We start from the raw sequence: 55,029 nt of genomic DNA, 5'->3' as shown, positions 1-55,029 counted from the left end.
GCTCCAGAAACCGGTCGAGTTGGGCGTGTGACACCTCCTCGCTGCTCTCGTTGCCGAACGTCATCGTGCCCAGGCACAGCGACGACACGATCGTCCCGGTCCCACCAAGCGTGCGGTATTCCATTTCGGGTTTCCTCCAGTCGCGACCCTCTTGCCCGTCCCACCCTGCTCTCTGCCCAGGCCTCGCGTCCAACAGAGGATCCCGATCCCATTAATCACCCACCCTGCTCAGTCCTGTGGTTTGTCCGCAACGCCCGGTCCTCCTCGCGGGTGGGGCGAGATTTTCGTCGAGTGTGGGAGTTTGTTCCGCTCTCGACGTCGAGTGTGGGTTAAAGTCCCGCACTCGACGTCGGGGCTGTCGCCGGCGGGGCTGATGTGACAGTTACGCGCCGTAGCGGGTACTTCGGTGGATTCAGGCCGGGCGCGAGCAACGGGGCGTTGCGGACAAAGCTCTGGGAGTGCGGTGGGGCGGTGCGGGGGCGAGAATCGACACGTGTTTCATACGGGTATGGAGACTGGTGGTACGGGCCGATGACGGCTGCGGGGGTCGGCGGACGTGCCGCCGGAGGGGCAGGCGGTGCTGGGGCCGCTGACCAGGTCCGCGATCTTCCTGGTCGTCACCATCAACTCCGGCGCCGAAGGTGTGGTGCGCGAGCTGTTGGCGGACGTGCCGGGGCTGCAGCGGTCGGTGGGCTTTCGGTCACTGGACGGTGGCCTGTCGTGTGTGGTGGGGATCGGGGCGAGCGCCTGGGATCGGTTGTACGGCCAGCCCAAGCCCGCCGAGCTGCGCGAGCTGCCGGTGTTCGCCGGCGGCAGGCATCGATCGGTGACCACCCCGGGTGACCTGTTGTTCCACATCCGAGCCGAGCGGATGGATCTCTGTTTCGAGCTGGAAACGCAGATCATGGCCCGGTTGTACGGCTCGGTGGCGGTCGCCGACGAGGTGCACGGCTTTCGTTATTTCGATGCCCGGGACGTGCTCGGTTTCGTCGACGGTACGGAAAACCCGACCGCCAGCGGGGCCCGCGACGCGGTTGTCGTCGACGACGACCCGGGATTTGACGGCGGAAGTTACGTGATCGTACAGAAATACCTGCACGACATGCCGGCTTGGAACGCGCTCGCGGTCGAAGACCAGGAGCGGGTGATCGGTCGCCGCAAGCTGTCCGATGTGGAGTTGAGCGACGACGAGAAGCCGGACAACTCCCATGTCGCGCTCAACACGATCACCGACCCCGACGGCACCGAGCGCGAGATTCTCCGCGACAACATGCCTTTCGGGCGCCCGGCCAGTGCCGAGTTCGGAACGTATTTCATCGGGTACGCGAAAACTCCGTCGGTGACCGAGCGCATGTTGGAGAACATGTTCGTCGGCTCGCCGCCGGGCAACTACGACCGCATTCTGGATTTCTCCACCGCGGTCACCGGTGTGCTCTTTTACGTGCCTACCGCGGATTTTCTGGACAACCAGCCATCGGCGAGTGAAGACCCAGCGGGTTCGTCGCTGGGAATCGGCAGTCTCAAAAGGAGTCCTCGAGAATGAAACAACCTGCATCGCGAGCTCGCTCCCGTCTCGGCCGCCGCGTGGTCCGAGATCGAGGAGGAGGCGCGCCGTACCTTCGCGAAATACGCTGCCGCTCGCCGGATCGTGGACGTGACGGTGTCCGAGGACCCGGCGCTGTCGGCGGTCGGTACGGGCCACTTGAAAGACATCGCGGCGCCGGCCACCGGCGTGCTGGCGCGAGTACGGACGGTGCAGCCGATTGTCGAGCTGCAGGTGCCGTTCACGGTCTCCCGCGATGCCGTCGACGACGTTGAGCGGGGTGCCAAGGACTCGGACTGGCAGCCGGTCAAGGACGCTGCCCAGACGATCGCCTACACCGAGGACCAACTGGTTTTCGACGGTTTCGGTGAGGGCCACATCGCCGGCATCCGGCCGGCTTCTTCGTTGCGGGCGTTGACTTTGCCGGCCGAGGCCAAGGACTATCCGATCGCGGTCGGCGACGCGTTGGCCAAGCTCCGCGCGGCTGGCGTGGACGGCCCGTACTCGGTCCTGCTGAGTGCGAAAGCCTATGCCGCCGCCACCGAGGCGGCCGACCACGGCTATCCGGTGATCGATCACCTCACCCAGATCGTGGACGGTGAGCTGATCTGGACGCCGGCCATCGAAGGGGCCTGCGTGGTTTCCACCCGTGGCGGGGATTACGAGCTGACCTTTGGCCAGGATCTGTCGATTGGCTATCGCGGCCACGACGCGTCCACAGTGGACCTCTACTTCCGCGAGGCACTGACTTTTGTCGTGCACACACCGGAAGCTGGCGTCGCGCTCACTTCGGCATGATGGCTCTGCGGGTACGAGCGGTCGCGTTGCCAGCCGAGCGCGAGCGCGACCTGTACGTGGTGGGCGACCGGCTGACGTTCGAGCCGGTCGCGAGCGCCGAAACGGTCGTACGCTCCGGCTGGGCGGTGCCGGGTTTGGTCGATGCGCATTGCCACATCGGCCTGCTGCCGCAGGGTTTCGTGGACAGCGTCTCGGTCGCGAAGGAGGATTTGGCGATGGTCAACCGCGCGGCTGGCGCGTTGACGATCCGGGACGCCGGGTCCCCGTTTTCGTACGCGGAGCTGGACAACGACCCTGACATGCCCCGGCTTCTGCGCGCTGGCCGGCATATCGCGCCACCGAAGCGATACATTCCGCGGCTGGCGGTCGACACGACTGGGCTCCAGTTGGCGGCGACGGTGGCCGAACAGGCCCGGGCCGGCAACGGCTGGGTGAAGCTGGTCGGCGACTGGATCGACCGGGAAGCCGGCGACCTCGGCCCCACGTACGACCGGGAATCCCTTACCGCCGCGGTAAAAAGCCGCTCACGACGCGGGCGCGCGCATCACCGTGCACACCTTCAGCGAAGCCGCGCTGCCGGATCTGTTGGACGCCGGCCTGGACTGCATAGAGCACGGTACGGGCCTGTCGACGGATCTCCTGAACAAGATGGCCAGCGTTGGTACGGCACTCGTACCGACCATGATCAACATCGAGACTTTCGGCGACATCGCTGACAAAGCACAGCAGAAGTTCCCGGCGTACGCCGACCATATGCGGCGGCTGCGGGACGGGTTCCCGGCGGTGGTGGCCGCCGCGTACGAGGCGGGGGTGCAGATTTTCGCCGGCACCGACGCCGGTGGTGGCATCGCCCACGGACTGATCGGTCAGGAGATCCAGCGGCTGCACGCGGCTGGCATGTCAGCGGTGGACGCCTTGGCGGCCGGCTCATGGCGGGCTCGCGACTGGCTCGGCCTGCCGGGGCTGGTCGAGGGCGGCCTCGCTGACCTCGTCGTCTATGACACCGATCCGCGGCAGGACCTCGGCGTGCTCGCCACCCCATCCCGGATCATTCTCCGAGGCCGCGTCATCGCCTGACCGCGGCCACTACCGCGAAGTGTCATACGAAGGTCGTACCGTGGGGGAGTGACCCGCCCTGACGTGCAAGTGGTCAGTGCCGGTGAGCAGGGCTCCGAGCTGGTGACTCGGGTTCCGCCGCCGGCGCTGCTGCGGCCGTACGTGCGCCGGTATTCGGGCTGGACCTCACCGTCCAGTCAGATCCACCCGCGGGTGATGCCGAACACGGACATCGTGGTGGTGATCAACTTCGCCGCCCCGCTGGTGATCCACGATCCGCTGCAGCCCGGCGGGGACCGTCCTTACCGGGCCTTGCTCGCGGGTCTTCGCCGGACGTACGCGGGCACCAGATATGAGGGCTCCACCGGCGGTTTCCAGCTCGACCTGCGCCCGATCGGCGCTTATCTGCTGCTTGGCATCGCTATGCACGAGATCGCCGACCGGATGATCGACATCGAGGAGCTCGGCGACTGGGAGCTGGACGGACTGGTCGCCCGGCTGCCCGAGGAGCCGACCTGGCCGGCCCGGTTCGACCTGGTCGACGAGGTGATCGGGGCCCGGCTGGCCAGGGCTTTCGAGCGTGGTCCGGCCGAGGTCGGTGGGGTCCGGAGGGCCTGCCAGCTGCTGACCGCGTCGGCGGCGGGGGGGACATCGAGCGGGTGGTGTCCGAGTCCGACTACAGCCATCGGCACCTGATCTCGCTGTTCCGCGAGCAGGTCGGGGTGCCGCCCAAGCTGTACGGGCGGATCCTGCGGTTCCAGCGAGCCACCCGGATGCTGGGCAGCGGTTATCCGCATGGCCTGGCTGCCCTTGCCGCCGACTGCGGCTACTACGACCAGGCGCACATGGTTCGCGAATTCCGTTCGCTCGGCGGCTGCACGCCGGGGACATATCTGACCAGCGTCTGGCCCCAACTCGACCAGGAGCTGAACGCTCTGCATCTCTAGGATGCCTCGAACACTGGCGGTTCTCCGAAGGCGACGACCAGGTCAGGGTCGATGAAGAGGGTGATCCTGGCGATGTGGGTGCTGCTCAGCGTCAGGACGGCGACGCCGAAGGCGCGGTAGGCGCCGTCCGTGCCCCGCTGGTACGCGGCCGCTGCCGGTTGGCCGTTCGCGCTGGTCGGGACCATTCGCCAGTCGCCTGGAGCGCCGAGCGCGGAAGCGACGAAGAACGGCATGCAGGTCCTGAGCCCGGCGAACCAGGTCCGGGACGGGGTCATCTCCAGCGTCGAGTCCGCGCGCAGCAGCTTCTCCAGAGCGGCCGCGTCGGAGTTCTCAAAAGCCGCCATGTAAGCGTCCAGCAACGCGCGCGCCTGCGGTGCGGTCGGCTCGGCGACCGTGTCGGGCGCCGGAGCTACCTCGTCGAGGCGCGCCCGCGCGCGCTGCAACGTGCTCTTCACCGCCGTGGTGGTCGTGTCCAGCGCTTCGGCGACCTCGGCCGCCGACCAGGCCAGCACATCCCGCAGCAACAGCACCGCCCGCTGCCTGGGCGGCAGATACTGCAGGCTGGCGATCAGCGCGAGCCGAATGCTGTCGCGTGAGACGACGACGTCAGCGGGATCGGGGTTCAGCAGCGCGTCCGGGATCGGCTGCAGCCAGGACACTTGCGGCCCGGCCAGCTCGGTCGGCTCGTACGGGTCGTCCGACGGTGCGCCGAGGCCGGACGGCAAGGCTCGCCGGCCGCGGTTTCGCAACGCGGTCAGGCAGGTATTGGTCGCGATCCGGTAGAGCCACGTACGGATCGAGGAGCGGTCCTGGAACCGGTCGTACGACCGCCACGCCCGCAGATACGTCTCCTGCACCACGTCCTCGGCGTCCGACACCGAGCCGATCATCCGGTAGCAGTGCGCCAGCAACTCGCGCCGGAACGTCTCGGTACGGCGGACGAACTCCTCGTTGCCTGGTTGCGACACCGCGGCTCCATTCTGTTGGTACGCGTACTCGGGTGCAGACTCGCCGGCCAGCGCAAAGGAATCGTTCGCCCGTCAGATTTATGCAAGCGCGTCCGCTGGCTGGCGGTCCACACTCAGCGATGACACCTTCGTGCGATCGAGGAGAGAAACAGCATGAGCGCGGCAACCATCTTTCCGACCATGTCTTACCGGGATGCCACCAAGGCCGTCGGCTGGCTCTGCGAGGCCTTCGGCTTCGGAGGCCAAGGCGGTCTATAAGGCCGAGGACGGCACCATCGCACATGCCGAGCTGACCTACGGCAACGGCGCGGTGATGTTCGGCCAGCAGCGAGAGGGCGAGGCTTTCGCCAGCCCGCCCGGGACGGCGTCGGTCTACGTCGTGGTCGCTGATCCCGACGCGCACCACCAGCAGGCCAGGGCAGCGGGCAGCGGGCGCCGAGATCATCCGCGAGCTCACCGACCAGGACTACGGCTCCCGGGAGTACGTGGCCACGGATTTCGAAGGCAATATCTGGAGCTTTGGCACGTACAAGACCGTGCTCGTCGAGGGCTGACGAGGATCGAAAGCGCCGGCCGGCTACCCTGCCGGAGTGCTGATTCGGATGTCCACGCTGCTGGTGAAGACGTTGCGCGACGACCCGGCCGACGCCGAGGTGCCGAGCCACCGGCTGATGGTGCGCGCCGGCTACATCCGGCGCGCCGCGCCGGGGGTTTACAGCTGGCTGCCGCTGGGTTACCTGGTCTACCGCAACGTCGAGCGGGTGATTCGCGAGGAGATGAACGCGGCCGGCTGCCAGGAAGTGCATTTTCCGGCGCTGCTGCCTCGCGAGCCGTACGAGGTGACCGGCCGTTGGACCGAATACGGTGACCAACTTTTCCGTTTGAAGGACCGCAAAGGCTCGGACTACCTGCTTGGTCCGACACACGAGGAAATGTTCACCTTGATGGTGAAAGACCTGTGTTCCTCGTACAAGGACCTGCCGCTGTCGATCTACCAGATCCAGACCAAATACCGAGACGAGGCGCGGCCGCGGGCGGGTCTGTTGCGGTGTCGTGAGTTCGTCATGAAGGACTCGTATTCCTTCGACATCGACGACGCCGGGCTGGAGCGTTCGTACGAGAATCACCGCAACGCGTACATCCGCACTTTTGACCGCCTCGGCTTGGAATACGTGATCGTGTCGGCGATGTCCGGCGCGATGGGCGGTTCCCGCAGCGAGGAGTTCCTCTGCCCGGTGCCGGTCGGCGAGGACACCTTCGTACGCTCGCCGGGTGGCTATGCCGCGAACGTCGAGGCGGTGAGAACTCCAGTGCCAGCAGCGATTCCGTACGAAGACGCGCCGGCGGCGCACGTCGAAAACACCCCCGACACGCCGACGATCGACAGCCTGGTCACGTTCGCGAACGCCAAGTTTCCGCGCCGGGACAGCGAATGGACCGCGGCCGACACCCTGAAGAACGTCGTGCTGATGGTGACGAATGCGGACGGTACGCGCGAGCCGTTGGTGATTGGTCTTCCCGGCGACCGTGAAGTCGACATGAAAAGGCTCGAGGCGCAGCTGGAACCAGCCACCGTCGAGGTCTTCGGCGAGGCCGACTTCGCCGCGAATCCCGCGCTGGTCAAGGGATACATCGGCCCGCAGGCGCTGGGTGCGGAATCGGTCACCGGCATTCGTTACCTGGTGGATCCGCGAGTGGTCGACGGCACCCGTTGCTGACCGGCGCCAACCAGCACCGGCCGGCACGTGTTCGAGCTGACCTGCGGACGGGATTTCACGCCGGATGGCACGATGGAGGCCGCCGACATTCGCGATGGTGACCCGGCGCCGGACGGCTCCGGTCCGCTGAGCCTGCAGCGCGGGGTGGAGATCGGGCATATTTTCCAACTGGGTCGCAAATACGCCGAGGCGCTCGGGCTTTCGGTGTTGGACGAGAACGGAAAACGCGTCACCGTCACGATGGGCTCGTACGGCATCGGGGTTTCCCGCGCGGTCGCCGCAATCGCCGAGTCGAGCCACGACGGTGCTGGCTTGTGCTGGCCGCGGGAAATCGCGCCGGCCGACATCCACCTGGTCGCCACCGGCAAGGACGACGCCGTTTTCGCCGCCGCCGCGTCGCTCGCCGCGGACTTGGTGAGCGCCGGGATGCGGGTGCTTTTCGACGACCGGCGGCGGATCAGCCCGGGCGTGAAACTGAACGACGCGGAGCTGATCGGCGTACCGACCATCGTGGTCGTCGGCCGCGGCCTCGCGACCGGAACCGTCGAGGTCACGGACCGTGCCAGCGGTGCTCGTACGGACGTGGAGCTGACCGGTGCGGTCGAACACCTGAGTGCGGTGTGCGGACGGCCGGTGGCCATTCTCTAGAATTTCGGGTATGGCCAAACCCGGAGTGCTCACCCCGCAGGCCGAGGACTTTCCTCGGTGGTATCAGGACGTCGTTGCCAAGGCCGAGCTGGCCGACAACGGCCCGGTCCGCGGCACCATGGTGATCCGACCGACCGGGTATGCGCTGTGGGAGCGGATCCAGCGCGAGATGGACGACCGGATCAAGGCCGCCGGCGCACAGAACGCTTATTTCCCACTGTTCATCCCGCAGTCGTATCTGGCCCGCGAGGCCGAGCACGTCGAGGGTTTCGCGCCGGAGTTGGCGGTCGTCACGCACGCCGGCGGCAAGGAGCTGGAGGAGCCGATCGTCGTAAGGCCCACCTCCGAGACGGTCATTGGCGAGTTCATGGCCAAGTGGGTGCAGAGCTATCGCGACCTGCCGCTGCTGCTGAACCAGTGGGCGAATGTGGTGCGCTGGGAGCTGCGGCCTCGCGTTTTCCTGCGTACGACCGAATTCCTCTGGCAGGAAGGCCACACCGCGCACGCGTCGCGCGAGGATGCCAGTGCATATGCGCGGCGGATTCTGCATGAGGCATATCAGGACGTGATCGCCGGTGTGCTCGGCATTCCGGTGGTGGTCGGCTGCAAGACCGTCAAGGAGCGGTTCGCCGGCGCGATCAACACGATGACGCTCGAGTCGATGATGCGCGACGGCAAGGCGTTGCAGATGGGCACGAGCCACGAGCTCGGGCAGAATTTCGCCCGTGCTTTCGGGATCGAGTACACGTCCGACACGGGATCGCGCGAGCATGCCTGGACGACTTCCTGGGGCTCGACGACGCGGATGGTCGGCGCGCTGGTGATGGCGCACGGCGACGACAACGGCATGCGGGTGCCGCCGAAACCTTGCGCCGGTCCAGGTGCTGGTGATGGTGGTCAAGGCCGGCGACGGGGTGGCCGAGGCGGCCGAGCAGCTCGTCGATGATCTGCGTGCTGCCGGCGTAAGGGTCGCGCTCGACGACCGGGTGGACACCGCGTTCGGCCGACGCGCGGTCGACGCCGAGCTGAAGGGCGTACCGGTTCGGATCGAGGTCGGACCGCGCGACCTCGCCGACCAGAAGGTCACCCTGGTCCGGCGGATCGCCGGCAGCAAGACGCCGACCGAGCTGACCGCGGTGGTGACCGCCGCGAAGGCAGCGCTCGCCGAAGACCAGGATGTGCTCTACTCGGAGGCGCTGGAGCGTCGCGAGAAGTCCACTGTGGACGTTGCCACCGTCGCGGATGCGGCTGAGGCGGCCAAAAACTGGCTGGGCCCGGATCCCGTGGTCGACGTTGGGCGTGGAGGGCGAGGCGGAACTCGCGAAGGACGCGGTCAGCGTGAGGGTGCTGACCCGGCCCGATGGCGGTGTGCCGGACGGGCCGGACGAGGCCGACCTCACCGCGTGGGTCGCTCGGTCGTACTAGGGCGTGTCTCCTCATCCCAGGCGGCGAGGGCCGAGCCCAAACGCCCCCTGCCAGCACCGGGCGATCACCCCCATACAACAACGGTATGAAGGCGACCGCCCGGCACCGGCAGACGACGCTTGGATCTCGACCCTCATCCACCTGGAATTAGGAGACACGCCCTAATGGACTGGGAGAGCGGCTCACGCGTTGTCGTGCGCCATTTTCGGGGCCGTGAACCACATGCCGCGTTGCCGACCACGGTCGTCACCGAGGACTCCACCGGCTTGCTGCTCTGGCTGGCCGGCGGCACCCCGGTCGTGCGCGGGCTGCTCGCCGACGGCCGGACCGTACGCGATGTCGGTGTGGTCGCCTCGGCGCTGCTGCCGCGGCGGTCGCTGCGGCCACGGCAGTGGCGAGGCACCGGCATCCTGATGCTCATCCCGCCGGCCGAGGACTGGTCGCTGTGGTGGTTTTTTTTTTTTCGCGACGACGGCAGTTTTATGGGCTGGTACGGCAATCTGGAGGACCGTCAGGTCCGCCGGGTGGTCGACGGCGTGCAGTATGTGGACACTGCCGACAACGCGCTGGACGTGTGGTTCGAGCCGGACCGCAGCTGGTCATGGAAGGACGAGGACGAGTTCGCCGACCTCACCGGCCTGCCCGGCTACTGGACCGCGGCGCAGGCGCCACACATCCGCGCCGCCGGTGAGCGCCTGATCACCCTCGCCGAGTCCGGCGCGCCCCCTTTCGACGGCCGCTGGACCGACTTTCGCCCAGACCCGTCCTGGCCGCTGCCCACCCTCCCACCGCACTGGCACGCCGCCTAGGACACCGGATGGGAAGGGCGCGGAAATGTCGGAGCGCGGGAGAAGACTCGAATTCGGGGGCGGCATTTCTCGGGAAGCCGGACTTGGATGCGGGCTGTCTCACCAGGTGACGGGGAGCGCGTCGACGCCGCCGTAGACGGGCATGGTCGTACGAAAAGTCAGCTCGTCGACCGACGCGGCCAGCCGCAGGGTGGGGAAGCGGCGGAGCAGTGCCGGGTAAGCGATTTGGAGCTCCAGCCGGGCGAGCGGCTGGCCGAGGCACTGGTGGACGCCGAACCCGAAGGTGACGTGGTGGTTGGGCCGCCGGTGGATGTCGAGCGAGTCGGCGTTCTCGAAGACCGACGGGTCGCGGTTGGCCGCGTCCGCGGCGGCGATCACGCCTTCGCCGGCCCGGATCAGGACCTCCCCGACCCTGATGTCCTCGGTCGCGACTCGGCGGCGGCCCAGGTGCACGATGGTGAGCAGCCGGAGCAGTTCCTCGACCGCGGTGGCCGGGTCGGCGCCGTCCCGGAGCTCGGCCGCCTGCGAAGGATTCTGCAGCAGTGTCAGGGTGCCGAGCGCGATCATGTTCGCGGTGGTCTCGTGCCCGGCGATGAGCAGCAGCACCGACCGACATCGAGACCACGTCCCGACGGGGACAATGCGTCGTTGCCGACCAGTTTGCTGATCAGGTCGTCGGCCGGTTCCGCCTGCTTTTTCGTGACCAGGGCAGCGAGGTAGCCGACCAGCTCACGACGGGAGTCGCCGGAACCCGACAGCATTTCCCGGCTCGTACGCTGGAAGAACTCGTGGTCGGAGTAGGGCACGCCGAGCAGGTGGCAGATGACCAGCGACGGCAGCGGCAGCGCGTACGCCGTCACCAGATCGACCGGCCGCCGGTCCATGGCGTCCAGCAGACGGTTCACTGTCTCGACGATCAGTGGCCTCAGCGCCTCCACTCTGCGTACGGTGAAATCGCTGATCAGCGCCTTGCGTTGGCGGGCGTGATCGGCGCCGTCCATCCGGATGAACGACCGGGCCTTGCCTGCGTGTGGCCGGGAGGCGGGAAACCCGGGGCGGCTCGGGTCCGAGCTGAACCGGCGATCGGCGAGCACCGCTCGTACGTCCGCATAGGTGGTCACCAGCCATGGCGTGCTGCCGTCCCCACAGTCGTACGCGAGTGATGCCGGTTTCGCGGATCTGGCCGAGCTCCGCCGGCGGATCGAGCGGACAGCGGCGGGGCATCGGGAAGGCGGGCTCGGTCACGGCGCGTCCGCCAGCTGGTTCATCAGCGCCGCGCCGATCCGCAACATCTGCGTCTCGGTCTCCGTCAGGCCGCCAATGGCGGCCGCCAGCCAGCCGTCCCGGTCCGCCATGTCCCTGGTCAGCGCGTCCAGTCCGACCGCCGTCAGATCCAGCACCGACTCACGCCGGTCCCGCTCGCCCCGGCTGCGGGTCACCAGGCCGTCCGCCTCCAGGTCGGCGAAAACCCTGGTCAGCGACTGCGGCTGCTGGTGCTCGGCGGCGGTGATCTCGCCGGGCGTGCTCTTGCCATGCCGGTAGAGATGTCCCAGCACCGCCACTTTGTTCGTGCTCAGCGCCCCGGCCGGCCGCTCCGCCCGCAACCGCCGCGCCAGCCTGGTCGCCGCCCCGGCGGGCCTGCGCCGCGACCTCCAGCCGCTCGTCAACATCTCCCATAACTATTACGCTATCACGTACTATCTCGCGCCGCTTGGTTGTCCACATCGACGCGTTGCGTGCGCTGGACGCACGTTTCGCGTCGATACGGCCAACCAAGCGGTAAGGGGTAAGAACTATTGGGAGGTGCAGGGGGAGAGGGGAGTGGCGGACGGGGAGGTCGCCCAGGTCGCCTGGGTGGCGTCGGAGGTGACCTGGTAGCTGACCGACAGTGACGGCATGCCGGCCAGGGACAGGTACGTCTTCGGGTACGAGTGGCCGTTGACCTTGGCCGCGCTGATGTACTGCAGCTGGGTCGGGTCGGTGCCTGGTGCGCTGATCGTGACAGTGTGGCCGTTGCGCAGATGCACTGCCGCATAAGGGAAACGCGGCGCGTTGACCAGGAACTGACCGGTGCCGGGAGTGGCTGGATACATGCCCAGCGCCGAAAGCACGTACCAGGCGGACATCTCGCCGAGGTCGTCGTTGCCGGTCACCCCGTTGGGAGCGTTGACGAACAAGGTCTGCGCGGCCCGTACGGCGGCCGAGGTTTTCCAGGGCTGGCCCACCAGATCGTACATCCACGGCGTGTGTAGGTCGGGCTCGTTGTTCGGGTTGTAGCGGAACTGGTTGTAGTAGCTGTACGGGCCGACCACCCATTTGGTGTGCGCGGTGCCGGACGGGTCGGTGACCAGGTCTGGATAGTCGAAGAAAGTGTCCAATCGGGCCGCCGCGTTTTCCTTGCCACCCATCAAAGCCAGCAGTCCGGGCACGTCCTGCTGGTCCATCCACTGGTATTGCCACGCGGTGCCCTCGTGGAAACCGGACTGGCTGGTCGGGTCGTACGGGCCGGTGGCCGGCGTGTAGAACGTGCCATCGGCCGTACGGGGCCGGGGAAACCCGGTGAAGCCGCGGTCGGTCGTACCGGAGTCCCACAGCTTCTGGTAGTTCTGGCCGCGCTGGGCAAGCGTCGCGGCGTCGGCGGTCTTTCCCAGCCCAGCGGCCATAATCGAGAGTGAACAGTCGGCGAGCGAGTATTCGAAAGTCGCCGAGGCGCCGTGCTGCGGGTCCACGTCCTGGCCTTTGTGCGGAAACTTCTCGTCGTACTGGACGAATCCGCGGGACAGGTAACTGGCGTTTCCGGACCGGCCGGAGAAAGCCAGCGAGGCCGGTGGAGTCTCGGTGGCGTTTTGCTTCAACGCGGCGAAAGCCTTGCTCTCCATGCCATGAAGCGCGCCGAAGCGCCACAGGTCCACCAAATACGGCGTGACCGGGTCGCCGGTCATGGTGTTCGTCTCGTAGTCGGCGTACACCCAGCGTGGCAGCCAGCCGCCCTGGTCGTGGATAGCGAGGATCGTACGCGCGATGTCCCGGGCGCGGTCTGGCCGAAGCAACGCCAGTAGCTGGTTTTGGCCGCGATAGGTGTCCCACAGCGAGAAATACTGGTAATACGTCCAGCCGATCGCGCGATGGATTTGCTTGTCCAGTCCCCGATAACGGCCGTCGATGTCGGTGCCCGTCAGTGGCTGCAACAACACGTGGTAGAGCGCAGTGTAGAAAACCGTGGCGTCGGCCGGATTCGGCGCGGAGATGTCGATGCTGCGCAGCTCGTTCCGCCACGCTTTCGCGGTGGCCGTACGAATCTGGTCGAAACTCTGGTAGCCGCTGGTACGCAGGTTGGCCCGAGCGCCGGCGGGGGTCCACGTACGAGATGGACGTACGAGCGGTCACCGATCGGTTTTCGTTGGTGTCAAAGGACAACCACGCGCCACGCAATCCGCTGCCGCCGGACGACTCGGTCGAGCCAGCGGTGCCACCGGTCGGCGACCACGTGCCGTACGACGTGAAGGGTCGGTCGAAAGTGGTGGTGAAATACGTCGTGTAGTCGCCGCCACCACAGAAAGCCTGGGCGGTGACGGTGCCTTCCACGGTGTGGTTGTTGACGATCCGAATGGTGCTGCTCCGGACCGGTTCCTTCACGTTTGCCTGACCGGTGTTGATCAGCACGTGCGCGGGAGCGGCCGAGTCGAAGGTGTATCGCTCCAGCCCTACCTGGGTGGATGCGGTGGTCGCCACGTCAATGCCGCCGTAGCCGGTGAGTTTTACCTGGTAGTCACCGGGCTTTCCGACCTCGCCATCGTGAGTGTAAGGCGATTGGTAGTTGTCGTGATCGAAGCTGGACGGCTGGGTGGTGTCGAATTTCGCCGCACCAGGGCCGATATCGCCGGTCACCGGTAACGTGCCGACCAGACCGCCCTGTTCCCAGCAGCCGGCGCCGGACAGGAAGAAATGGCCGAAGCCCTTCAGCGCGGTGTCGGTGTATTCGTACCCGGCGTAATTCGTGCCGATCGGGCTGACCTGAGTCATCCCGAAAGGCGCCGAAGCGCCGGGAAACGTGTTGCCGGCGTCCTGGGTGCCGATGAAAGTGTTCACCGCCGCCAGCGGATCGGTGGAGGCCGGCACGGCCGCCGCTGGGCGAGAGCAGTGATCCGACCAGGGCAGCGGCCAGGAGCGCGGAGCGCAACATCGACAACCTCCATTATCCGGTTATGTCGTACCGTAATCAGCTTCGCCGCCATGCGCGCTGACCAGCAGCGGACACCGTCGGGGAACACACCGGCCTCGGTCGGTGTTTGACGGTTGTGGAGGCGCGCCTGAAAGCGGTGTTGGCGAGAGTCCGGATGGCACTGCGCGAGGACTCTTCGATCATGACGCTGGAGGATGCGCTCGACGCGCTCGGCCGCCAGGGGGTTGCGGACGCTGGCCGGTGTGAGATCCCGGTCGAGCAGGTGGTTGGTACGGTCAGCCGGAGCGCGGACTTCGACCGCGGTTTCCAGCTGGTGAATCCGGCGCTGGCCGATCGCTGGCAGCAAATCGCCCGGGCCGTCCGTGACGGTGCCGACTTCCCGCCGGTCGACGTGGTCCGGCTCGGCGACATGTATTTCGTACGGGACGGCCACCACCGGGTGTCCGTTGCCCGATCGCTTGGCCGCCCGACGATCGCCGCCCGCGTTCAGTCGATCTGCACGACCGCGTACGCGATGGCCTGCCTGACGATCGCCCACCTGCCGTCCAAGGCCGCCGAGCGGATGTTCCTGGAACGGGTGCCGCTGCCCGACGACGTACGCACCGACCTGTGGTTGGACGAGCCGGCGCAGTGGTTGCGGCTCGCCGACGCGGCCGAGGCCTGGGCGTACCGCTCGACGATGGCCGGCCGGCGGCTGACCGATCGCGACGCGATGGCGAGCCGAGCCAATGGTGGGACCGTGAGGTGCTGCCGGTGATCGAGCGGCTCCGCGCCGACGGCGCCGTGCTGCCGCTGCGGGATGTGCAGGCGTACGTCACCGCCCTGGCCACCCGCGACCGCCTCGGCAGCCTCGACTGGTCACCTGCCGTCACCGCCCACCTCCGCCCCTGACGTCCGGGTGAGGACGGGCCAAAAATGCCGCCCCCGAATTCGAGGATCCTGGGCAGGTACGACGGTCTTGAAGAGGGCGCGAGGGTTGGTGGGCATACTGCTGGATATGCCGATCTTGAGTGCGCCGTGGCCACGCGGCCAGGTTGTCCTGACGCGATATCACCGTCAGGGCGAGCTGCGTGGCGTCCGGCCGTCGACGGTGGTGGAGGACGGCGACGACTACACGCTGCTGTGGCTGGCGGCTGGTACGCCGGTGCGGTTTCCGCGGCATCTGGACGGCCGGCCGGTACGGGACGTGCCGCTGGCGGAGCGGTTTGGCGTGCCCTGGCACACGGCCGACGACACTTGGACGGGCACGAGCGTGTTGGTGTTGGTACGGCCGCGGCGGTGGCACACGGTGCAGTGGTTCTTCGCGCCCCCGGCACCTTTCGCAACTGGTACGTGAACGTCGAAACGCCGGCGGTGCGCTGGGCCGGCGGCTTGGACGCCGACGATCTGGAGGTCGACGTGGTCGCTGGCCCCGACCGCCGGTGCCAGCTGAAGGACGTCGACGAGGCGGAGGCCGCGAATGCCGCCGGCGAGGTCCGCGACGAGTGGGCGGCCAGGGCGCGAAGCGAGGCCGAGCAGGCGATCGCGGACATCACCAAGGGCGTCTGGCCGTACGACGGCACTTGGACGGACTTTCGCCCGGACCCGTCCTGGCCGGTCCCGGAGCTGCCGGCGAACTGGAACCAGCCGGTGCCCGGATACACCGGGGCCGGGCTGCTGTAGCCGCTGCTGGCGGGTCTGGCAGAATGGACTGCTGAACCTGGCTGTGCGGACCCTCTCAACCGTCACGGTCGGGTCCATCGGGTGCGCGCGCCATTCCCCACATGTGCTGGGCTCACCCACCAGAAAACGACTGTCGTAGGAGACACCACACTCGTGGCTACCAAGATCAAGTTGATGCGCCTGGGCAAGATGCGCGCGCCGCACTACCGCATTGTGGTCGCCGACGCGCGCACCAAGCGAGATGGCCGGGCGATTGAGTCGATCGGCCTGTATCACCCAAGGAGGACCCCTCCTTCATCGAGGTCAACTCGGACCGGGCGCTGTACTGGCTGGGTGTCGGCGCGCAGCCGACGGCCGCCGTCGAGGTGCTGCTCAAGCTCACCGGTGACTGGCAGAAGTTCAAGGGCGAGGATGCCCCGCCGCCGCTCAAGGTCAAGGAGCCCAAGGCGGCCCGGCCGGAGATCGGCACCGTTTTCGCCGAGTCCGACAAGGCCAACGAGGACGGTAAGGGCAGCGCGACCACCCCGAAGAAGCGGGCGCCCAAGAAGGACGACAAGGCTGCTGAGAAGGCCGCCGAGCCGGCCGCCCCGGCCGCGGAGGCCTAAGTGCTCGAGGAAGCGCTCGAGCACCTGGTACGCGGCATCGTCGACCACCCGGACGAGGTGAGCGTCGGCGAGGTCAGCGGACGCCGCGGCTCGACTCTTGAGCTGCGGGTGCACCCGGACGACCTGGGCAAGGTGATCGGCCGCGGCGGCCGCACCGCCCGGGCGCTGCGCCAGGTGATGACCGGTGTCGGCGGTCGGGGCGTACGCGTCGACGTCGTCGACACCGACCGGCACTGACGCTTCGATGCAGCTCGTCGTAGCCAGGCTGGGGCGTCCTCACGGCATTCGTGGGGACGTGACGGTCGAGGTGCGTACGGACGAGCCGGACGAACGGATGATGGCCGGGTCGGTGCTGGAAACCGACCCGGCCGACGCCGGTCCGCTGGCCATCGACAACGCCTTCTGGCACAGCGGCCGGCTGATTCTGCATTTCAAAGACGTGCCGGACAGATCAGCGGCTGAAGAGCTGCGTGGCATCTTCCTGGTCGTCAACTCCGAAGACCTACCCGACCTGGACGATCCGGACGAGTTCCGCGATCACGACCTGGTCGGCCTCGCCGCCGTTGACCCGGCCGGCGCCTCCATCGGCACGCTCACCGCGGTTGACCACGGCCCCGGCGGCGACATGCTCATCGTGACCGCCGGCGACGGGCGCAAACACCTGATCCCGTTCGTGAAGGCCATCGTCACCGCCATCGACGCCACCGCTCGTACGATCACCATCGACGCCCCCCCGAAGGCCTCTTCGATCTTTAGCGCCTGCTAACGCCGGGCCGGAACCTGGGGCGGCGTGAAATGCGGGCCATCCGTCGACGGCCGTCATTTGGTCCACTGAATCTCGGTTCCCGATGTCAAGATCCGTGAAGTTGCTTCGACTACCCGGTGAAGCGGCTGCCAGAGCCGCCCGGCAACAGGAGTGACGACCATGACGAACAGCCTGGTGACCAGCGACATGATGATGTCGGTCGATGGGTACGCCGCCGGCCTCAACCAGCGGGCCGACGACCCGTTCGGTGACGGGGTGCACAAGATCCTGCCCCGGTGGATGTTCGAGGCGGCGGACGAGAACGCCGAGGAGATCAAAAACATCTGCGTTGCCGGCGCCTACGTCATGGGCCGCAACATGTTCGGTCCCGACCGCGGCGACTGGGACCTGGACTGGACCGGACCGTTGGTGGGGCCCGAAACCGCCCTACCACGCGCCGGTCTTCGTGCTCGGCCACCGCGAGCGGGAGTCCGTGGAGATGGAGGGCGGCACGACTTTCCACTTCGTGACCGGCGGCATCATTGACGCGCTCGACCAGGCGCGGGCGGCGGCCAGCGACCGAACCGTCTCGATCGCCGGCGGCGCGGCCACCGTGAACCAGTATCTGGCCGCCGGCCTGATCGACGAGCTGCGCCTGCACGTGGCGCCGGTGTTCCTCGGGCGCGGAGAGCGGCTGCTTGCGGGAGCCGGGCGGGTGGATCTGCGGCAGGTGTCGGCCCGCCAGACGAGCGTGGTGACCCACCTGACCTACGCTCTCAAGTAGGTCAGTCAGGTTCGATGTCGGCGTGGCGGTGGCGAGCAACGCCAAGCCCAGCGGTGGCAACAGAGCCCACTCGTTCCGCACAGCTCAAGACGCTAGTCCGGCGTGCCGACCGTTTCAGCCCGGCCGGTACGGTCTTTCCTGCCATGCGCATCGACGTGATCACGATCTTCCCCCACTACCTGGCGCCGCTCCGGGAGTCGCTGCTCGGCCGTGCCCGCGACAAGGGCCTGCTGGAGGTGGCGGTCCATGACCTGAGGGACTGGACACACGACCGCCATCGCACCGTGGACGACACGCCGTACGGCGGGGGCGCCGGCATGGTGATGCGGCCGGAGCCGTGGGGCGAGGCGTTGGACACCGTCGTACCGGCGGGGGAGAAGGCCAGGCTGATCGTCCCCACACCGGCTGGTGAGGTCTTCACCCAGGCGATGGCGCACGAGTTGGCGGCCGAGCAACGGCTGGTGTTCGCCTGCGGCCGGTACGAGGGAATCGACGCGCGGGTCGTCGAGGAGGCCGCGACGCGGATGCCAGTGACGGAGATCTCTCTTGGCGACTACGTGCTCAACGGCGGCGAGGTCGCCGTGCTGGTCATCGTCGAGGCGGTCGGCCGACTGCTGCCCGGTGTGGTGGGCAACCCGGAGTCCGCTGGTTGAGGAGTCGCACGCGGACGGTCTGCTCGAATATCCGGTCTACACCAAGCCGGCCTCGTGGCGAGATCGGGACGTTCCGCCCATTCTGCTGTCCGGTGACCACGGCCGGATCGCACGGTGGCGGCGAGACCAGGCGTTGGCGCGTACGGCCGCTCGACGGCCCGACCTGCTGGCCGCGCTGGCGCCCGAAGCGCTGTCCACAGCAGACCGTACGGTTTTGGCCGAGGCCGGCATCGAGCCTGGCCAGGAAGACTGAGCGGCACCGGTTTTACCGCCGCGTACGCGCTGTGGCACCATAGACAGGTTGCCGCCCGCCCTTGCGGATGCGCAGAGTTACAGACCGTTAGCCCTTAAACGTCCGGTGCAGCCCCACGCGTGTGCCGCGCCAGTTGAACGACGAGGAAGCGATTTCACGATGAACACCCTGGATGCGGTCGACACCGCCTCGCTCCGGTCCGACATCCCGGCCTTCCGTCCCGGTGACACCCCAAGGTGCACGTACGGGTCGTCGAGGGCAACCGCTCCAGGATCCAGATCTTCCAGGGCGCGGTTATCCGCCGCCAGGGTTCGGGCGTGCGGGAGACCTTCACCGTCCGCAAGATCAGCTTCGGCGTCGGCGTCGAGCGGACCTTTCCGGTGCACACCCCGGTGATCGACAAGATCGAGGTGGTGACCCGCGGCGACGTGCGTCGCGCGAAGCTCTACTACCTGCGCGACCTGCGCGGCAAGGCCGCCAAGATCAAGGAGAAGCGCGAGGCGATCGCGCGCTGAGCGCGGTCCTTCGTCGCGTAGAACCTCGGTGCCCAGCCACGGTCACGCGCACCGTGGCGGGCGTCACCGGGCCATCCGGGAGCGCCGGCCGCTGGCCCTGTGGCAGGAAACCCTGCTGCTGACCGGTGTCGCGGTCGCGATCGCCATCCTGGTCAAGGCCTTCCTGGTGCAGCCCTTCACGGTCCCGTCCGGATCGATGGAGGAGACCCTCCGGATCGGCGACAAGATCCTGGTCAACAAGATCATCTACACCGTGCGCGATCCCAAGCGCGGCGAGGTGGTCGTCTTTCGTGGGGCCGACGACTGGAACGACGAGGGCGTGACCCCGCCGAGCGGTTTCGGCCCCGTCACGCTGGCCTGGATCGGCAGCCTCTTCGGCGCCACTCCACCGGGTGAGAAGGACCTGGTCAAGCGGGTGATCGGGGTCCAAGGGGACACTGTGCGCTGCTGTGACCGGCAGGGCCGGGTGACGGTCAACGGGCTCGGTCTGAACGAGCCGTACGTCTACGACAACACCCCCCTCTCGCAGCGCCCCTTCGGGCCGGTCAAGGTGGCACCCAACCGGCTGTTCGTGCTGGGCGACCATCGGGCCATCTCGGCCGACTCGCGCTACCACATCACCGACACGTGGCACGGCACGATCAGCATCGACGACGTCATCGGCCGTGCTTTCGTGATCGTGTGGCCGTTCTCGCATACCAGCTCGCTGGACGTCCCCGCCACCTTCGGCGGCCTGAACGCCTCAGCGCTGCTGGCCCTACCGGTCCGTACGAGACGCGTCCGTGGCCGCCGCGATCCCTAATGCCCAAGTAAAAAAGTCGTGGTCAAGCGGCAGATGCGGCACGAACTGGTCGTGTACCGGGCAACACCGACGGCGACCGGCATCGTAGGCTGCCTTGGTGCGAGCTGAGCAACCGAAAACGTAAGCGTCTCTCCTTCTGGATCGAACTGCCGATCCTCATCGTCTTCGCTCTCGTGTTGGCGCTGCTGGTCCGTACGTTCCTCGTGCAGACGTTCTACATCCCCTCCGGGTCGATGGAGCACACGCTCGAGATCAACGACAAGGTGCTGGTCAACAAGCTGATCTATGACTTCCGGGCGCCTGAGCGCGGCGAGATCATCGTCTTCCAGCCGCCGCCCAGCTGGGACGCCCCGCCGAACGAGCAGGAGTTCATCAAGCGGGTCATCGGGACGCCGGGCGACAAGGTCGTGTGCTGCAACGCGGCCGGAAAAGTGACCGTGAACGGGTACGTGCTGACCGAGCCCTACCTGTACGCCGGCAACGTCCCGTCGAGCATGCCGTTCAGCATCGAGGTTCCGGCCGGCCGGCTGTTCGTGCTCGGCGACCACCGCGAGGTGTCCGGTGACTCCCGCTACCACTTGACCGACCAGTCCGGCACGATTCCCATCAAGAGCGTCGAGGGTCGGGCGTTCGCGATTTACTGGCCGATATCCCGCTGGGCGCCACTGAGCGTGCCGGCCATCTTTGACGGCGTGCCCGCGGCACCGCGGTCCTGAGCCGAGAAAGACACAGGTTTCGCGGATGCAAGCAACCCAGGCCCGCCGTCGGCGGCTGCCCTTCTGGCTCGAGCTGCCGATTTTGGTCGTCATCGCCCTGGTGGTCGCGCTGGTGGTCCGCCAGTTCGCGCTGGCGCCGTTCTACATCCCGTCCGGCTCGATGCAGAACACCCTCGCGCTGGACGACAAGGTGCTGGTCAACAAGCTGATTTACGACTTCCGGGCGCCCGAACGGGGCGAGATCATCGTCTTTGCGCCGCCGGCCAACTGGAAAGCGCCGCCAGACGAGAAGGAGTTCATCAAGCGGGCGATCGGGGAGCCGGGGGACAAAGTCGTGTGCTGCGACGCGGCCGGCAAGGTCACCGTGAATGGGTACGCCCTCCAAGAGCCGTACCTGTTCCCCGGCAACCAGCCCTCCACGATCCGGTTCCAGATCACCGTCCCGGCCGGCCGGCTGTTCGTACTGGGCGATCACCGGGACATCTCCGGTGACTCCCGCTATCACCTGGGCGACTCGTCCGGCACCATCCCGATCAGCGCGGTCGAGGGCCGAGCCTTCGCGATTTACTGGCCGATCTCCCGATGGGCCCCGCTGAGCGTGCCAGCCACTTTCGACAACGTGCCCGCGGCCGCGCGGTCCTGAGCAGGGGGAGTCGATGTCAGAGTCACGTACCCGGCGCCGCCGGCTGCCGTTCTGGGTGGAACTGCCGATCCTGGTGGTCATCGCGCTGGTGGTGGCCCTGGTGGTCCGTCAGTTCGCGGTGCAGACGTTCTATATTCCGTCCGAGTCCATGGAGGACACGCTCCTGGTGAATGACCAGGTGCTGGTCAACAAGATCGTCTACGACTTCAGGGCGCCCGAGCGTGGCGAGATCATCGTCTTCCAGCCACCGGTCGGCTGGAACGCGCCACCGGACGAGAAGATCTTCATCAAGCGGGTCATCGGTACGCCCGGTGACCACGTGGTGTGCTGCAACGCGGCTGGTCAGGTCACCGTCAACGGATATGGGCTGACCGAGCCGTACGTGCGCCCTGGCGACCGGCCGTCGGACATCCGGTTCGACATCACCGTGCCGGCCGGCCGGATTTTCGTTATGGGTGACCATCGCGGCAATTCCGGGGATTCCCGGATCTACCTGGCGATGGACTCGGGCACTGTCCCGATCAGCAATGTCCAAGGCGAGGCTTTCGCCACGTACTGGCCCCTCAACCGGTGGACCGGACTGGGCGTCCCGGCGACCTTCGCGTCGGTCCCGGCGCCGAAGAAGTAAGGCGATGGCAGCCACCCGGCGCTGGGCGCTGGGCGTTCTGATCGTGGCTTGTGTGGTCATGCTCGTCGTCGTGGCCGCGGTCGTTGGCGGACTGGCCTCGTACCGTGCCTTCACCGTCTTGTCCGCCTCGATGGGGCCGACTCTTCAGCTCAACGACCGGATTCTGGTCCGCAAGCAAGCCGGAGCCGCACAGCGTGGTGAGATCGTGATCTTCACCGCGCCGCCGAGTTGGGGAGTCAGTGCGCAGGAGTCGACCTTTCCCAAGCGGGTCATCGGAATCGGTGGCGATCACGTGAAGTGCTGCGATGCGGCCGGCAAGGTGAGCGTCAACGGGTACGCGCTGACCGAGCTGTATCTGTATCCCGTCGATGTGCCGTCGATGGTCCCGTTCGACGTGCGAGTTCCCAAAGACCGGATCTTCCTGCTCGGCGACATCGGCCGATCTCGGGCGACTCGCGCTTTCATCTGGACGACAGCTCCGGCACCGTGCCGGTCGCCAGCGTCATCGGTCCGGTGTGGCGGATCTACTGGCCGCTGTCGCGCGCGTCCAGTCTGCCGGTGCCGGACGTTTTTTTTTTTTTCGCACGTACCCTCGCAGTAGGGTGTGGGGCAGGATGACCGCTGACGACGTGATCGAACGGGCCGGTGCCCGAGTGCTGCTCATCAATCCGGACGCGCGGCTGTTGATGATGCATGCTTTCGATCCGGGCGAACCGAACAAACCGCCGTATTGGATCACTGTTGGTGGCGGCATCGGCCGGGGAGAGGACACGCTGCGGGCCGCCGTCCGTGAGCTGGCCGAGGAGACCGGACTGCGGGCGTCGCCCGAGGAACTGACCGGCCCGGTTTTCCACGACGACGAGGCGCGCTTCACGTTCGAGGGCAGGTTCTATCGCCAGACCAATACGTTTTTCGTTCTGCGCTGCGGTTTCCTGGAGGTCGACAGCAGTGGCTGGGAGGATGTCGAGCGCCGGTCGTGCCACGGCTACCGCTGGTGGAGCGCGGACGAGCTGGCGGCGACCGACGAGCTGTTCTTTCCCACCGAGTTGCCCGACCTGATCCGAGAGGCGGTCTGATGTTGGCTCCACCCAGGACCGTCATCCGCCGCGAGGCCGGCATGTACGCCATGGAGCAGGCACTTCGCCGGCGTGGGTTCGACCGGATCGCCGGCGCCGACGAGGCTGGTCGCGGGGCCTGTGCGGGGCCGTTGGTGGTCGCCGCCTGTTCCCTGCCGCCGGGCCGGCGCGGAGAGGTGCCCGGGTTGGCCGACTCGAAGTTGCTCACCCCAGCCAGCCGCGACCGGGTCTATGACGAGGTCATCGCACGCGCTTCGGCGTACGCGGTGGTGGTCGTCGACACGCCCGATGTCGACCACCGTGGCGTGCACGCTGCCAATATTGACGGCATGCGCCGCGCTGTGGGGCTGCTGGATCAGAGAGCGCAGTACGTGCTGACCGACGGCTTCCGGGTGGACGGTTTCTGCGCTCCGGCGCTGGCAGTGCCCAAGGGGGACCGGGTGGTCGCGTGCATCGCGGCCGCCTCGGTGTTGGCCAAGGTGACCAGGGACCGGCTCATGGTGGAGCTGCACGAGGCCTGGCCGCAGTACGATTTCGCTCGGCACAAGGGCTACATCACCGCCGAACACACGGCCGCGCTCGCGCGAGCACGGCGCGTGTGAGATCCATCGGTCGTCGTTCATCAACGTTTCGACGTTGAAGGGGTCACAGCGTCACGTATCGATCGCGGTAAGCGATGATGTGCAGTTGGAGGGGGTGTTGGCTGAGTGAGTGCGGAAGATCTTGAGAAGTACGAGACCGAGATGGAGCTTCAGCTCTACCGGGAGTACAGGGACATCGTCCGGCAGTTCTCGTACGTGGTGGAGACCGAGCGGCGGTTCTATCTGGCCAACGCGGTTGACCTGCAGGTTCGCAACGCGCGGACGGCGAGGTCTACTTCGAGCTGGAGATGTCCGACGCGTGGGTCTGGGACATGTACAGGCCGGCCCGGTTCGTGAAGAACGTCCGGGTGGTGACGTTCAAGGACGTCAACGTCGAGGAACTCGACAAGCCGGACATCTCGCTGCCGTCCGACGGGTCGGCGCCGTTCGGCGAGTAACCGATTCGTCCTCCTCATCCGGGGTATCCCACCTGGGATGAGGAGGAGGATCGATGACTGACCAGCGATATGACAGCGCGGCGCAGCAGAACGGCGCCGCCCGTGCCACCCGACGCCGGACAGGGGCGTACGAGCCCGCAGGAGGCCTTCCCGGACCTGCACGCCGACCAGGGCCGCGGTGAGCAGCGGCCGGCGGATATGGACCCGGGCGGGGTGCATCGGGCCGAGGCGACCTCCGAGAGCGCGGAGCCGGTGCTGGGCACGTACACGCCCGATGTCGGTCCTGGCGGGTCGGACGTGGACACCTCTCGTACGGCGACGACGCCCGGTCGTTATCGGACCGAGAGTCCTGGGCGTGACGCGGTCGATCGGGTGAGTGACGATGCCGAGTAGCTGATCGGTGCGTTGGCGGTACACCTAGGCTGGTCGGCGAAGAACTTCGTCTGAGAGGACCCTTCGCAAGGTGTGGCAGCCGCCGACCGATCTGGAGCAGCAGCTCCACGCCGCGAAGAGCCGCGGCGACCTCGCCTCGTACCAGCGCATCGTCGGGCTCGGCGAGGTCTACCTGAAGGTCCCCAAGAGCGACGGCGACGCCCTCGTCGACGGTACGGGCGAGGCGTACTCGCTGCCGCTGCGTAAGGAGCTGGGCCGGCAGTTCCTGGACGTGTGCACGATTGGTGAGCTCGACGAGCTGGACGACGACTGGGTGATGTTCTGCGCCCAGTGGGAGAACCTGGCCAGCAACGACAGCCACCGCGCGCGCTGGTTCGTGGTCAACCGCGGCACCCCGATCGAGGCCGCGTTCAGCCACGACATGATCCAGGACTGGCTGAGCGAACCGGGCCGACCGCCGGGCCGGTTCGTGCACGACAAGCTGATCACCACTGGGCGCGGGCCGACCCGTGGGCCGCTCGCGCATGGGCTGGCCTGCGGCGCGCACCTGGCCGTGTCCAACGGTGTGGTGTGGAACAGTACGATCAACACGTACTGCGGCGACTACACCGCGGACATGCAGCGGCTGCGCGACGACTGGGGGATCGAGAGCGCCGACGCCTGGTCCCAGCAGCTCGGCTATCTGTTCGAGGCGGACAACAGCGACCCGGCGATCCAGGTGCTGCTGTCGATGCGGCGGCATCTCGGTGGGCCGGCGGCGGCTTCGCTGCCGGTCAAGGTCTGGCGGAACGAGTTCCTCACCTGGGCTCGCGGCAAGGAGATCCCGCAGGACGCGCTGGAGGAGACCATCGACCTGATGGGGATGATCCTGGAGTACGAGGCGGCCTTCCGGGACGCCGAGATGATGACCGGTGACGAGGTGGTCGACACCGTCGCCGGCTATGACTACGGGCGGGCCGTCAACGTGATCCGCTGGGGGTTGGCCGCCCGATACTGCGACCGCGCCGCCGCTGAGCGGCTGATCACCCAGGCCGGTGAGCTGAGCCAGGCGACCTACGGCTCCTGGCATGAGTATTCGCTCGGCTACGCGCTCGGACGGGTGCTGCGCTTCGACGAGGGCGCCTTCGGTTCCTGCTACCGGGACACGCGCTGAACTGACCCACGACATCCTCGCCACCGAGTCGGCGAGCCCGTGGAAGACGACCAAATGGCAGAGCCACGCGGACGTACGCCGTGCGCCGGTCGCGTCCCAGCCGGCCGGCCGGGTCGCGATGACCGACGAACAGGCCGAGGGCTTCTTCGCGCGACGCGCGGCGGGCCTGCCGGGCCAGTGACCGCTCGGTAGCACATCTTGGGGCCCTTACCGGGTTATCCCCAGCCCCGCCCGCCATCCACAGATCTCCCTCGTCCCCGTCCCACCACCCGTCCCCGCCGGCAGGATTTCCGGCGTACGCACCGGCGGCTGGTCGCTCGGCGCGGGGAGGGTGCGACGTGGTCGGCATGGGGATCAGTAACGCGGTGGGCAGGTTCGGGGAGGAGGTCGCGGTAAGGCACCTGCGCGAGTCTGGGATGGCGGTCGAGGACCGCAACTGGCGCTGCCGGGCGGGCGAGATCGACGTGGTCGCCAGGGACGGCGATGCGTTGGTCTTCTGCGAGGTGAAGACCAGGCGCGGCACCAGGTTCGGCCGGCCGGCGGAGGCGGTGTCGCCGGAGAAGGCGAATCGGCTGCGCAAGCTCGCCGGGATGTGGCTCGCCGACTCCGGCAAGCACGCTCCGACCCTGCGTTTCGACGTGGTCGAAGTGCTGCTCTCGACCACCTTGGGCACCCAGGTCGAGCACCTGCGAGGGGTGCTGTGAGCGTCGCGAGGGCCCGTTCGGTGGCGTTGTTGGGCATCGAGGGCTATCTGGTGGAGGTCGAGGCGGACCTCAGCCAGGGCCTGCCCAAGCTGGTGATCACCGGCCTGCCGGACACCGCGCTCGGCCAGGCCCGGGACCGGCTGCGGGCGGCCGTGACGAATTCCGGCGAGGGCTGGCCGACCAGCAGGATCACCGTCAACCTGTCGCCGGCCTCGGTGCGCAAACAGGGCAGTGGCTTCGACGTGGCGATGGCGGTCGCCATCCTGCAGGCCGCCGGGGTGTTGCCCGCCGGGGCGTTGCGGGACACCGTGCTGGTCGGCGAGCTGGCGTTGGACGGCCGGATTCGTACGGTCCGGGGCGTGCTGCCGGCGGTGCTGGCGGCCAGCCGGGCCGGGATCGGCCGGGTGGTCGTGCCGGCCGGCAACGCCGCCGAGGCGCGGCTGGTCAGCGCCGACCTGCGGGTCGTCGGGGTGGACAACCTCGCGGACCTGCTGGCCATGTTGCGCGGCACGCTGGAGATCCCGGACGAGCCGGCGCCGGAGGTCGACCCGGACCAGGACAGTGGGCTGGACCTGGCCGACGTGGTCGGCCAGCCGGACGGCCGGGCCGCGGTGGAGATCGCCGCCGCCGGTGGCCATCACCTCGCGATGGTGGGGCCGCCCGGGTCTGGCAAGACGATGCTCGCCGAACGGATGCCGGGCCTGCTGCCGCCGCTGTCCGAGCACGAGTCTCTGGAGGTGACCGCGGTGCACTCGATCGCCGGGGTGCTGCCGCCCGACTGCGCGCTGATCCGCCGCCCGCCATACCAGGCCCCGCATCACACCACCACGATGCCGGCGCTGGTCGGCGGTGGCGCTGGGCTGGCTCGCCCCGGTGCGCTCTCGCTGGCCCATCGAGGCGTGCTCTTCCTCGACGAAGCTCCCGAGTTCCCGAGAGGCGTGCTCGAGTCGCTGCGGCAACCGCTGGAGCGTGGCCAGGTGCAGATCTCCCGGGCCGCCGGCATCGTGACGTATCCCAGCCGCGTGCAGCTGGTCGTCGCGGCGAATCCGTGCCGTGCCCGTGCGCCCCAGTCCCAGAGGCGATGCTCTCTGCACCTGTCCGGCGGCTACCCGCCGGCGTTACCTGCGCAAGATCTCCGGGCCGCTGCTGGACCGGATCGACCTGCAGGTGAAGCTGTTGCCGGTCCGTCCGGGGGCATTGCTGGGGCCAACGGATCAACTGGAGAGCTCGGCGGCGGTCCGGGGAACGGGTGCGGCTCGCCCGCGAGGCGGCGGCGGACCGTTGGCGGCCGTACGGCTGGGCCACCAACGCCGACGTGCCCGGTCCGTCGCTGCGGCAGAACTTCAGACTCCCGCGGTCGGTCCGGCGGACGCTCGACATGGCATTCGAGAACGGTGCCCTGTCGGCCCGCGGCTATGACCGGGTGCTGCGCATCTCCTGGACGGTCTGCGATCTCGCCGGCCGCACCATGCCGGCCGGCGACGACGTCGACCAGGCCGTCGAACTCCGGACCGGAAAGGCCGCGTGAGCCAGCCATGACCAGCACCGAAACACTCGTCCTGGACGAGGAGCGGCGAGGCCGGGCCGCGCTCACCGCGCTGGTCGAACCGGGCGACGACCGGGTGCGGCTTGCCGCCGAGCGGGTCGGCGCGGCCGACCTGGTGCGGCGGATCGCTAGCCAGCGCGAGGACAGCCAGCGGATGGATCCGTTCGATCTCGCCGACCGGCTGCTGGAGAAGGCCGCCAAGGTGGGCGCACGGTTGGCCATCCCCGGTGACGCGGAGTGGCCGGAAGCGAGTCTGTTCGGGCTGGCCCGCCTCGCCGCCCGCCGGCAGGCCCTGGTCGCCAGCGGCAGCTCGGTCTCCACGATCGAGCGCTCGGTGGCGCCACCGGTGGCGCTGTGGCTGCGCGGCCCGCTGCGGTTGGCAGACACCGTCCGCCAGTCGGTGGCGGTGGTCGGGTCCAGGGCAGCCAGCGGGTACGGCTCACATGTCACCGCCGAGCTGTCGTACGGGTTGGCGATCCGCGACTGGACGGTGGTGTCCGGCGGCGCGCGTACGGGGATCGATCGACGGCTCGGCCCATCGCGGCGCGCTGGCCGCCGACGGCCAGACGGTCGCGGTGCTGGCCTGCGGCGTGGACGTGCCGTATCCACCGGGTCACGCCGGCCTGTTCGATCAGATCGCCCACAGCGGTCTGCTGGTGTCCGAGTGGCCGCCTGGCACCACCCCGCGGCGACCTCGGTTCCTGGTCCGCAACCGGGTGATCGCGGCGTTGACCGCGGGGACCGTGGTGGTCGAGGCCGGCGCTCGCAGCGGTGCTCGGGCGACCGCTCGGCGAGCCACCGAGCTTGGCCGGGTGGTGATGGCGGTGCCCGGCCCGGTCAATTCCGGCACCTCGGTCGGCTGTCACCAGCTGCTTCGATCCGGCCTCGCGATCCTGGTCACTCGCGCCGAGGAGGTGCTGGAGGAAGTCGGCAGGATCGGCGCAGACCTCGCCGACCTGCCCCGGGCGCCCGATGGCTGGCGAGATCGCCTCGACGAGGTCAGCGCCGCCGTGGTGGAGGCAATGCCGGCCATGGACTGGGTCTCGGCCAGCACTCTCTGCGAGGCCATCTCGTTCCCCGCTGACCAGGTGACCACCGCCCTCGCCGGCCTGGTCGAGGCGGCCCGCCTGCACCGTGACGCCGACCGCTATCGCCTCGCCGCCGGCGCCCGCACCACCCCCACCTCTCTGCTCGCCCTTCGATCCGGTGACCCTCGCGAACTCGACGTTTTTGCTCGCGACACGCCGGCGGAGACAACGAAAACGTCGAGTTCGCGGAGGGCTCTAGGCTGGGGATCGGAGGTGCGCATGGTCGTACGGATCGGGGTCGAGCAGCGGCGGGCGAGGCTGGCCTCGCGGCATCGGCTGGCGGCATCGGCTCGGGTCGACAGCACCCTGGAGGCCGCCTCCAGCGTGGTCTGCCTCCACGCCAGCGACCCGGCTTCGGTCTACTTGGCCGCGATCGCCCGGCTCCGCCAGCCCGACCCAGCCGAGATCGAGCGGACGCTTTATGAGGAGCGCACCGTCGTACGAATGCTCGGCATGCGCCGGACCCTGTTCGTGGTGCCGCTGGACCTGATGCCGGCCGTCCAGGAGGCGGCCGCCAGCGCGGTCGGCGCGCAGCAGCGCAAGCTGCTCGTCAAGATGCTCGAAACCGCTGGTCACGAGGGAGATGTGAAGAGTTGGCTTGCGGAGCTGGAGGAAGCCGCGTTCGAGGCCTTGCGGACTCGCGGTCCATCGACCGCGGCCGAAATTTCCGCCGAGGTGCCGCTGCTGCGGACGCCGATCGTGATGGCCGCCGGCAAGCCGTACGAGTCGACCCAGAACATCACCGGCCGGGTCCTGATCGTGCTCGCCGCGCACGGAAGGATCGTTCGCGGCCGGCCGCGCGGCTCGTGGATGTCGCGGCTCTACCAGTGGTCAGTGGCGCAGGACTGGCTGCCCGCCGAACCTGCTCAGTCATCGGCGGAAGAGGGCGCGGCAGAGCTGGCGCGGCGCTGGTTGAGCGCCTTCGGGCCGGCGCCGCTGTCCGACCTGAAATGGTGGACGGGCTGGAGTCTTGGTCAGACGAAGAAGGCATTGTCGCAGCTCAACGTGTCCGAGGTGGATCTTGATGGCACCCCGGGAATCGCCCTCGCCGATGACCTGAAGCCGGCTCCGGCCGTCAGGCCGTGGGCGGCTTTGCTGCCCGGTTTGGACCCGACCCCGATGGGCTGGCAGGACCGCGGCTGGTTCCTCGGTGAGCACGCGGCCGCGCTGTTCGACCGCAACGGCAACATCGGCCCGACGGTCTGGTTGGACGGCCGGATCGTCGGTGGATGGGCGCAGCGAGCCTCCGGGGAGATCGTCTACCGGTTGCTGGAGGACGTGGATGCCGACGCGACCACTCGCGTCCAAGTCGAGGTGGAGCGGTTGACGACGGTCCTGGGCGATCGCCGGGTCACCCCCAGTTTCCGTACGCCGCTGGAAAAAGAGCTGTCGGCGTGAGCACCAAGGCGATGCGTGCCGAGCTGCCGGTCGCGCATCGCGAGGCGGTGGACCGCTTCGAGCGACACCTGGCCGCTGAACGCGGGCGGTCGGAGCACACCGTACGAGCGTATGTCACCGACATCGTGTCGCTGCTCGACCATGCCGTCCGGCTGGGCCTGACCAGCCCCGCCGAGCTGGAGCTGGCCGCGTTGCGCAGCTGGCTGGCCAGGCTACGCAGCGGGGGAGCGGCTTCCACCTCGCTCGGCCGACGCGCGGCGGCAGCGCGGGTTTTCACCGCCTGGGCACACCGCACCGGCCTACTGCCCACCGACGTGGGCGCGCTGCTGGCCAGCCCGCGGCCGCATCGCGACCTGCCAGCGGTGTTGCGCCGCGAGCAAGCCGCTGGCGTCGTCGAGTCGCCGGCCGCGCCTGACGAACCGGTCGGGGCCCGCGACCGCGCGATCCTGGAGCTGCTCTACGGCACCGGGATCCGCGTCGGCGAACTCTGCGGCCTCGACCTGTCCGCGGTCGACGACGGACGACGGCTCGTGCGTGTCTTCGGTAAAGGCGGGCGCGAGCGTACGGTTCCCTACGGCATTCCCGCCGAGCGCACGCTCCAGGCGTATCTGTCCATCGGTCGCCCGGCCCTGCGCGTTTCAGACAGCGGGGCGGCTCTCTTCCTCGGGGTTCGCGGCCAGCGAATCAGCCCCGGCACGGTCCGCCGGATCGTGCACGCCGCCGCTCGCAGCGTCGACGGCTCGCCCGACATCGGTCCGCACGGCCTGCGCCACTCGGCCGCCACCCACCTGCTCGAAGGCGGCGCTGACCTGCGCACAGTGCAGGAGTTGCTCGGCCACGCTTCGCTGGCCACCACGCAGATCTACACGCATGTGTCCGCCGAACGCCTCCGCGCCGCGTACCAGCAGGCCCATCCGCGCGCCTGAAGCTGCTTGCGTACGGTGTACGCAGAAGATGCCGCCCCCGAAAAATCCAGAATCTGGGGTGGGGCTGACATTTTTGGCGACGGGGGTGTCTTTGGGTGTTTGAGGTGTCGCCTGAATCGGCGGCAGCTGGGCTGTGCGGGCTGAAGAAGAGGGCTATGGCGGTGTGCTGGCGCGTGTTAGCGTCAGGGGTAGAGGGTGACTCTACCCCTTACTTAACCTGGAGAGTCGATGGTCGCGCTTGAGGTTGACACCGGTCCGCGGCGGGTCCTCGCGATGGCGGTGCCCGCGCTCGGGGTGCTCGCGGCCGAGCCGCTTTATGTGCTGGTGGACACCGCGGTCGTGGGGCATCTCGGCGCGACGCCGCTGGCCGGGCTGGCCCTGGGCGGGGTGCTGTTCACGCTGGTGTCGAGCCAGTTGACCTTCCTCTCGTACGGCACGACCGCCCGCACGGCCCGGCTGCACGGAGCCGGACGGCGTGCGGACGCGGTGGCCGAAGGCGTGCAGGCGACCTGGTTGGGGCTCGCGCTCGGCGCTGTGTTGCTGGTGATAGGTGAGCTGCTCGCGGGGCCGGTGGCCAGGCTGCTCGCCGCTCGCCGGCGCCGGACCGATCGCGGCGGCCGCCGTCTCATGGCTCCGGATCGCCCTGCTGGGGGCGCCGTTTGTGCTGGTCACCATGGCCGGCAACGGATGGATGCGAGGCGTCCAGGATGCCGTGAAGCCGCTGCGCTATGTGTTGGCCGCGAACGTGGCCTCGGCGATCCTTTGCCCGGTCCTGGTCTACGTGGTCGGCTGGGGGCTGCCTGGCTCGGCGGTCGCCAACGTCGCCTGCCAACTCGTTGGTGCGGCCCTGTTCCTGCGCGCCCTGCGGGCCGAGCACGTGCCGTTGCGGCCACAGCCGCGAACGATCCTCGCGCAGCTCAAACTGGGCCGCGACCTGGTCGTACGCTCCCTCGCCTTCCAGGTCACCGGGGTCGCCGCCACCTCGGTGGCGGCCCGTACGTCGGCCGAGGCCGCCGGCGCGCATCAGGTGGTGTTGCAGCTGTGGAGCTTCCTCGCCATGGTGCTTGACTCGCTCGCGATCGCCGCGCAGGCGCTGGTCGGTGCGGCCCTGGGCGCCGGGTCCGCCGACCAGGCGCGATCGGTCGCCCGGCGGATCACTGGCTACGGCCTGGTGCTCGGCACCGGACTCGGGGTCGTGTTCGCCGCGCTCGCCGGCATTCTCCCGCGTGCGTTCACCGCCGACCCGGGGGTGCTCGCGCAAATCCCGCTCGCGTGGTGGATTTTCGTTCTCCTGCAGCCCATCGCCGGCGTGGTCTTCGCCCTTGACGGAGTCTTCCTCGGTGCCGGCGACGCGGCCTTCCTACGGACCGCGACGATCCTTGCGGCTTTCCTCGGCTATCTCCCGATGATCGTGTTGTCGCTGATCTTGCGATGGGGACTGGTCGGCATTTGGACGGGACTCAGCCTGATGATGGTGATCCGGCTGGTCACGCTGCTCATCCGGCAACGCTCCGGCCGCTGGGCCGTGGTCGGCGCCGACCTGGCCAAGAGCTAAGCGAGATACGCGGCGGCGAATCGACTGGCCGTCTCGGTCATCATCAGCGCGCGTAACTCCGGTGGCTCCAACACTTCCACGTCGGCGCCGAGTTTCAGCAGGTCGCGGTGTGCGACTTCGGTCTTCTCCACAGGGATCGTGGCGGTCACCCAGCCCACCTCATCCGGGCCGATGCTCGTACGCTGCACCGCGTCGGCGACGGCGCGGCCGAGGACGCCCGGCAACCGCTCGACCGCTGCCGGCGCCAGCCTGACGACAGCGGTCGCGACATGCACGCTCTTCTCGTACCGCCGCGCCCACGCTGCCCAGAACGTGGGAAGATCGAAGTCCGGCGGCCGGTCGAAGGGCTCGTCGAGCGGCTCCAACGCGACGATCTGGGCCACCTTGTACGTGCGGAGCTGGCCAGCCGAGCGCGCCACCACATACCAAAGCCCGGCCTTCAGCACCACGCCGAGCGGCTCCAGCGTGCGGGTGGTCGGGCCGGCCCACCGCTGGTAGTCCACCCGGATCCGCCGCTGGTTCCACACCGCGTCGGCGACGGCGGCCAGGTGCGGGGTGGGGTCGGCCTCCCGGAACCAGCCCGGCACGTCCAGATGGAATCGCTGCCGGACGTGGCCAGCCCGGTCGCGCAACGCCGCCGGCAGCGCGGCCAGCAGCTTCAGCTCGGCGGCCGCGAGCATGGTGCCCAGGCCCAGCTCGGCGGCGGCGGCCGGCACCGCGGACAGGAAAAGCGACTCGGCCTCGCCACCGGTCAGTCCGGTGAGCCGGGTCCGGTAGCCGGCCACCAGCTGATAGCCGCCGCTCGGCCCGCCCTCGCCGTAGACCGGCACCCCGGACGCGGACAGCGCCTCGACATCCCGGTAGATCGTCCGGATGGACACCTCCAACTCGTCGGCGAGTTGCCGCGCGGTCAGCTGCCCGCGGTTCTGCAGGAGCAGAAGCAGGGACAGCAACCGGCTGGCGCGCATGGTCCGAAGCTATCGCGAACCACTGACAGTAGATGGCAAGGACTGCTTCCAAGATCGGTGCTCGTACGGGACAACAACGACGAAAGGGTGTTCTCGATGACCGCCAAGGGCGCGAAAGAAGACTTCGACTTCATCGCCGGCGAGTGGGATCTGGTCAACCGGCGGCGGACCAAGATCCTCGCCGGTGCCAGTGAGTGGGACGAGTTCGCCGGCCGGCTGAAGGGGCAGACGCTACTAAGTACTACAGGGCTACTCAAGCGGCGATAGCCGAGCCCAAGCGCCGTCTGACGGCACGGCGGAACCGCCCACGTGGCGCTGCCACGCAGGGCGGCCCCGCCGCACCGCCAGACGACGCTTGGATCTCGACTCTCATTCGCATGAGTAGCCCTGTAGTACTAGGCGGGATCGTCAACGTCGACGAGATGGACTGCTCCGCGCGCGGTTTCGCCGGCCTCACGTTCCGAGTGTTCGACCTGGCCACCTCGCAGTGGTCGATCTACTGGGTGAACAATCACCGCGGCCAGTTGGAGCCGCCGGTAGTGGGCGGATTTTCCGATGGCGTCGGCCTTTTCCACGGCGACGACACACTACCAGGACCGGTCGATCCAGGTCCGCTTCACCTGGTCCGAGATCACCGCCACCTCGGCCCACTGGGAGCAGGCGTTCTCCGCCGACCACGGCGAGACCTGGGAAACCAACTGGACGGTCGAACTCACCCGTACCAGCTGACGGCGAGGCCACGGCGATAACGGGCGGCGTGCGGCGCGGCCGGCACGTACCCTCCGGGGCATGGGAGTTTCTTTGAATGACACCGTTCGCGCGCTCGTCGACGGCAAGAACTATCCGGTCCTGTCGACGGTGAACCCGGACGGTGGCCCGCAGTCGTCCGTGATGTGGATCGGCCGGGACGGTGACGACCTGCTCTTCTGTACGGTCGCCGGGCGCCGGAAAGAGCGCAACCTGCGGCGGGACCCGCGAGTCAGCATCACCGTCTTCGACCTCGCGGATCCTTTGAACTACGCCGAAATTCGGGGCACCGCGACGATGACCACCGAAGACGCGTTGAAGCTCGACGACGAGCTGTCCTGGAAGTACGACGGCAAGCCAAAAGACCCGGATCCGGCGGGTTTCGTCCGGGTGGTGGTGCGGGTAACGCCGACGAAGGTGACGGGCTACGCCGCGTGAGGGACGACTGGCCCGTCGGCGCGATCGTCCCGATCCGCCGGCTGACGCTGGACGACCTGCCCGCCTGCCTGGCCCTGTCCGAAGACCGTGGCTGGCCGGGAATGGAACCGAAATGGCGAATCGCGTTCCGGGTAGGCACGGTTTTCGGCATTCGGGACCCGTCCGGCGAACTGGTGGCGACAACCGCGATCACGCCGTACGGCACCGAAATCGTGCTGATTGGCGAGGTGCTGACGGCCGCCCGCCATGAACGACGTGGGCTCGGGCGCCGGTTGCTGGAACACGCATTGGTCCAAGCCGGCGACGGGGTGGTCGCTCTTTACGCGACCTCGCATGGCCGGCCGCTCTATGAGAGGCTCGGATTCGTCGCCGCGTCGACGGTTTCCACTTTCATGGGGAATTTCCAGCAAACTGGCCCGACCGGATTGTCCAGGCCGGTGAACGAAAACGACGTTCCCGCAATTCTTGAGTCGGACCGGAAGAGTTTCGGCGCGGACCGGTCCGTTCTGTTGCGCTGGCTGGCGGAATCGGCGGCGCATTTTCGGATCGTCGAAGAGCGCGGCGAGCTTATTGCGTACGGCACCGCCTGGTCCAATGTGGACCATCGCATCATCGGGCCGGTGGTGGCGCGGGATGTCGTTGCCGCGCAAGGCCTGATCGCCGACCTGATCGGGGAGTGGACGGGCCGCGTACGGATCGACGTGCACGACTACCACCCGGAGGTGCCGACCTGGCTGACCGACGGCGGGCTCAAGGTCATCAACCAGTGCGCCTTCATGGTCCACAATGGACGTACGATGCCCGGTGACCAGCGTCGGATCTTCGCCCCGATGAACCAAGCGCAGGGCTAACCGAGCAGTTTTTTCGCCACCGCGAGGGAAATGTCGTCGGTGCGCTCCTGGTCGCCGAGGGACGGCACGATGAAGGGCATGGTGCCGATCAGCAGCGAGATGACCGCGAGCCAGGCCTGGAACTGCTCGGTTGGCGGTCCGTCCGGGTCGGCCAGCAAGGACATCATCCCCAGCATCCGCGCCTGCATCTGCGTGCCGGCCGGCACGCCATCCATCGCGCCCTGGTTGACCTGCGCGAACCGCAGCAGCGGTCGCCATTGGTGGGTGAGCAGCGCGGCGAGTCGCAGCAGCACGGCCTCGCGGCCCCGGTCGTACGCGGCTGATCCTTGGCCCAGGCAGTCAGCTCGTCCATCGAGGCGGTGAGATCCTCGATGACACTGCCGAGGATGTCCTCCTTGGCTTTGAAATGGTAGTAAAGCGCCGGCCGGGTGATTTCCAGCCGGTCCGCGACCTCGCGCAACGAGGTCTTGTCATAGCCGCGCTCGGAGAACAGCTCCAGTGCCACCTGCTGGATCCGCTGCCGGGTGTCGGTTCGCCCGCTCATCGCTGTGTTGTCGACTCCTGCCCTTGACGTACGCCTCAGCATTCCTTACTTTCGTGTAAGTAAGCAATGCTGATCCTCTCCTCGGAGGCAACACTATGACGACGACACACGATGGCGTGGAAGCCATGCAGACGTTTCCGATGCGCCGGCAGTGCCCGTACGCTCCGCCACCGGAGTACGCGGGACTGCGGGCCGCCGGTCCAGTGGCCCGCGTACGGTTCCCCAGTGGCGTGACCGGCTGGGTGGTGACGCGGCACGAGGAGGCGCGACAGGTGCTGACCGATCGGCGGATCAGCACCGACAGCAGCCGGCCGGACTGGCCGCAGATTCAGCCGGGCGAGCAGGATCGGGCCGCGCCGCGCGACGGCTTCTTCATCGACATGGACCCGCCTGAGCACGACATTTATCGGCGGATGCTGATCTCCGAGTTCTCCGTACCGCGGCTGAACGCGATGCGGCCGGGCATCCAGCGGACCGTCGACGAGCTGATCGACCAGCTGCTGGCCAGCGGCCGGTCGGCTGACCTGGTGGAGGCCTTCACGCTGGCGGTACCGTCGCTGGTGATCTGCCAGCTGCTCGGTGTGCCCTATGAAGACCACGAGTATTTCCAGTCCCGTACGCGCAAACTCGTCAGCCTCGACGCCGATCCGGCCGAGGCGACCGCGGCCGTCGGCGAAATCTGGCAATACCTGGACCAGCTGGTCACCAGGGCCGAACGGCAGCCCGGCGACAACCTGATCGGCCGGCTGGTCGCCGAACGGCTCTCCAGCGGCGAACTGAGCCACGATGGGCTGGTGGGGATGTCGTTGCTGCTGCTGGTCGCCGGTCACGAGACAACGGCGAACATTCTGTCCCTCGGCGTCCTGACACTCCTCGACAAACCCGAGAGTTTGGCTTCGCTGCGGGCCAATCCAGCCGACTGGCCGGGCACCGTGGAGGAACTGCTGCGGTTCCATTCCATCGTCGACTGGGCCGCCTTCGACCGGATGGCGATCGAGGACCTCGAGCTCGGTGGCCAGCTGATCCGAGCCGGCGACCCCATTTTCGTCCTCGGTGGATCCGTGAACCGTGACGACCGCCTGTTCCCGAACCCAGACGACTTCGACATCACCCGCCCCGGCCGCCGACACCTCGCCTTCGGCTACGGCGTACACCAGTGCCTCGGCCAAAATCTCGCCCGAGCCGAGATGGACATCGCTCTGCGTACGCTGTTTGACAGGGTTCCGGGACTGGCGCTCGGGGTTCCGGTGGAGGAACTGTCGTTCAAATACGATGCGGCTATTTTCGGTCTTCATCGGTTGCCTGTCGTGTGGTGATTGGTCGAGCTTTTGGTTTGAGCGAGGGATCGTACGGGACGAGTGCTTGCCCTGGGAGGAGTCAGGGGGAGTTATCGTTGGTGGGTGACGGGGTCGCTTGGGGGTAGGTTCGCGGCGCTGGCGGGGGCGCACACAGTTTCGGTGCTGGGTAATGGGTTTGGGCGGGTCGCGCTGGCGTTTTGGGGTGCTTGGTTTGCCCGGCGCGACGCCGGCCCGGCTCTCGGTGGTGCTCTGCGCGCAGGCGCTCCCACAGCTGGTGTTCATTCTGCTGGGCGGGGTGATCGCCGACCGGATGCCCAGAGCCCGGTTGATGGTGGGTGCGGAAATACTCGCAGGCCTCGCCTGGGCGGGGCTCGCGACGCTGGTTTTCGCCCGTACGACAGCGATAATGCCGGTGGTCGTGCTCGCTTTCTTCGCTGGGCTGGCTTCCGCGCTGTTCTTTCCGGCGATGAGCGGGATGGTGCCGGAAATCGTCGCGGACGAGGATTTGCAGCGCGCCAACGCCTATCTGCGCATCGGACAGAACCTGTCATTGATGCTCGGGTTGGTACTTTCCGGAGTGGTGGTCGCGCTCGTTGGCGCGGGATGGGCGATCGCCTTGAACGCTGCTTCTTTCCTTGTCAGCGCCGCGCTTATCGGTGCGATTCGAGTGCCGGCCCGGGTCCGGAAGGCGTCGACGCTGCTCGCTGACCTGCGTCAGGGTGGCCGGGAGTTCTTCTCGCGGCAATGGCTGTGGGTGGTGGTCGCGCAGTATTCGTTGGTAGTGGCCGCGGTCAACGCCAACGTTGGTGTTCTCGGGCCGCTGATCGCCGTGCGCGGCCTTGGTGGCGCGCAGGCCTGGGCGGTCATCGTCGGGGGGGGGGGGGCGGCCGGCACCATTGGCGGTGCGGTGCTGGCCAGCCGGATCCGGGTCGGTCGGCCGTTGCTGGTGGCGGTGCTGGCGACCTTCCCGGCGGCGTTGCCGATGCTGTTGATCGCCGGCCACGCGCCGGTTTGGCTCTGCGCGGTGGCGATGCTGGTGGTCGGCGTGTCTAACGACGTGTTCAGCGTTTTGTGGGCGACCACACTGCAGCGTGAGATCCCCGGCGAAGTGCTGTCCCGGGTCAGCGCGTACGACGGATTCGGCTCACTCGCGCTCGCCCCGCTCGGTCTGCTGGTCGCCGGTCCGATCGCGGCCGCGGCGGGCGCCGAACCGACCCTCGTCGGATGCGCCGCGCTGGTGTTGGTGGGTACGGCCGGCGCGTTGCTTTCGCCGCAGGTGCGTCAGTTGCGGTCGGTCAGTCGGTCGCGAGCAGCTCAAGACTCCGGTCAGCTGTCACCTCGACGGTGAGCCCGGCCCGCGAGACCGCTCGAGCCAGTCCGTCCACAGTGGACGGTTCGCGGCCCAGGCGGACCAGCACCGCGGCCAGCCGGCCCTTGTACATTTTGTTGTGGTGACTGACCGTCAGCCGTCGGCCGGTGGCATCCTCGGTAACCACCCGCACGGACACCGCGCCCGCGATCGGCGCCAGAGCCGCATACGTCCCAGAACGCAGATCGACGACCAGATCGTCGATCTCGGCCAGCACCGGCTCCAGCGTCGGGCGCCAGAAGGAACGCAGGCCACCGACGGCCGGCAACGTGCTGGCGCCGGACAGCCGGTAGGCCGGGATCGGGTCAGCGCCGCCGACCAGCCCGAACAGCGCGGAGGCCACCACCAGTCGGCGATGCGCTTTTTTCCGCTCCCGCCGGGAAAAGCTGGCAAAACCCAGCGCGTCGTAAAGGACACCGGTGTAGCGCCGCAACGCCGGCACGGTGGGAGCGGTCCAGAGTTCCGCGTTTCGGGAGACCTCGTCCTGCTGGCGTACGGACAGACCGAGCGCCACCAGGCTCGCCGGCACGTCCGCGGCCAACTCCACCACCGCATCCGCGAGCTTGCGGCGCGGCGGGGACAGGTCCGGCCAGCTCAGCGCGTCCAAGTCCAGCGGCGGACCCTCGCCGCCGAGCGCCTTGGTTTCCGACGGAGGCAGCAGGACCAGCACGAACACGAGCGTAATCGGCCGCGGATCAGCCCGCTGAGCGGCCCTTGTCCAGCATCGTTCGGGTCAGCGCCGGCCGTACTTCGATGCCGGCCGGCGTCAGCAGGCTGTCCACCGGCTCCTCCCGATCGAGGGCACAGACGACCGTGGTCACGGTCGCACCAGCCGCACGCAGCAGGCGCGCCGCGTTCACCACCGCTCCGCCGGTGGTGATCACATCCTCCACCAGCGTGACTGTCCGCCCGGCGCAGTCGCCGCCCTCGGCGGCCCGCCGAGTCCCGTATGGCTTGGGCTCCTTCCGTACGAACAGCGCGGGGATGCCGGTCGCCTGGCTGAGCAGCGTCACCAGCGGGATTCCGCCCAATTCCAGGCCGCCGAGCAGGTCGGTGCCGGCTGGTACCAGCGGCACCATTGCGGCCGCGACCCGGCTGACCAGCACCGGATCGGCCTCGAAGAGATACTTGTCGAAATACTCGGTGGCCGTGCGACCCGAGCGCAGGGTGAACTGGCCGCTCAGCCGGCAGCGCTCGTCCACCGCACGGGCCAGATCGGTCAGGTCCTCGATGTGCATCTGTCTCCCATCACTCGCCGGTGCTGCCGTCCAGCAGCTCGCGGACGACATCCAGCTGGCCCATGTGCCGCGCATACTCCTGCAGGAGATGGAACAGGATCCGGCCCAGTGTCGGTGCGTCGGCCTCGGTCTTGAAGCGTCCACCGACCTGAGAAACATCAGTCAACCGAGCGTCGGCGACGATAACTTTTCCTTGCCGCACCTCGGAAAGATAACCGGCCCACACGTCATCGTGCCCGACGACCGACCATTCCTGCGGGTCGCCGCCGGGCGGATACGCCACCACGTCCTGCGCGGCGAAACCCCCACCGCAGCCATCGCCGCTCGACCCAGCCCAGATGTCTGACGAGCCCGAGCGGCGCCCAGCCGAACGGCTCCACCGGCGTGCGGAGCTGGGTGTCCGAGAGGCCGGCCAGCTTTCGGGTGAGCGTCTCGCGATACCAGTCCAGATAGCCCACCAGCAGCTCGTACGGATCGGCCTCCCGGACATCGGGACCGTCCAACACCAAAGGCACCCTGCCAGCCGCGTCCGCCATGCCCATCACCGTACGGCCTCGGCTGTTTCTGTGTGTGGACGGCAAACATCACGCCTGGGCAGGGGTGAACATGTACGGAATGGTCCCGGCGACCGGTCGTCGGTGAGCTACCGGACCAAAATTTCCGCGACCCGGGGTACGTTGCGGGCATGTCCGACTTCATGATCAAGGCGCTTACGCCGGAGACGTTCGGCGACTTCGCCGCTCTCGTCGAGCGGAACGGGGGGATGTTCGCTGGCTGCTGGTGCACGAAGTTCCATCCCGACTGCGCGGAGAAAGGCGATAGCGCCGGGGAGAACCGGGCGCTGAAGCAACGTCTGGTGGCTGACGGGGTCGCGCACGCGGCGCTGGTCTACGACGGCGACCGGGCCGTCGCCTGGGCGGAGTACGGATCACCTGAGGAGCTGCCGAGCATCCATCACCGCAAGGAGTACCTCGCCACTGCCGAGCGACTGCCCGACTACCGGGTTACCTGCATCCTGGTCGAGCGAGGCCGTCGCGGTCACGGCCTGGCGGCGATCGCCCTACGCGGCGCTGTCGAGCTGATCGCGTCGGCCGGCGGTGGTCTGGTCGAGGGCTACCCGCACGACACCGGCGGGGTCCGGAAGAAGAACTCGTCGTTCCTCTATAACGGCACCCGCGCGATGTACGAGCGTGCGGGCTTCAGCTACGACCGACCCAAGGGCCAGGGCAACTGCGTGATGATGCGCGACGTAGCCCCGAGCACGCCCGACTAAAACCCAAGGCATCCTTCGTCGACAAAATTCACTGCCGGCGTGGCTGCGCTGGTCATCTCTTTGAGAACCTCCAGTTTCGCTGCCGACTCATCAATATCTCCGGGCGCCGGCGTATTCGGCGGGCCAGATCTGCTCGATCCGGACCACCGCTCCGGAGTGTGGCGCGTCGATCATCAAGCCACCGCCGAGGGCTATGCCGACGTGGTGGTAGTAGTCGGGTTGGTCGCCACTGGTGTGGAAGAACACCAGGTCACCGGGCTGTTCCCGGCCAGGTGGCACCGGCTGGCCGAGCCGGTGCTGACCGCTGGCGGTATGCGGCAGGCTGACACCGACCTGTGCCCAGGCGTAAAGCGTCAGTCCGCTGCAGTCAAAGCCGATGCCCGGTTCGGTACCAGTGGTTGGCCCGCGCGCGTCGCCGCCGGCGAACACATACGGGGTGCCGAGCCAGCGCCGGGCGGCGAGCACTACCGCCAACCCGCGGGCCGATCCACCGGAGCGTCGGCCGTGGCCGTCCAGCGGCAGCAGCCGGACCGGCCCACCGAGGCCGGCCAGCAGGGTGAGCGGGTCGACATACTGCCCGTTCAGCAGTGCGCCCCAGTGCAGGCAGGCGGCCATCGGGCAGCCCGGATGGCCGCCGATCAGGGTGCCGATCAGCGTCCCGTACGTCACCGCGTCGCCACGGTGCACGATCGGCCGGACCGGCTCATATGTGGTGCGCAGGCCGCCGGAGTGTTCGATCGACACCACCGGTCGGCCGGCGAGGTCACCGGCATAGACGACCCGGCCCGAGCCGGCCCGCCGGACGGCGCGCGCCGGCCGGCGCGGCCAGGTCGACACCGCGGTGACCAGGTGAGTACGGACCGGCCGGCGGATCGAAGCCGCGGACCACCGGCGGCACGCCGTCCAGCGGCCAGACCAGCGTTGGTGGCGTCGGTGGCGGGACGGTGTCGGCACTCGCGCCGGCGGGGGCCATAGCAGCCCGGCGACCAGGTGGGTGGCGAGCAGCACAGCCAGCAGCTCACCGGCCAGCAGGGCGATGGGTCTGAGCGATCGCGGGTCGAGGCAGCGCATGTGACCAGGCTGCCGCCGCCGGGGCCGGGGTGGCGGCCGCGATCGCGAATCTGTGGACGACAGGTCGCACTGTGGATAACGCCGAGCGGGCCGCCCGATGTGGTATGTCGTTAACCGGTCTTGAGCTTGGCCAGCCGCTTGGCCGCCTCGGTGAGCACCTCCGGCCGCTTGCAGAACGCGAACCGGACGAGGTGCCGGGCTTCGTCCTGGTGGTCATAGAAGACCTGGCTCGGGATGGCGACCACCCCGCATCGCTCGGGCATCGCCCGGCAGAATTCGAGGCCGTCGGTGACACCGAGGCTGGACACGTCACAGGTGACGAAATACGTGCCCTCGGTACGCAGAACCGTGAGTCCGGCGTCGGCGAGGCCAGTGCGCAGCAGATCCCTGCGGGACTGCATGCCGGCGGCGAAATCCGGGTAATAGCTGGCATCCAGGTTGAGTGCGACCGCGACGGCCGGCTGCAAAGGCGCCGCGTTCACGTACGTCATGAATTGTTTTACCTTGGTGACCGCGGAAACCAGCTCCGGTCGGGCGCACACCCAGCCGACTTTCCAGCCGGTGAAGGAGAACGTCTTACCGACCGAGGAGATCTGGATCGTACGCTCGCGCATGCCGGGAAAAGTCGCCAGCGGGATGTGTCCACTTCGGACACTCTCGACTGCCGGATCGTTTTTATATGCGGCCGCGTCAGTGAAAACCAGGTGCTCGTAGACCTCGTCGGTGATCGCCACCAGGTCGTGGTCGACGCAGATCTGGGCAATGGCGGCGAGTTCTTCGCGGGTGGCCACGAAACCGGTTGGGTTGTGCGGGGAATTCAGCAGCAGCACCTTGGTTTTCGGGGTGATGGCGGCCCGCAGCTGCGCCGGGTCGAAGGTGAATCGGCCGCCGGGTTCTGTGGGCGCGTGCAACAAAACTGGCTTGCGGACAGCCTGGGCGAGCGCGATGCAGGCCGCGTACGAGTCGTAATAAGGCTCCAGGCAGAGCACCTCGTCGCCAGGTTCGCAGAGCGCCAGGATCGCCGCGGTGATCGCCTCGGTGGCGCCGGCGGTGACCATGACTTCGCTGTCCGGGTCGTAATCCAGCCCGTACCAGTGCCGCTGGTGGCGCGCGATCGCCTGCCGCAGGGCCGCGATGCCAGGCCCCGGCGGATACTGGTTCTGGCCGGTACGCAAGGCCTCGACGGCCGCCTCGATCACCTCGGCCGGGCCGTCGGTGTCCGGGAAACCCTGGCCAAGGTTGATCGCCCCGGTCCGCACCGCCAGCGCGGACATCTCCGCGAAGATCGTGGTGCCGAATTCCTGCATACGCGTCACAAGCCCTGCCATCGCCATGCGAAGAGCTTAAGACGCGGCCATGGTGGGCAGTCGAGAGTGGATCGTACGGACGAATCGGGCCGCGTCGGCGACGCTGATCCGCAGGCTCTTGTACGGGCTGGGCAGCGGCTGGCCGTTGCGGGAGATCAGCGCGTCCGGGTGGAAGTCGATGCGGACGGTCGCGTCCCCGTACGCCAGCAGAGCCACTCCGTCCTTGCCGACTTTCAGGCCCGTACGACCACCGAAACCTTCCGACCGCTTCCGTTCGACCACCGCCGCCCGGACCGTGTCGTAGCCGAACCGGAGCTCGGTAGACACCCCGTCGCGAACGACGATCGCATCGCCGGTCAGCAGATGCGGTTTGACGGCGAAGCTGGCCATCATCCCGAGGATCCAGAAGACCGCGTAGACGTGCAGCACGATGCTGGCGACCTCCCAGCCGATTGGTACGCGCAGCAGGGCCAGCACGAACTCCACGGCACCGCCCTCCACCACGCAGAGCACGACGATCGTCCAGAAGAGCATGGTGTCGGTCCGCGGATAGTCGAAGGCGGTGCCGCCGCGGTGGTCCGGCCGGCGGGCGATCCAGCGACCGAGAGCGGCGAAGAGCCGTGGCTCCGCCGGAAAGAGCAGCGGCAGGAGTTTTCGCATGCCTACCCCCATTTCTGGATCTCGTCGGTCAGCAGGCCGAAGCACTGTCGCTGGGCGGAATTCAGGTCCGAGCCGACCGCCCGCAGGAACAGGTCGGAGTCCACGGTTGGCGCGTTCGCGGCTGTCAGCACCTTGGTGCGTACGTCCTGGGCGTACGCGATCAGCTCGGCGGCCACCTCGTCGATGACCGGCCGGCCCGCGTCCCGTTCGGTGAGCTTTTCAAAACGCCGTGCCACCGCCAGTCCGCGCTCGGTGATCTCGTCGTCGTCGTCCACCGCCTGATACGCAGAGGCGACCACCTCGCCGCCCGGCGCGGCGCCGATCATCTCGGCGATCCGGCGCTCCCGTTCGTACGCTGGATGGTCCCCGGCCCGCTTCTCCCAGTGGGCCAAGACCTCGGCAAGCTCGGCGGACAAGGTCAGATCGCCCTCCCGGGTCGCCAGTTCCAGTAGCCGCTCCCGCTGGGCGCGGATCCGGGCTTCCTGTTCGGCCAGGTCGGCGGCGATCTCCACGACGATCTCGCGCAGCTCCCGGCCCTGGTCGTCGGCCAGCGCATCGGCCACCTCGTCCAGGCTCAGCCCCAGGTCAGCGAGCCTGCGTACGCGCAGCACCCGGACGACGTCGGCCATCTCATACCCGCGATAGCCGTTCGACCGCCGCGCCGGTTCCGGCAACAGCCCTATCCAGTGGTAATGGCGTACCGCCCGCGTCGAGATGCCGGCGATCCGGGCCACCTCACCAATCCGCAGGAGTGTCATGCCCACAGTAGTAAAAACCTTGTCGTAGCGACAAGGTCAACCCCAACGTCAAAAGATAGGGTCGAGACCATGCCGATCATTAATGTGCAGATGTTTCCCGGGCGTACGGCCGAGCAGAAGGCGGCGATGGCGCAAAAGGTCACCGACGCGTTTCTGGAGACCTGCGGGCGACCGGGCCAGTCGCCCGCGAGCGTGACGGTGATCATCACCGAGGTGGCCCACGAACACTGGGCCGTCGGCGGAAAACTGGATTCCTGATGCGGATCTCCGTCTCCGCGGACGAGAACACCGGTGTCGCCAGCGATGTCGTACGACTCCTCCAAGAGCACGGCCATCAAGTAACCACGCACGGCGCCCTGGCTCAGAGAGAACGAACCGACTGGGCATGGGCGAGCGAGGCAGCCGCGCGGGACGTGGCCGACGGGCGCAGCGACCAGGCGGTGGTGTGCTGCTGGACCGGTACGGGCGCGTCCATCGCGGCCAACAAGGTCGCCGGCGTACGAGCGGCCCTGTGTGCACCGACGCGGAGACGGCTCGCGGCGCCCGGGTCTGGAACGACGCGAACGTGCTAGCCCTCAGCCTGCGCCTCACCTCCGCCGCCCCCCAGCTCGACGAGATCCTGCGCGCCTGGTTCGCCGCCGTCCCCAGCCCCGAGCCCACCACACCGACCAGGCCAACATCGCCCATCTCACCCAGATCTGACCTCCGCGAACGCGACGTTTCCGCGGTCAACCCCGGCGTGTTGCCAGCGAGAACGTCGAGTTCGGGGAGGTGATGGAGATCGCGTGCGGCTGGATCCGGCGGCGGCGGGTGGCTCGGTGCGCTTGGATGGGGGCATGAGTTACTCGCCGGACTGGACTCCTCGGGACGATCTGAACGACCAGACCCGCCAGCTGCCGAACACCGATCCGGCGGCCGAGGCGGCCCGTCGGGCGGCGTCGGCCGGCGGCACCGTCTACAGCAGCGGGTCGGTCAGCCAGCCGGCCGACTCGGCCGGGTACGGCGCCCATCCGGCGTACCAAACAGCAAAACGACCAGACCCAGCCGGCCGCGACACAGCCCCCACCTGGGCCGCTGCCGCCGCAGATCATTGCGCCAGCGGCCAACCAGCCGCCTCCCCAACAGCCTCCCCAGCAGAATCCTCAGCAAAACCAGCCACCGGGCCAGCTACAGATGCCGAGGCCGGCGCGGCGGCGAGCGCGATCGGTGCCGGCACCATCGCCGGTGTCGCCGGGCTCGCGGTGGCGTTGCTGCTGATCGGTATCCCGGCCGGCCTGCTGGCCTGGCGGGCGGCCGGTCACCTGCCGGCCGCGGACGGGTCGGGGGTGATCGCCGGGTCGCTGCTGTTGGCTGGTACGGCCGCACTCGCCGGCGGTCTTGCCTCGGTGCTGCTTCGTCGTACGTACGAGCGAGCAGTCGGCTGTGCAGCGGCTGCTCAGCCCGCCGCTGGTCTCTTCGTCATCGTGGGCGTGCTGCTCATGCTTTTCGCCGCAATCGCAGCCTGAGGCCCTGCCGCCGGAAGGCGATCGGGGGAGCGCGTAGACTGTTAATGCAGCCCGTATGCGCGGGCTGACTACGCGCGTCCTTCGCCGGCACCGCCCCAGGTGGACTCCGGCAGCGCCGAGGCCTCGGTCCATTCCGCAGCTACGGATGGTTCGTCTCGTCGCTGGGACGCCAGGGCGGGCACCACCCGGTGGCCCGCGGCAACCGAGCAGCGCGGACCACCCGCAAGTGGGCCGCGCGAGGCGAAAGGGAGGCGTGCCACAGTGGCCGTCGTCACCATGCGAAACCTGCTGGAAAGCGGGGTTCACTTCGGGCACCAGACCAGGCGCTGGAACCCGAAGATGAAGCGCTTCATCCTGACCGAGCGCAACGGCATCTACATCATCGACCTGCAGCAGACCCTGACGTACATCGACAGCGCGTTCGAGTTCGTCAAGGAGACCGTGGCGCACGGCGGCACGATCCTGTTCGTAGGCACCAAAAAGCAGGCCCAGGAAGCGGTCTCCGAGCAGGCCCAGCGGGTCAACATGCCGTATGTGAACCAGCGCTGGCTGGGTGGCATGCTCACCAACTTCCAGACCGTGCACAAGAGGTTGCTCCGTCTCAAGGAGCTCGAGATGATCGAGCAGACCGGTGGCGAGAACGTGCTGACGAAAAAGGAAGCCCTGGTCCTGTCCCGGGAGCGGATCAAGCTGGCCCGCACCCTCGGTGGCCTGCGTGACATGAGCCGCGTTCCGTCAGCGGTCTGGATCGTGGACACCAAGAAGGAGCACATCGCCGTCGACGAGGCCCGCAAGCTGGGCATCCCGGTGGTGGCCATCCTGGACACCAACTGTGACCCGGATGAGGTCGACTACAAGATCCCGGGCAACGACGACGCGATCCGTTCGGCCGCGCTGCTCACCCGGGTGATCGCCGACGCCGTCGCCGAGGGCCTGATCGCCCGTGCCGGCCGGTCCGGTGCCCCGGAGGGCCAGGACAAGCCCGAGCCCGGTGTGGTCGGCGTGGACGAGCCGAGCGATGCCGGAGTGGGAGCGGGCCGTGCTGGAAGGCAGCGAGGCCAAGGCCGCTGAGGCAGCCGCCGCCGACGCTCCTGCCGCCGCGGTGGAAGCCCCGGCTGAGGCCGTTGTCCCGGAGCCGGCCAGCGCGTCGGTCGGTGCCGACAACTCCTGATCCACCCGCAGTTTGCCGGCTGTCCTGCGGCTTCGTACGGCATCCCGCCGGCCAGCGATGGCCGGCGGGGGGTCGTACGGGCGGGGCCGTGGAGGCCGGCTTTCCGGCGAACACCTTTAGACAAATCCTCGAAATGAGAGAGAAACGAGATGGCGAACTTTACCGCCGCTGACGTGAAGAAGCTCCGGGACGCCACCGGTGCCGGCATGATGGACGCCAAGCGCGCCCTGGAAGAGGTCGACGGCGACTTCGACAAGGGCATCGAGCTACTGCGCGTCAAGGGTGCGGCGAAGGTGGCCAAGCGGGCCGAGCGGACCGCCGGCAACGGCCTGGTCGCGGGTCGGGCGGTCGACGGCGCGATGATCCAGCTCGCCTGCGAGACCGACTTCGTGGCCAAGAACGAGCAGTTCCAGCAGATGGCCGCTGACATCGCGGGTGTCGCGTGGGCGGGCAAGCCCGCCGACCTGCCGGCGCTGCTGGCCCTGGAGCTGTCCGACGGCAAGACCGTGGCCGCCGAGATCGACTCCGCCGCCGCCACCATCGGTGAGAAGCTGGAGCTGGCCAAGCTTGCCGTCTTCGACGGCAAGGTCGCCGCGTATTTGCACCGCCGCAACAGCGACCTGCCGCCGCAGGTGGGTGTGCTGATCGAGTTCACCGGCGACGACGCCGAGACCGCCCGCAGCATCGCGATGCACATCGCCGCGATGCGCCCGCGTTTTGTCACCCGCGACGAGATCCCCGCCGACCTGGTCGAGAGCGAGCGGCGGATCGCCGAGGCGACCGCCCGCGAGGAGGGCAAGCCCGAAGGCGCGCTGCCCAAGATCGTCGAAGGTCGCGTCACCGGCTTCTACAAAGAGGTCGTCCTGCTGGAGCAGTCTTTCGCGCGGGACCAGAAGAAGACCGTCAAGCAGGTGGCCGAGGAGGCCGGTTTGACCGTCACCCGGTTCGCCCGCTTCGAGGCCGGCCAGGCCTGATCGTACGCAACGGCCGCCGCACTGATTTTCCTCGGTGCGGCGGCCGTTTTGTGTTTTCTCAGCGATAGACGCGATTTAGCGTGTCCTGCCAGGCCTTTGTCGCTTTTTCGGCGTCGGCACCGAAACAGTGGTGGCCGATCGCGCCGGAGCTGTGAAAGCGGTAAAGCGCGTCCTTGCCGCGAATCCCCAGCACCTCCCGCACCTGGGGGATCGTGTAGTCGACCACGCCGTCGATCGGATCGAGGCCGTCCACCGCCATCCGGACCGGGTCGCCGACCCGCAGCGGCTCGGTCAGCCCGAGACCGTCGACCAGCAGCGACCACGGATCGGTGCCGTCGGGTGCTTTTGGCAGCTGTGCGTAGACGTACGTGCCTGGGCGGCCGGCGAAGTACCGTACGTACTGACCCAGGGTGTGCAGGTAGAAGTCCCAACCGGACGTGGTCATGTCCACGTACTCGTCGCCCCATTCCGGCCCGATCCGTCCACTGTGGACGAAGCGGAGCACGGTGCTGCCGCCGTCTTTGGCCTCCAACAGATATTCCATCGCGTGGAAGCTGCCGTCATCGCCGGTCGTGGTCTCGTATGCGAGGTGTTTGGGGGGATCCCACGCGGTGATCGTGGACTGCTCGGAAAAGTCGCCGATGGTCAGCTTGATCTTGCCGCCGACAGCCGGATCGATCTCGTGCGGACCCATGAACCACGACGACATCCCCGGTCCGGTGGCGATCGCGTCCCACACCAGCTCCGGCTCGGCCGGCAGTTCGACTTCCTTGTTGATCTCAAAATCCCGGGACACCGGTCACCGCTCCTTCGGTTTGGCTTTGACGCTGGGATGAATCGCCACCACAAGATGGTGGTCGCGGCCGCGCTCGGCTTCTCGTCGTGGTACCTGCTCACCAGCGCGGCCACCGCGGCCGCGAGCTCCTCAGCGAAAGCGGCCCGATCGGCCGCCGACGCGAACCGCACCTCGCCGTCCATGGCGAAGGTCGCCAGCGGCTTGCCGGCCTTGGTGGAGCCGGTGATCAGGTCGCCGACATCGCGGACCAGCCGGGCCGCGACGGCCAGCAGCCAGCGCGCCGACAGCCGGTCCGGCGCCCGGGCCGGGTCCGGCTCGACCGCCGCGAGGGCGTTCGGGGAGATCACGTACGAAGCCGCGGTGGCCTGCATCAGCCGCTCGTACATATTCCCCTTGCGGCGCTCTTCCACCAGCTCGACAAGACCGTGTTTTTCCAGCTCCCGCAGGTGATAGTTGACCTTCTGTCGGGCCAGCCCGACGCGGGCCGCGAGGGTCGCCGCCGAGCTCGGCTCGGTCAGCGCCGCGAGCAGCTGGACCCGCATCGGGTCCAGTGAGACCTCGGCCACCGCCGGGTCGTCGTCGATTACCGCTACTTCCAACATGCGCCCAGCCTCGCACCGACAACATATCTTGTCAAGAAGGTGCGGACTGTCCAGTCAGGGTTGTTTGGGAACGGGTGCACCACAGCAGGCGCTGTCCGGCCCGAGCGCCCGGCCCGATAGATTTGCGTCCGATGTTCGACCACCGATGAGAGGGATTTGACGTTCATGACCCCGACTGCCGCCGATTCCTCACCTCCTGCCGTCGACCTCCGGCAGAGCTGGAAGCGGGTGTTGCTCAAGCTCTCCGGTGAGGTCTTCGGTGGCGGTGAGGTCGGTGTCGACCCGGACGTGGTGCAGACGATCGCTCGGCAGATCGCCGAGGTGGCGCGCAGCGGTGTCCAACTCGCGCTGGTGGTCGGCGGCGGCAACTTCTTCCGCGGCGAGGAGCTGTCGCACCACGGCATGGACCGGGCCAGGGCCGACTACATGGGCATCCTCGGTACGGTCATGAACTGTCTCGCCCTGCAGGACTTCCTGGAGAAGCAGGGCGTGGAGACGCGAGTGCAGACCGCCATCACGATGGGCCAGGTCGCCGAGCCGTACATTCCGCGCAAGGCGATGCGGCACCTGGAGAAGGGTCGCATCGTGATCTTCGGCGCCGGCGCCGGCATGCCGTATTTCACCACCGACACGGTCGCCGCCCAGCGTGCGCTGGAGATCGGCGCCGACGTCGTACTCAAGGCCACCAAGGTCGACGGCGTGTACGACTCGGATCCGGCCAAGAACCCGGACGCGAAGCGGTACGAGGAGCTCAGCTTCGGCGAGGCGCTGAGCAAGGGCCTCGGGGTCGCCGACGCGGCCGCGATCAGCCTCTGCATGGACAACGACCTGCCGATGGTCGTCTTCGACCTGCTCACCGAGGGCAATATCGGGCGGGTCATCGCGGGGGAGAAGATCGGCACCCTGCTGACCAATCGATAAGCTTTAAGACGGCTGTACGCACCCGGGCAGACCGATACCTTGACGGGGTGGGCAGCGTGCCAGACCCGCATTCAGGAGGCGACCGAACGTGATCGACGAGACACTCTTCGAGGCTGAAGAGAAAATGGAGAAAGCCGTCGAGGTCGCCAAGGACGACCTCGGCTCGGTGCGTACGGGCCGGGCGGCCCCGTCGATGTTCAACAAGGTCATGGTCGACTACTACGGCTCGATGACGCCCTTGTCGCAGCTCGCCTCGATCAGCGTTCCGGAGCCGCGGATGGCCGTGGTCAAGCCGTACGACCAGTCCCAGATCGCGGCCCTGGAGAAGGCGATCCGGGATTCGGACCTCGGGGTCAACCCGAGCAATGACGGCAACGTGCTGCGCTGCGTCTTCCCGCAGCTGACCGAGGAGCGTCGCCGCGAAATGGTCAAGGTGGCGCGGCACAAGGGCGAGGACGCCAAGGTCTCGATCCGCAACGTCCGGCGCAAGGCCAAGGAAGAGCTGGACCGGATCAACAAGGACGGCGAGGCCGGCGAGGACGAGGTCAACCGGGCCGAGAAGGAGCTCGAGGCGACCACCCACAAGTATGTAGCGGCCATCGACGACCTGATGAAGCACAAGGAAACCGAGTTGCTTGAGGTCTAATGACCTTATGACGGCGGATCCCGAAGCGGCTGGCAGAGGTCGGCACCGGGCCTCTCGCGAGCGCCAGCCCAGCGCTCCCAAGGCCGGCCGCAACCTGCCGGTCGCGATCGCCGTCGGCTGTGGCCTCGGCGCGCTGGTGCTGGCCTCGCTGCTCATCTATCGCCCGGTCTTCGCCATCGTGGTCGCCGTCGCGGTGGTGCTGGCGACCGTCGAGATGGTCCGGGCCGTACGCCCGCTGGAGGCCCGGCCGCCACTGGTTCCGTTGATCGCCGGCGGCGTCGGCATGACGGCGCTTGGGTGGTTCGCGGGGGCGTCGATGCTCGCGGTCGGGTTCGTTCTCACGATCATCGCGGTGATGCTGTGGCGGCTCGGCGACGGTCCGGTCGGCTACCAGCGCGATGTCACGTCGGCCGCGCTGATCGCCGCATACGTGCCGTTGATGGCCGGCTTCACCGTCCTTTTACTCGTACCGGACGACGGCCAGCTTCGGGTGATCGCCTTCATGGCCACCGTCGTCTGCAGTGACACAGCCGCATATGCGTTCGGCGTATTGTTCGGCCGACACAAGATGGCCCCGTTGGCCAGTCCCGGCAAGACCTGGGAAGGCCTGAGCGGTTCGCTCCTGGTTTGTGCCATTGCGGGGGCACTTTTCCTTCGGTTTTTCTTCGACCGGCCGTGGTGGTTCGGGGTCATTTACGGGGTCGCGATCGCGATCGCCGCCACGCTGGGTGATCTTGCCGAGTCCATGCTCAAGCGTGACCTGGGCATCAAGGACATGGGCAGCCTGCTTCCCGGTCACGGCGGGTTCATGGACCGGCTCGACTCGGTGCTGGTCGCGGCACCGGTGGCGTATGTCCTCTTGTCGACGTTTGCGCCACCCTCGTAACAAGTGCCCCGATAAGTCGCCTTATCGCTTTCCTTGCGTACTGCCGGTGATCTTGTCGTGCGAACCGAGTAAACTCCAATGCCGTAAGCGACCGGGTCAGCACCGAGGGTTGTCAGGGGATGATCCGGCTCACCCACATACCGGCGACTTCTCGTGGGCGGCCATGGGAGAATAGGCCACACGATGACAACGCTGCCCCTGATTGACCTCGCTTCGATCGACGCCGTGGCGGAATCCGGACCAGATTCACTGGTGGCCGCCCAGCCGGCCGCCGGATCGGCGCCGGGCCGCCGGCGTGCGGTCCGGCCCCCCCCCCGCCCATCTCGCCGACCTGGACGTCGCCGCCCGCCGTGATGCGGTCGTTGAGCTCGGCCACCCGGCGTACCGGGCCGACCAGCTCTCCCGGCACTACTTCGGCCGGCTGACCGAGGACGCGCAGGCGATGACCGACCTTCCGGCGGACGCCCGGACCGAGCTCGGTGCCGCGCTGCTGCCGCCGCCGTTGCTGTCCACGGTCCGCAACATCACCTGCGACGACGGCACGACCCGCAAGACGCTGTGGAAGGCGCATGACGGTGTGCTCTTCGAAAGCGTCCTGATGCGCTATCCAGAACGGGTCACCATCTGCGTGTCCAGCCAGGCCGGCTGCGGGATGGCCTGTCCGTTCTGCGCGACCGGGCAGGGTGGGCTGAAGCGGAACCTCTCGACCGGCGAGATCGTCGAACAGGTGGTGGCCGGTGCTCGTGCGCTGGCCGCCGGTGAGGTGCCGGGTGGACCGGGGCGGATCTCCAACGTGGTCTTTATGGGCATGGGGGAGCCGCTGGCTAACTACCAGCGCGTCATCTCGGCCGTACGGCGGCTGACCGAACCGGTGCCGCAGGGGCTGGGCATCAGCGCCCGCGGGGTGACGGTGTCGACGGTCGGCGTGGTGCCGGCCATCCACAAACTGGCCGCCGAGGGATTGCCGGTGACGCTGGCGGTGAGCCTGCACGCGCCGGACGACGAGCTCCGCGACACGCTTGTCCCGATCAACCAGCGGTGGCCGGTGGACGAGGTGCTGTCCGCCGCGTGGGACTATGCGCGGACCACAGGGAGGCGCATTTCCATCGAGTACGCGATGATCGCGGGGGTGAACGACCAGCCCTGGCGGGCCGATTTACTGGGCCGGCGGTTGGCCGGGAAGCTCGCGCATGTCAACCTGATACCGCTGAACCCGACACCGGGCAGCGCGTGGTCGGCCAGCAGCGCGGGAGAGATGAGCGGGAGTTTGTCCGAAGGTTGCGTGCCAGCGGCGTTTCCACGACGGTACGAGACACTCGTGGTCGGGAGATCGACGGAGCTTGCGGGCAGTTGGCCGCGGCGGAGGTGTGAGCGTGGTGCAGGGATCTGATCCGGGTGAGCGGTTCCGGCGACGTGCGCTGCGCCGGGGCTACAAGGTCGACGAGGTGGACGAGTTCCTGGACCGGGTGGACAGCACCCTGATGGGGAACCCGGATGGCCCGCCGATCACCTCTGAGGAAGAAGTCCACAACGTGGTCTTCAGGGTGCGTTTCGGCGGGTATGACGAGTGGGAGGTCGACAAACACCTCGACCGCCTGGAGCGCCAGCTGAACGAGCTCGACAACCAGCCGGTGGCCGCGCCCGCCCGGTCGGAGCGGCGCGAGCCGGCACCGGCCCGGGCGATGGCCGGCAGCGGGATCGGCGGCGCCGCCTCGGTGGCGGCACCGATGGCCGCGCCAGTGGCTGCGAACCGGGTGCCGAGCCCGGCCCGCGCCGGCCGGTCCGGTCGTACGAGCATCGGCGTGTCCGGCGACGACGCGCCGACGCAGTACGTGCCGGCGGTCCGCCCCAGTCCATATGGCGACCAAGGCCCGCACCCCGACCAAGGCCCGGACCCCGATCATTTCGACACCTCACCCGTCGGAGTTCCGCGACGTGCACTACCACGACTACGCACAAAAACCCCGCGACTACCCCCGACCAGTGGCTCTGAATAGCAAGTTTCCGAGAGCAAGCCGCGGCAACGT

60 protein-coding genes and 16 pseudogenes (1 of these 76 only partly in view) are annotated in these 55,029 nt (G+C 68.0%); 55 read left to right on the top strand and 21 right to left on the bottom strand.

Annotated features, from left to right (window positions below):
* Positions 1-124, bottom strand: partial view of an aldo/keto reductase gene (locus GNX96_RS67405; protein WP_279582084.1) — the 5' end (the start) only. 1,235 nt of this gene lie to the left of the window's left edge; only the first 124 of its 1,359 coding nucleotides appear in the window; its start codon is at positions 122-124; the stop codon falls past the left edge of the window.
* Positions 125-556: 432 nt separating this feature from the next.
* Between GNX96_RS67405 and GNX96_RS32455 the strand changes: the two genes are divergently transcribed.
* From GNX96_RS32455 to GNX96_RS32435, 5 genes and pseudogenes are all read left to right on the top strand, one after another.
* On the top strand, positions 557-1,543 hold the full coding sequence (locus GNX96_RS32455; protein ID WP_279582083.1) for a Dyp-type peroxidase: 987 nt from the start codon (positions 557-559) through the stop codon (positions 1,541-1,543).
* Positions 1,544-1,549: 6 nt separating this feature from the next.
* On the top strand, positions 1,550-2,341 hold the full coding sequence (locus tag GNX96_RS32450; protein ID WP_163571811.1) for a family 1 encapsulin nanocompartment shell protein: 792 nt from the start codon (positions 1,550-1,552) through the stop codon (positions 2,339-2,341).
* Positions 2,341-3,418, top strand: a pseudogene (locus GNX96_RS32445) (amidohydrolase family protein). Before GNX96_RS32450 ends, GNX96_RS32445 begins: the two are co-directional and overlap by 1 nt.
* A 48-nt stretch (positions 3,419-3,466) precedes the next feature.
* Positions 3,467-4,093 carry a DUF6597 domain-containing transcriptional factor gene (locus GNX96_RS32440; RefSeq protein WP_163571786.1) on the top strand — a complete coding sequence of 209 codons (627 nt, stop codon included), beginning with the start codon at positions 3,467-3,469 and terminating at the stop codon, positions 4,091-4,093.
* Complete coding sequence (locus GNX96_RS32435; RefSeq protein WP_163571785.1) at positions 4,060-4,344, top strand: helix-turn-helix domain-containing protein; 285 nt, start codon at positions 4,060-4,062, stop codon at positions 4,342-4,344. Before GNX96_RS32440 ends, GNX96_RS32435 begins: the two co-directional genes overlap by 34 nt.
* On the opposite strand, the gene GNX96_RS32430 is transcribed toward GNX96_RS32435, so the two are convergent.
* On the bottom strand, positions 4,341-5,363 hold the full coding sequence (locus tag GNX96_RS32430) for a sigma-70 family RNA polymerase sigma factor (protein ID WP_163571810.1): 1,023 nt from the start codon (positions 5,361-5,363) through the stop codon (positions 4,341-4,343). The genes GNX96_RS32435 and GNX96_RS32430 overlap by 4 nt on opposite strands.
* Positions 5,364-5,914: 551 nt before the next feature.
* On the opposite strand from GNX96_RS32430, the pseudogene GNX96_RS32420 reads away from it, so the two are divergent.
* From GNX96_RS32420 to GNX96_RS32410, 4 genes and pseudogenes are all read left to right on the top strand, one after another.
* A pseudogene (locus tag GNX96_RS32420) lies at positions 5,915-7,678 on the top strand (proline--tRNA ligase).
* Between the two features lie 10 nt (positions 7,679-7,688).
* On the top strand, positions 7,689-8,624 hold the full coding sequence (locus GNX96_RS32415; protein WP_279582082.1) for an aminoacyl--tRNA ligase-related protein: 936 nt from the start codon (positions 7,689-7,691) through the stop codon (positions 8,622-8,624).
* Positions 8,569-9,192, top strand: coding sequence for a His/Gly/Thr/Pro-type tRNA ligase C-terminal domain-containing protein (locus tag GNX96_RS56955; protein WP_279582081.1), 624 nt, complete (start codon positions 8,569-8,571; stop codon positions 9,190-9,192). Before GNX96_RS32415 ends, GNX96_RS56955 begins: the two co-directional genes overlap by 56 nt.
* Positions 9,193-9,333: 141 nt before the next feature.
* Positions 9,334-9,912: a DUF402 domain-containing protein gene (locus GNX96_RS32410; protein ID WP_279582080.1), complete on the top strand. Its 579-nt coding sequence runs from the start codon at positions 9,334-9,336 to the stop codon at positions 9,910-9,912.
* Between the two features lie 99 nt (positions 9,913-10,011).
* Here the strand turns inward: GNX96_RS32410 and GNX96_RS56950 are convergent, their stop codons facing one another.
* From GNX96_RS56950 to GNX96_RS65365, 5 genes and pseudogenes are all read right to left on the bottom strand, one after another.
* Positions 10,012-10,518, bottom strand: coding sequence for a cytochrome P450 (locus GNX96_RS56950; RefSeq protein ID WP_279582079.1), 507 nt, complete (start codon positions 10,516-10,518; stop codon positions 10,012-10,014).
* A complete protein-coding gene (locus GNX96_RS56945; protein WP_279582078.1) occupies positions 10,476-11,033 on the bottom strand; it encodes a cytochrome P450 family protein in 558 nt (185 codons plus the stop codon). The genes GNX96_RS56950 and GNX96_RS56945 overlap by 43 nt, the downstream gene beginning before the upstream one ends.
* Before the next feature lie 120 nt (positions 11,034-11,153).
* Positions 11,154-11,582: a MarR family winged helix-turn-helix transcriptional regulator gene (locus GNX96_RS32400; protein WP_163571783.1), complete on the bottom strand. Its 429-nt coding sequence runs from the start codon at positions 11,580-11,582 to the stop codon at positions 11,154-11,156.
* Between the two features lie 123 nt (positions 11,583-11,705).
* On the bottom strand, positions 11,706-13,211 hold the full coding sequence (locus GNX96_RS32395) for a glycoside hydrolase family 92 protein (RefSeq protein ID WP_279582098.1): 1,506 nt from the start codon (positions 13,209-13,211) through the stop codon (positions 11,706-11,708).
* A 124-nt stretch (positions 13,212-13,335) separates the two neighbouring features.
* Positions 13,336-14,001 (bottom strand): annotated as a pseudogene (locus GNX96_RS65365) (hypothetical protein); the annotation flags it as partial.
* A gap of 248 nt (positions 14,002-14,249) precedes the next feature.
* Here GNX96_RS65365 and GNX96_RS32390 point away from each other — a divergent pair.
* From GNX96_RS32390 to GNX96_RS32265, 28 genes and pseudogenes are all read left to right on the top strand, one after another.
* Positions 14,250-14,852: a hypothetical protein gene (locus tag GNX96_RS32390; protein WP_279582076.1), complete on the top strand. Its 603-nt coding sequence runs from the start codon at positions 14,250-14,252 to the stop codon at positions 14,850-14,852.
* The gene (locus GNX96_RS32385) at positions 14,849-14,986 is read left to right on the top strand and encodes a hypothetical protein (RefSeq protein ID WP_163571781.1); all 138 of its coding nucleotides are present in this window, start codon (positions 14,849-14,851) and stop codon (positions 14,984-14,986) included. Before GNX96_RS32390 ends, GNX96_RS32385 begins: the two co-directional genes overlap by 4 nt.
* Positions 14,987-15,092: 106 nt before the next feature.
* Positions 15,093-15,431: a hypothetical protein gene (locus GNX96_RS32380; RefSeq protein WP_163571780.1), complete on the top strand. Its 339-nt coding sequence runs from the start codon at positions 15,093-15,095 to the stop codon at positions 15,429-15,431.
* Positions 15,428-15,757 (top strand): DUF402 domain-containing protein, encoded by a 330-nt coding sequence (locus tag GNX96_RS32375; RefSeq protein ID WP_163571779.1) that lies wholly within the window; start codon positions 15,428-15,430, stop codon positions 15,755-15,757. The genes GNX96_RS32380 and GNX96_RS32375 overlap by 4 nt, the downstream gene beginning before the upstream one ends.
* A gap of 153 nt (positions 15,758-15,910) precedes the next feature.
* Positions 15,911-16,204, top strand: a pseudogene (gene rpsP, locus GNX96_RS32370) (30S ribosomal protein S16); the annotation flags it as partial.
* A gap of 158 nt (positions 16,205-16,362) precedes the next feature.
* Entirely contained in the window at positions 16,363-16,599 is a 237-nt protein-coding gene (locus GNX96_RS32365) for an RNA-binding protein (RefSeq protein WP_163571778.1), read from the top strand.
* A 7-nt stretch (positions 16,600-16,606) separates the two neighbouring features.
* The gene (gene rimM / locus GNX96_RS32360; protein ID WP_163571777.1) at positions 16,607-17,128 is read left to right on the top strand and encodes a ribosome maturation factor RimM; all 522 of its coding nucleotides are present in this window, start codon (positions 16,607-16,609) and stop codon (positions 17,126-17,128) included.
* A 159-nt stretch (positions 17,129-17,287) separates the two neighbouring features.
* Positions 17,288-17,653 (top strand): hypothetical protein, encoded by a 366-nt coding sequence (locus tag GNX96_RS56935; RefSeq protein ID WP_279582075.1) that lies wholly within the window; start codon positions 17,288-17,290, stop codon positions 17,651-17,653.
* Positions 17,634-17,891, top strand: coding sequence for a dihydrofolate reductase family protein (locus GNX96_RS56930; RefSeq protein WP_390624197.1), 258 nt, complete (start codon positions 17,634-17,636; stop codon positions 17,889-17,891). The genes GNX96_RS56935 and GNX96_RS56930 overlap by 20 nt, the downstream gene beginning before the upstream one ends.
* Before the next feature lie 143 nt (positions 17,892-18,034).
* Positions 18,035-18,797 (top strand): annotated as a pseudogene (gene trmD / locus GNX96_RS32350) (tRNA (guanosine(37)-N1)-methyltransferase TrmD).
* A 159-nt stretch (positions 18,798-18,956) separates the two neighbouring features.
* Positions 18,957-19,312, top strand: a pseudogene (gene rplS / locus GNX96_RS32345) (50S ribosomal protein L19).
* Between the two features lie 28 nt (positions 19,313-19,340).
* Positions 19,341-20,114, top strand: coding sequence for a signal peptidase I (gene lepB / locus GNX96_RS32340; protein WP_163571776.1), 774 nt, complete (start codon positions 19,341-19,343; stop codon positions 20,112-20,114).
* A gap of 89 nt (positions 20,115-20,203) precedes the next feature.
* A complete protein-coding gene (gene lepB, locus GNX96_RS32335) occupies positions 20,204-20,830 on the top strand; it encodes a signal peptidase I (protein WP_313885830.1) in 627 nt (208 codons plus the stop codon).
* A gap of 25 nt (positions 20,831-20,855) precedes the next feature.
* On the top strand, positions 20,856-21,473 hold the full coding sequence (lepB, locus tag GNX96_RS32330; RefSeq protein WP_163571775.1) for a signal peptidase I: 618 nt from the start codon (positions 20,856-20,858) through the stop codon (positions 21,471-21,473).
* A 13-nt stretch (positions 21,474-21,486) separates the two neighbouring features.
* Positions 21,487-22,101, top strand: coding sequence for a signal peptidase I (gene lepB / locus GNX96_RS32325; RefSeq protein WP_163571774.1), 615 nt, complete (start codon positions 21,487-21,489; stop codon positions 22,099-22,101).
* 4 nt (positions 22,102-22,105) lie between these two features.
* A complete protein-coding gene (gene lepB / locus GNX96_RS32320; protein ID WP_163571773.1) occupies positions 22,106-22,702 on the top strand; it encodes a signal peptidase I in 597 nt (198 codons plus the stop codon).
* A 13-nt stretch (positions 22,703-22,715) separates the two neighbouring features.
* A complete protein-coding gene (locus GNX96_RS32315) occupies positions 22,716-23,177 on the top strand; it encodes an NUDIX hydrolase (protein WP_163571772.1) in 462 nt (153 codons plus the stop codon).
* The gene (locus GNX96_RS32310) at positions 23,177-23,779 is read left to right on the top strand and encodes a ribonuclease HII (RefSeq protein ID WP_279582073.1); all 603 of its coding nucleotides are present in this window, start codon (positions 23,177-23,179) and stop codon (positions 23,777-23,779) included. The genes GNX96_RS32315 and GNX96_RS32310 overlap by 1 nt, the downstream gene beginning before the upstream one ends.
* 105 nt (positions 23,780-23,884) lie before the next feature.
* Positions 23,885-24,216 (top strand): annotated as a pseudogene (locus GNX96_RS32305) (DUF2469 domain-containing protein).
* Between the two features lie 102 nt (positions 24,217-24,318).
* Positions 24,319-24,609 carry a hypothetical protein gene (locus GNX96_RS32300; protein ID WP_163571771.1) on the top strand — a complete coding sequence of 97 codons (291 nt, stop codon included), beginning with the start codon at positions 24,319-24,321 and terminating at the stop codon, positions 24,607-24,609.
* Positions 24,610-24,679: 70 nt separating this feature from the next.
* On the top strand, positions 24,680-25,762 hold the full coding sequence (locus GNX96_RS32295; RefSeq protein WP_163571770.1) for a DUF1266 domain-containing protein: 1,083 nt from the start codon (positions 24,680-24,682) through the stop codon (positions 25,760-25,762).
* Between the two features lie 347 nt (positions 25,763-26,109).
* Positions 26,110-26,466, top strand: a complete 357-nt coding sequence (locus GNX96_RS32290) for a YraN family protein (protein ID WP_163571769.1) — start codon at positions 26,110-26,112, stop codon at positions 26,464-26,466.
* A pseudogene (locus GNX96_RS32285) lies at positions 26,463-27,994 on the top strand (YifB family Mg chelatase-like AAA ATPase). Before GNX96_RS32290 ends, GNX96_RS32285 begins: the two are co-directional and overlap by 4 nt.
* Positions 27,882-28,526: pseudogene (locus tag GNX96_RS61585) on the top strand (DNA-processing protein DprA); the annotation flags it as partial. The pseudogenes GNX96_RS32285 and GNX96_RS61585, both read left to right, overlap by 113 nt.
* A pseudogene (locus tag GNX96_RS65360) lies at positions 28,456-28,848 on the top strand (DNA-processing protein DprA); the annotation flags it as partial. The pseudogenes GNX96_RS61585 and GNX96_RS65360, both read left to right, overlap by 71 nt.
* 78 nt (positions 28,849-28,926) lie before the next feature.
* Positions 28,927-30,498, top strand: coding sequence for a winged helix DNA-binding domain-containing protein (locus GNX96_RS32275; protein WP_279582072.1), 1,572 nt, complete (start codon positions 28,927-28,929; stop codon positions 30,496-30,498).
* Between the two features lie 11 nt (positions 30,499-30,509).
* A complete protein-coding gene (locus GNX96_RS32270) occupies positions 30,510-31,424 on the top strand; it encodes a tyrosine recombinase XerC (protein ID WP_163571808.1) in 915 nt (304 codons plus the stop codon).
* A gap of 228 nt (positions 31,425-31,652) precedes the next feature.
* Positions 31,653-32,979, top strand: a pseudogene (locus tag GNX96_RS32265) (MATE family efflux transporter).
* On the opposite strand, the gene GNX96_RS32260 reads toward GNX96_RS32265, so the two are convergent.
* Positions 32,976-33,947, bottom strand: coding sequence for a helix-turn-helix transcriptional regulator (locus GNX96_RS32260; RefSeq protein ID WP_163571766.1), 972 nt, complete (start codon positions 33,945-33,947; stop codon positions 32,976-32,978). The pseudogene GNX96_RS32265 and the gene GNX96_RS32260 sit on opposite strands and share 4 nt — an antisense overlap.
* 96 nt (positions 33,948-34,043) lie before the next feature.
* Between GNX96_RS32260 and GNX96_RS32255 the strand changes: the two genes are divergently transcribed.
* From GNX96_RS32255 to GNX96_RS32240, 4 genes are all read left to right on the top strand, one after another.
* Entirely contained in the window at positions 34,044-34,214 is a 171-nt protein-coding gene (locus GNX96_RS32255) for a hypothetical protein (protein WP_163571765.1), read from the top strand.
* Positions 34,215-34,324: 110 nt separating this feature from the next.
* Complete coding sequence (locus GNX96_RS56920) at positions 34,325-34,696, top strand: hypothetical protein (protein ID WP_279582071.1); 372 nt, start codon at positions 34,325-34,327, stop codon at positions 34,694-34,696.
* Positions 34,697-34,748: 52 nt separating this feature from the next.
* Positions 34,749-35,132, top strand: a complete 384-nt coding sequence (locus tag GNX96_RS32245) for a PPOX class F420-dependent oxidoreductase (RefSeq protein WP_279582070.1) — start codon at positions 34,749-34,751, stop codon at positions 35,130-35,132.
* Complete coding sequence (locus GNX96_RS32240; RefSeq protein ID WP_163571762.1) at positions 35,129-35,983, top strand: GNAT family N-acetyltransferase; 855 nt, start codon at positions 35,129-35,131, stop codon at positions 35,981-35,983. The genes GNX96_RS32245 and GNX96_RS32240 overlap by 4 nt, the downstream gene beginning before the upstream one ends.
* Here GNX96_RS32240 and GNX96_RS32235 read toward each other — a convergent pair.
* Together GNX96_RS32235 and GNX96_RS32230 are read right to left on the bottom strand one after the other, a co-directional pair.
* Entirely contained in the window at positions 35,980-36,150 is a 171-nt protein-coding gene (locus GNX96_RS32235) for a hypothetical protein (protein WP_279582069.1), read from the bottom strand. The genes GNX96_RS32240 and GNX96_RS32235 overlap by 4 nt on opposite strands.
* Positions 36,147-36,527 carry a TetR/AcrR family transcriptional regulator gene (locus GNX96_RS32230; RefSeq protein WP_279582068.1) on the bottom strand — a complete coding sequence of 127 codons (381 nt, stop codon included), beginning with the start codon at positions 36,525-36,527 and terminating at the stop codon, positions 36,147-36,149. Before GNX96_RS32230 ends, GNX96_RS32235 begins: the two co-directional genes overlap by 4 nt.
* Positions 36,528-36,622: 95 nt before the next feature.
* On the opposite strand from GNX96_RS32230, the gene GNX96_RS32225 reads away from it, so the two are divergent.
* Both GNX96_RS32225 and GNX96_RS32220 read left to right on the top strand, forming a co-directional pair.
* Positions 36,623-37,843 carry a cytochrome P450 gene (locus GNX96_RS32225; RefSeq protein ID WP_279582067.1) on the top strand — a complete coding sequence of 407 codons (1,221 nt, stop codon included), beginning with the start codon at positions 36,623-36,625 and terminating at the stop codon, positions 37,841-37,843.
* Between the two features lie 193 nt (positions 37,844-38,036).
* Positions 38,037-39,173, top strand: coding sequence for an MFS transporter (locus tag GNX96_RS32220; protein WP_279582066.1), 1,137 nt, complete (start codon positions 38,037-38,039; stop codon positions 39,171-39,173).
* Here the strand turns inward: GNX96_RS32220 and yaaA are convergent.
* The 4 genes from yaaA to GNX96_RS56910 are packed head-to-tail and all read right to left on the bottom strand — an operon-like array spanning position 39,121 to position 40,968.
* Positions 39,121-39,864, bottom strand: a complete 744-nt coding sequence (gene yaaA, locus GNX96_RS32215; RefSeq protein ID WP_163571806.1) for a peroxide stress protein YaaA — start codon at positions 39,862-39,864, stop codon at positions 39,121-39,123. The two genes, GNX96_RS32220 and yaaA, sit on opposite strands and share 53 nt — an antisense overlap.
* Positions 39,865-39,889: 25 nt before the next feature.
* Positions 39,890-40,432: an orotate phosphoribosyltransferase gene (gene pyrE / locus GNX96_RS32210; RefSeq protein WP_163571759.1), complete on the bottom strand. Its 543-nt coding sequence runs from the start codon at positions 40,430-40,432 to the stop codon at positions 39,890-39,892.
* Positions 40,433-40,442: 10 nt separating this feature from the next.
* A complete protein-coding gene (locus GNX96_RS56915; RefSeq protein ID WP_279582065.1) occupies positions 40,443-40,658 on the bottom strand; it encodes a mycothiol transferase in 216 nt (71 codons plus the stop codon).
* A gap of 1 nt (position 40,659) precedes the next feature.
* Positions 40,660-40,968 carry a mycothiol transferase gene (locus GNX96_RS56910; protein ID WP_279582064.1) on the bottom strand — a complete coding sequence of 103 codons (309 nt, stop codon included), beginning with the start codon at positions 40,966-40,968 and terminating at the stop codon, positions 40,660-40,662.
* A 149-nt stretch (positions 40,969-41,117) separates the two neighbouring features.
* Here GNX96_RS56910 and GNX96_RS32200 point away from each other — a divergent pair, with 149 nt between their 5' ends.
* Entirely contained in the window at positions 41,118-41,705 is a 588-nt protein-coding gene (locus GNX96_RS32200) for a GNAT family N-acetyltransferase (protein WP_163571758.1), read from the top strand.
* A gap of 90 nt (positions 41,706-41,795) precedes the next feature.
* Here GNX96_RS32200 and GNX96_RS56905 read toward each other — a convergent pair.
* The 5 genes and pseudogenes from GNX96_RS56905 to GNX96_RS32180 form a co-directional block, all read right to left on the bottom strand.
* Positions 41,796-42,134, bottom strand: a pseudogene (locus tag GNX96_RS56905) (C40 family peptidase); the annotation flags it as partial.
* A gap of 84 nt (positions 42,135-42,218) precedes the next feature.
* Positions 42,219-42,678, bottom strand: a pseudogene (locus GNX96_RS56900) (M23 family metallopeptidase); the annotation flags it as partial.
* Between the two features lie 208 nt (positions 42,679-42,886).
* Positions 42,887-44,104 carry a pyridoxal phosphate-dependent aminotransferase gene (locus tag GNX96_RS32190; RefSeq protein ID WP_279582063.1) on the bottom strand — a complete coding sequence of 406 codons (1,218 nt, stop codon included), beginning with the start codon at positions 44,102-44,104 and terminating at the stop codon, positions 42,887-42,889.
* A 15-nt stretch (positions 44,105-44,119) separates the two neighbouring features.
* Positions 44,120-44,743 carry a hypothetical protein gene (locus tag GNX96_RS32185; protein ID WP_163571756.1) on the bottom strand — a complete coding sequence of 208 codons (624 nt, stop codon included), beginning with the start codon at positions 44,741-44,743 and terminating at the stop codon, positions 44,120-44,122.
* 2 nt (positions 44,744-44,745) lie between these two features.
* Positions 44,746-45,501: a MerR family transcriptional regulator gene (locus tag GNX96_RS32180; RefSeq protein WP_279582062.1), complete on the bottom strand. Its 756-nt coding sequence runs from the start codon at positions 45,499-45,501 to the stop codon at positions 44,746-44,748.
* Between GNX96_RS32180 and GNX96_RS32175 the strand changes: the two genes are divergently transcribed.
* The 6 genes and pseudogenes from GNX96_RS32175 (at position 45,436) to tsf (ending at position 49,151) form a co-directional block, all read left to right on the top strand.
* On the top strand, positions 45,436-45,759 hold the full coding sequence (locus GNX96_RS32175; RefSeq protein WP_163571755.1) for a 2-hydroxymuconate tautomerase: 324 nt from the start codon (positions 45,436-45,438) through the stop codon (positions 45,757-45,759). The two genes, GNX96_RS32180 and GNX96_RS32175, sit on opposite strands and share 66 nt — an antisense overlap.
* Positions 45,759-46,073, top strand: coding sequence for an RpiB/LacA/LacB family sugar-phosphate isomerase (locus GNX96_RS56895; RefSeq protein WP_279582061.1), 315 nt, complete (start codon positions 45,759-45,761; stop codon positions 46,071-46,073). Before GNX96_RS32175 ends, GNX96_RS56895 begins: the two co-directional genes overlap by 1 nt.
* Entirely contained in the window at positions 46,067-46,276 is a 210-nt protein-coding gene (locus tag GNX96_RS56890) for a hypothetical protein (RefSeq protein ID WP_279582060.1), read from the top strand. Before GNX96_RS56895 ends, GNX96_RS56890 begins: the two co-directional genes overlap by 7 nt.
* Before the next feature lie 61 nt (positions 46,277-46,337).
* Positions 46,338-47,006 carry a hypothetical protein gene (locus GNX96_RS32165; protein WP_279582059.1) on the top strand — a complete coding sequence of 223 codons (669 nt, stop codon included), beginning with the start codon at positions 46,338-46,340 and terminating at the stop codon, positions 47,004-47,006.
* Between the two features lie 261 nt (positions 47,007-47,267).
* Positions 47,268-48,177, top strand: a pseudogene (gene rpsB, locus GNX96_RS32160) (30S ribosomal protein S2).
* A gap of 149 nt (positions 48,178-48,326) precedes the next feature.
* The gene (gene tsf / locus GNX96_RS32155) at positions 48,327-49,151 is read left to right on the top strand and encodes a translation elongation factor Ts (protein ID WP_163571753.1); all 825 of its coding nucleotides are present in this window, start codon (positions 48,327-48,329) and stop codon (positions 49,149-49,151) included.
* A gap of 58 nt (positions 49,152-49,209) precedes the next feature.
* Here the strand turns inward: tsf and GNX96_RS32150 are convergent, their stop codons facing one another.
* Positions 49,210-49,890 (bottom strand): SRPBCC family protein, encoded by a 681-nt coding sequence (locus GNX96_RS32150; protein WP_390624198.1) that lies wholly within the window; start codon positions 49,888-49,890, stop codon positions 49,210-49,212.
* Between the two features lie 60 nt (positions 49,891-49,950).
* Positions 49,951-50,549, bottom strand: a pseudogene (locus GNX96_RS32145) (ArsR/SmtB family transcription factor).
* Between the two features lie 165 nt (positions 50,550-50,714).
* Between GNX96_RS32145 and pyrH the strand changes: the two are divergent.
* The 5 genes and pseudogenes from pyrH to GNX96_RS32120 all read left to right on the top strand — a co-directional run bounded on the left by pyrH (position 50,715) and on the right by GNX96_RS32120 (position 54,999).
* Complete coding sequence (gene pyrH / locus GNX96_RS32140) at positions 50,715-51,470, top strand: UMP kinase (protein WP_163571751.1); 756 nt, start codon at positions 50,715-50,717, stop codon at positions 51,468-51,470.
* An 88-nt stretch (positions 51,471-51,558) separates the two neighbouring features.
* The gene (gene frr, locus GNX96_RS32135; RefSeq protein WP_163571750.1) at positions 51,559-52,116 is read left to right on the top strand and encodes a ribosome recycling factor; all 558 of its coding nucleotides are present in this window, start codon (positions 51,559-51,561) and stop codon (positions 52,114-52,116) included.
* Positions 52,117-52,123: 7 nt separating this feature from the next.
* On the top strand, positions 52,124-53,002 hold the full coding sequence (locus GNX96_RS32130) for a phosphatidate cytidylyltransferase (RefSeq protein WP_163571749.1): 879 nt from the start codon (positions 52,124-52,126) through the stop codon (positions 53,000-53,002).
* 295 nt (positions 53,003-53,297) lie between these two features.
* Positions 53,298-54,373 (top strand): annotated as a pseudogene (rlmN, locus tag GNX96_RS32125) (23S rRNA (adenine(2503)-C(2))-methyltransferase RlmN).
* A 2-nt stretch (positions 54,374-54,375) separates the two neighbouring features.
* Positions 54,376-54,999 carry a DivIVA domain-containing protein gene (locus tag GNX96_RS32120; RefSeq protein WP_279582058.1) on the top strand — a complete coding sequence of 208 codons (624 nt, stop codon included), beginning with the start codon at positions 54,376-54,378 and terminating at the stop codon, positions 54,997-54,999.
* Positions 55,000-55,029 lie beyond the last annotated feature (30 nt).

This window comes from Fodinicola feengrottensis (assembly GCF_010993775.1).
GTDB lineage: Bacteria > Actinomycetota > Actinomycetes > Mycobacteriales > HKI-0501 > Fodinicola > Fodinicola feengrottensis.
The sequence above is the reverse complement of the archived record's forward strand: the minus strand, read 5'-3'. Positions and strand labels throughout refer to the sequence as shown.

Coding starts and splice junctions, on each gene's coding strand:
- GNX96_RS32415 (WP_279582082.1), top strand. CDS start 7,689: ATGGCCAAACCCGGAGTGCTCACCCCGCAGGCCGAGGACTTTCCTCGG.
- GNX96_RS56955 (WP_279582081.1), top strand. CDS start 8,569: ATGGTGGTCAAGGCCGGCGACGGGGTGGCCGAGGCGGCCGAGCAGCTC.
- GNX96_RS32400 (WP_163571783.1), bottom strand. CDS start 11,582: ATGTTGACGAGCGGCTGGAGGTCGCGGCGCAGGCCCGCCGGGGCGGCG.
- GNX96_RS32390 (WP_279582076.1), top strand. CDS start 14,250: ATGGCACTGCGCGAGGACTCTTCGATCATGACGCTGGAGGATGCGCTC.
- GNX96_RS32380 (WP_163571780.1), top strand. CDS start 15,093: ATGCCGATCTTGAGTGCGCCGTGGCCACGCGGCCAGGTTGTCCTGACG.
- rimM (WP_163571777.1), top strand. CDS start 16,607: ATGCAGCTCGTCGTAGCCAGGCTGGGGCGTCCTCACGGCATTCGTGGG.
- GNX96_RS56935 (WP_279582075.1), top strand. CDS start 17,288: ATGACGAACAGCCTGGTGACCAGCGACATGATGATGTCGGTCGATGGG.
- lepB (WP_163571775.1), top strand. CDS start 20,856: ATGCAAGCAACCCAGGCCCGCCGTCGGCGGCTGCCCTTCTGGCTCGAG.
- lepB (WP_163571774.1), top strand. CDS start 21,487: ATGTCAGAGTCACGTACCCGGCGCCGCCGGCTGCCGTTCTGGGTGGAA.
- lepB (WP_163571773.1), top strand. CDS start 22,106: ATGGCAGCCACCCGGCGCTGGGCGCTGGGCGTTCTGATCGTGGCTTGT.
- GNX96_RS32315 (WP_163571772.1), top strand. CDS start 22,716: ATGACCGCTGACGACGTGATCGAACGGGCCGGTGCCCGAGTGCTGCTC.
- GNX96_RS32310 (WP_279582073.1), top strand. CDS start 23,177: ATGTTGGCTCCACCCAGGACCGTCATCCGCCGCGAGGCCGGCATGTAC.
- GNX96_RS32290 (WP_163571769.1), top strand. CDS start 26,110: ATGGGGATCAGTAACGCGGTGGGCAGGTTCGGGGAGGAGGTCGCGGTA.
- GNX96_RS32270 (WP_163571808.1), top strand. CDS start 30,510: ATGCGTGCCGAGCTGCCGGTCGCGCATCGCGAGGCGGTGGACCGCTTC.
- GNX96_RS32260 (WP_163571766.1), bottom strand. CDS start 33,947: ATGCGCGCCAGCCGGTTGCTGTCCCTGCTTCTGCTCCTGCAGAACCGC.
- GNX96_RS32255 (WP_163571765.1), top strand. CDS start 34,044: ATGACCGCCAAGGGCGCGAAAGAAGACTTCGACTTCATCGCCGGCGAG.
- GNX96_RS56920 (WP_279582071.1), top strand. CDS start 34,325: ATGAGTAGCCCTGTAGTACTAGGCGGGATCGTCAACGTCGACGAGATG.
- GNX96_RS32235 (WP_279582069.1), bottom strand. CDS start 36,150: ATGATGTCCTTGCTGGCCGACCCGGACGGACCGCCAACCGAGCAGTTC.
- GNX96_RS32230 (WP_279582068.1), bottom strand. CDS start 36,527: ATGAGCGGGCGAACCGACACCCGGCAGCGGATCCAGCAGGTGGCACTG.
- GNX96_RS32225 (WP_279582067.1), top strand. CDS start 36,623: ATGACGACGACACACGATGGCGTGGAAGCCATGCAGACGTTTCCGATG.
- pyrE (WP_163571759.1), bottom strand. CDS start 40,432: ATGCACATCGAGGACCTGACCGATCTGGCCCGTGCGGTGGACGAGCGC.
- GNX96_RS56910 (WP_279582064.1), bottom strand. CDS start 40,968: ATGGCGGACGCGGCTGGCAGGGTGCCTTTGGTGTTGGACGGTCCCGAT.
- GNX96_RS32200 (WP_163571758.1), top strand. CDS start 41,118: ATGTCCGACTTCATGATCAAGGCGCTTACGCCGGAGACGTTCGGCGAC.
- GNX96_RS32190 (WP_279582063.1), bottom strand. CDS start 44,104: ATGGCAGGGCTTGTGACGCGTATGCAGGAATTCGGCACCACGATCTTC.
- GNX96_RS32185 (WP_163571756.1), bottom strand. CDS start 44,743: ATGCGAAAACTCCTGCCGCTGCTCTTTCCGGCGGAGCCACGGCTCTTC.
- GNX96_RS32175 (WP_163571755.1), top strand. CDS start 45,436: ATGGCGTACCGCCCGCGTCGAGATGCCGGCGATCCGGGCCACCTCACC.
- GNX96_RS32180 (WP_279582062.1), bottom strand. CDS start 45,501: ATGACACTCCTGCGGATTGGTGAGGTGGCCCGGATCGCCGGCATCTCG.
- GNX96_RS56895 (WP_279582061.1), top strand. CDS start 45,759: ATGCGGATCTCCGTCTCCGCGGACGAGAACACCGGTGTCGCCAGCGAT.
- GNX96_RS32165 (WP_279582059.1), top strand. CDS start 46,338: ATGAGTTACTCGCCGGACTGGACTCCTCGGGACGATCTGAACGACCAG.
- tsf (WP_163571753.1), top strand. CDS start 48,327: ATGGCGAACTTTACCGCCGCTGACGTGAAGAAGCTCCGGGACGCCACC.
- pyrH (WP_163571751.1), top strand. CDS start 50,715: ATGACCCCGACTGCCGCCGATTCCTCACCTCCTGCCGTCGACCTCCGG.
- GNX96_RS32130 (WP_163571749.1), top strand. CDS start 52,124: ATGACGGCGGATCCCGAAGCGGCTGGCAGAGGTCGGCACCGGGCCTCT.